The sequence below is a fragment of the Falsiroseomonas oleicola genome (genome assembly GCF_019029495.1).
Lineage (GTDB): Bacteria > Pseudomonadota > Alphaproteobacteria > Acetobacterales > Acetobacteraceae > Falsiroseomonas > Falsiroseomonas oleicola.
In genome coordinates this window covers 167328-223336 of record NZ_JAERQM010000007.1, presented here as the reverse complement: position 1 = coordinate 223336, position 56009 = coordinate 167328, and the positions used below count along the sequence as shown (strand labels likewise).

Genomic DNA, 56009 nt, shown 5'->3' with positions numbered 1-56009 from the left:
GGAAGAATTAACAACAAGGCATCAAAAAACTCTTCCAATACTACAATAAGTAATTGATTTATATAGATTTTCTTTGGGCTGGTTGCCGAGCAGTGTCCTTCCTAAGCTGCATCGCTGAGACTTCCTGAAGCGCTACTCAGGCAGGCCCGTCAGCGCGGCCGAGCTGCTGCAAGTCGGTGCCAAGCTGCACCTGGTCAGGCGCCCCTGCTGGCGCCGCCGATGATCCGGTAGACGCTGGCGCGGCCGATCCCCAGGCGGCGGGCAATCTCGGTCGGCGGCACCTTCTCCGCATGCATGGCCAGCACATCGGCGCCCTTGGCTTGCGCGGTGGGAGCGCGGCCCTTGTAGCGCCCCTCCTTCTTTGCCTTGGCGATACCCTCACGCTGGCGCTCCAGCATCAAGGCGCGCTCAAACTCGGCCACGGCACCTAGCATGGTCAGCATCATTCGGCCCGTAGGCGTGTTGGTGTCCACTTCGGCGCCCCCCATGGACAGGACGCGAAGCGCCACGCCCTTGGCTTCCAGCCGCGCCATGATGGCCAGCATATCCGCCACGGAACGCGCCAGCCGATCCGGCCGGGTGACAACCAAGGTGTCTCCCTGGCGGGCGAAGGCGATGGCGGCCTCCATCTGGTCGCGCTTGCCGATGGAGGAGACCTGTTCCTGAAAGGTCTGCTCGCATCCGGCGGTGGCCAGGTCTCGGCGCTGGGCTTCAAGGCCGGCTTCTTGCTCGGCGGTGGAAGTGCGGGCGTATCCGATGAACATGGGCGTCTCCGTCTCATTAGGTTCTAAGACTTTATTGCGGAGACGGTCTCAAATATCAAGAGGTATTTCTGTGAGACACATAGGATGGGGCCTGAGACGTCTCGCAGGGGCCTGCCCTATCGAGACGAGTGCGCGGTGGGGCGGGGGGTAGGCGGGCGCGTTTATCGGCCGCGCTCCATTGGCCGGGAAGGTGATGGCGTCCGCTTTGCGGCACGCCGGGCGCGCTATCACGGCGCTGGCTTCCGCAAGTTCCGCGCCGATTCCCGAGGCCGGCAGCCTCGCCACCAGGTCGCGCAGCTCCGCCAGCTCGGCGCCGATCCCGAGGCTAGCGGGCACGCCACCAGGGCACGCGGCTCCGCCGGCTCGGCGCCGATCCTGTGGTCGGCGGGCACGCTACCAGGTCGCGCATCTCCGCCAGCTCGGCGCCGTTCCCTAAGGGCGGCAGCGGACGCCACTAGGTCACGCAGTTCCGCCGGCTCGGCCCCCATCCCGAAGGCGGCCGGCACACCACCAGGTCGCGCGGCTCCACCAGCTCGGCACCGGCCCTGAGGGCGGCAGCGCACGCCACAAGGTCGCGCAGCTCCGCCAGCTCGGCGCCGATCCCGAGGCCAGCGGGCACGCCACCAGGTCGCGCATCTCCGCCAGCTCGGCGCCGATCCCGCGGCCAGCGGGCACGCCACCACGGCGCGCGGCTCCACCAGCTCGGCACCGGCCCTGAGGGCGGCAGCGCACGCCACAAGTTCGCGCAGCTCCGCCAGCTCGGCGCCGATCCCGAGGCAAGCGGGCACGCCACCAGGGCGTGCGGCTCCACCAGCTCGGCACCGGCCCTGAGGGCGGCAGCGCACGCCACAAGGTCGCGCAGCTCCGCCGGCTCGGCGCCGATCCCGAGGCCGGCGGGCACGCCACCAAGTGGCGCGGCTCCACCGGCTCGGCACCGGTCCTGAGGCCAGCAGCGCACGCCACAAGGTCGCGCAGCTCCGCCAGCCCAGCACCGGCCCCGAGGCCGGCAGCGCACGTCACCCGGGCGCGCAGCTCCGCCAGCTCGGCGCCGATCCCGAGGCTGGCACGATGCCTAGAAGTAGAGCGGCGCGGCCAGTCGCCGCGTCACTGTCACTCTGCCCAACGTAACGGGGAAAAACCCCCTCCGATCGCCAGAATACGAAGCTAAGTCAATGGTTTAGGTGTCTCCCTGCCAGATGGCGCCGAGCTATCTGGCCGGACGCCTACCGCATTTTCACCGGGACAACCGGGATATCGGGACATAAGCCAATAAACAATTGTTTCTGCTAGATATTTTCTGTCCCGGTCCCTGGCAGAGTGCCGTCCCGGTGCGTCCGGACCGGGACACGTCCAAACCTCAGGCCGCCGCCTCGGCGTGTCCCGGTGTCCCGGTATCGAATTTGACCGGGACACCACCACCGGGACACCGCAACCCGTTGTCCTGCTTAGCTTTCATCTACAACAGGAACAGAAGTGTCCCGGTGTCCCGGTGCTTGTGCCTTTCGCGCCGAGGGGTTGCGCTCCGCATGGGCGGCTCGGGGCGGCGCGGAAGAACGCTCCGCGCCCCCGCCGCCCGGGCCGGTCGCGCCCGCTCCGACACTCGGCTCCGCCCCGTTCGCAACGGCAAGCAGCAGGTCGCCACGGCAGGCGGCCGGCGCGCAGAAGCACACCAGGCCTCGGCCGCGCAGCTCGGGCAAGGCGGCCACCAGCTCGGGCTGCTCGCACAACCAGGCTCGGTAGCGGGCGACAACCTGGGCGCGGCTCGCGTAGCGGCCGATGACGAAGGAGTTTCCCCACTTCGAGGGACGGCCGATGAAGACCGCTCGCGCCGGCCGCCCGTCCCGGCGGGCGTTCAGCACGGGAGGCCCGGCCGTCACTCGCGGGCGCCCTCAAGCGCGGCCGGCTCTACCACCACCAGGCGCGGCCGGCCAACGCCGGGGATTACACGCGGCTTGATCGTCCAGCGCATGCCGTCCTTGTCCGGCTGCCCGCGAATGAGACCAGCCCTGCCAAGACGCGCGCGCGCTTCCCGCTCCTCCAGCCCGAGGGGGCCGATGATCTCGGCCGCGAAGACTTCGGGCAGGATGCCATGCACCCACCGACGTTCGCCCTTGTCGTTCGTCTCCTGCCAGCGCCAGCCCGCGCGGTTGATGGTCCGCTCCCCATCGGGCAAAGGCGGCTCGGTCTGCGCACCTTCCGCGTCGGGGTTTGCGTCTTTCACCACCGCAAACCTCGCTGCGCCGTGCATACCGATGAATCGGCGCAGCGCGGCGAAAAGGTTGTGATCTTCGCGGCTGCCGATGCCGCCGCGCTCCAGCATCCAATCGCGGAAAACAGCCCCCGCCGCGCGCTCGACCTCGCCGGCCGGCCAGCCTGTAATGCCCGCCTCGGTCGCCAACTCGCCGGCAACTGCCACCAGCGCCATGCGTCGCGCGGCGCGCTGCACCTGGCCATCCGCCCCCTTGGGCACATGGGCAGCAGCCCATGCCGACATGCGAGCGGCAACCACCAGGTTGGCAAAGTCGGCATCGCGCGCCAGCTCCGCCGCAAGCCAAGCGATGAAGGCCGGCCCTGCCGTGCCGTGCTGCGCCACCACGCCGCGCCGAACAAGCTGCGCGAAAGCTCCACCGTCCGCCTCGCCGTGCAGCGTGTCGAAACACCCGAACCCGCCCGGGACCACGGCTGGCACGTCCAGCAAGCGAACCTCCTGGCCAGCCTTGATCCGCTTGCCGGCCTGGGATGCGAGGCTGCCGGCGCTCTCCTCGCTGCTCGATAGGACAAGCGTGATCCAGGTCGTGTTGCGGCGGTTCCCGCCGCCAGCTCGGGCGCGCTCCTTCCCGCTGCCGTTCGCCAGCATGTAGAGCGTTTCGCCAAGCTCCTTCGGGTCCGCCTGCCCCATCTCATCCATGGGCAATAGTGCGTGGTTGTGCGCCGCCGCCACCTGCTCAAGCGCGTTGCTGGTGGCTCGCCACGGCCGCACGAAGGCATCCGGTCCGGTCTTGCTCGGTGGCCCCATGACGCTGGCGGCCGCGTCAATGATCGTCGTCTTGCCCTTGCTGCTCTCGCCGCGAAGGTTGATGCCGCCGCCCTCGTCGCCAACAAGGAACAGCAAAGGGCCGGCGAAGCCGCAGGACACTCCGAAGGCGAGGCGGGTGTTGCTCACGCACAGGCGCGCCACCTGGCCGCGCCATCCGTCCAGCGTGCCGCGCTGGCCGTAGATGCTCGGCGGCGGGTCCATGTCCAGCCTCACCAACTCGCCGGACGTTGCGCCAAGCGGCCCGCTCGGCAGAACGAAGATGGGGCTTCCCCCCGCCGGCTGATACCAGCCGGTGCGCTGCACCGTTCGCACGCGCGCCGTTGCCCGCACGGTGGCGAGGAACTGAACCAGAGCGAGACGTGCCCCCTGCGCCGCACTAACGAACAGCCCGCACGCGGCCAGCCGTTCCCGCACCTGCACACCTTCACCGGCCAGCAACCGGCGAGGCATGATCCACTCATGCGCCGTGCCGTCGCGATCCTGCCAGCGCAGCAATAAGCCCCAATCGTCGCCGTTCTCGGGGCGGCTCTCTGCCGCAACCTCCAGGGTGCCGCAGATGCGGAAGGGCATATCCTTCTCGCTGGGCGGCAAGCGCCACAACCCATCGGCGCGCATCTCGAAACCGTGCGGCATCTCGAAGGCTGTCTTCGTCACGGGTGCCGCGCCCTGCACCGCCGCGCGGATCGCGTCACGCCCGCCTTTGCCTGCGCCCGGCGTCTTCGCGCTGCCGTTCGCGCCGTTCTTCCCGCCGCTCATGCCGGCAGCTCCGCGCGCAGCGTGTCGTTGAAGTCCTTCCCGACCGGCGGGCGGGCGATGCGCACTTCGCGCCCCTCTGCCGCGAAGCGGTCCGCCGCTCGCTCCAGCAGCGCCGCCGCCTTCGGGTTTTCGCCGTCGTTATCGGCGCAGAGGATCACGCGCGAGACCGCTGCCGGCAGGACCACGCTGCCCATGTTGGCGAGTGCCACGGCTGCGAACACGCGCAGCTCAGGGCATGCCAGCACGACAGACAGGGCGGTTTCGATCCCCTCCGCCATCGCCACAACCTCGCCGGCCGGTGCGTCACGCAGCGGCTTCCCTGAGGCACCGCGCCACAAGGGGATGAAACCGCCCGCATAGCGTCCGAGGGTCTTCTTCGCGTCGCGCAGCGGCGCCTTGCGCCAGCCGCCGCCGTCCTCGGCCAACCAGGTGCGATGCGTGCCGACATGCTCGCCCGCGCCGTCAGTGATCGCGGCCAGCATCGCGGGCAGTGGCCGGCCAATCTCCTGGCACCAGCACTCGGGATGGAATCGCAGCGCGCGCGGCTGCCGCTCCAGCTCCGCCAGCATGATCCCGCGTGCTGCCAGGTATTCCCCGGCAGGCGTGCCTGCGATGCGCTCCTGGCCGTTCAGAAACAGCGCAAGTGCCTTCCGGCGGCGGGCCGCATCATCGGCGCCCGCCGATGCCTGCACCGCCTCAGGCGCCTTCCTCGGGGGCGACGGCGCGGCGGTGCCGTTGCCGACCTCAAGCCATTGCCGCGCCCACGCCATGGCGTCGCGCGTGTTTCCCCGGAACAGCACTGCGGCCACCAGGTCGAGGGCGTCGCCTGTCTCTCCGGTCGCGAAGTCATGCCACACGCCGGCCTTGTCGCCGTGAAGGTGAAGCGCGAGCGATTGGCCGGGCGATCCATCAACACCGCCGCACCGCCAGTGCCCGCCGTGACGGTGCCCGGCTGGCAGGACATGCGCGGCGAACGCCGGCACGTTTGCGGCCAGCATGGCGGACAGGTCGGCCGCGCGAAGGGGCGTTCGCGTCATGCCGCCCCCAGGGGAGCGCCGCCGCCCTCGCTGCCTCCAGGCTTGCGCTTCCCGCCGGTCAGCAGGACCGGCGCCGAGGGGAAGAACGGGAAGCCATGCGCATCCGCCTGCGCTCCATGGAAGTGGCGCGTATCGGGCAGTTTCAGGCCGGCCGCGAGCGCCGCGCGCGCGGATTCGGCTCGGCCGCACGCCCATGCCTCACGGTCCGGCAGGGCCACACCATCAGCCTGCAACCGCGCCACGTCCTCCAAGGGCGCAAGACGATTGTCGAGCTGGCGCACAAGGTCGGCCAGCTCCCCCGCATGCCGGCGGCTGGTCGGCTCGCCCAACACCGAGGCGCACAAGTCCTCGGCGTGCCAGCGCAGCAGATGCCGCAGGCAGATGACGCCCGCCGGCACCAGCATCGCCCGCGATACCGGCACGCTCAGAAGCCATTGCAGGTCGCGCAGGTTTGTCGCGGCGATTCGGTGGGGGGCGCTCACTGCCCGCTCCCTCGGCCGGCGCTCGCTGGCGGTGGCGTCAGGCGGCGAGGCAACCGCATGCGGGCCTCGCTGGTGTTCCGCACCGTCCGGGCAGCAGCCCATGCGTCCAGGTCCGCCACCGCATAGGAAACGGCGCGGCCCATGGCGAGGAAGGGCGGCCCGCCGCCTGCCCCTCGCATCTTCTCCAAGGTGGACACTGAGAGGCCGAGGTATGCGGCGGCCTCGGGCGTGCGCAATCGGCGCCCGGCCGGCCGGGAAATGGGTTCGCTCAAGGTCTTGCTCCATGTCTGACCAACCGCCGGGGGCGAGTCCCCCATGCGGCGCCGGGAGGTCCGGCGCGGCTCAGTCAGCCACGGGAGGTATTCGAGTTTCGCGGTCGCTCTACTCGAATTTTCGGCGCCTTCCGCTCGGGCTTGGGGGCGTCCTGCCGGCCACCGCCGCCTGCCAGCACGAAGTCCGGGCCGTGAGACGCGAGGGTGCGCGTGATTTGCGCTTCAAGCACCTGCGCCAGCCGCTCCAGCCGCTGCCGGCGGGCGCCGGCTGCCTCGCCGGCCGGCAACTCGGCCAGACGTGCGCGATATGCCTGCCAGGGCGCTTGCGCCTCGGCCGGCGTCAGCTCACCGGACCGCGCCTTGTCCCGCCAGTAGGCAACCGTCTTCGCAGTGATCGGCGCCGGCGTGCGGCCTCCACGACGCCGCACGCCATCGAACAGCGCCGCAACTCGCCCGGAAGCGTCGTCGCGGGTGCTGTCCGCCTCCTGCCAGGCGTCCATTGCGCTCGCGGCCAAGCCGATAAGGCGGGCGGCGTTTGTCTGCCGCGCCGTGGCGAATTTGCGCACCGGGACGAACAGCGGGTCGGATACGCCCCGCTGCACGTTGCTGAAGCCGCTGACGATGCGGGCCAGCGGTTCCCCCGCTTCGCGCTCCCGCATGTCTGCGAAGGCATCGGCCAGTGCGAGGGCGCCTTGCGCCGCGAGGAAAGCGACTTGCAGCCCTTCCGGCTCCTGCGCCGGTCGGCCGCTTTCGTCCCGCACGAGGCGCCCCCGCTTGCTGGCAGCGTCCATCTGCGCGGCGAAGAACGCATGAAGCGCCTTCGTCGCGGCTTGCACAGTGGCGACTGCCCCGGCCAACATGCCGGGCAGCTCCGTCGCTTCCTGCACGGGCCAAATGCGCGTCTGCGCGTCGTGCGTCAGCAGTTCCACGGCGCGGCTCAGCGCCACAAAGGTCAGCGGCGCGGCGGCGACCGGCTCCTCATCACGCACCTCGAGGACCGTCTCGTTGGAGTTCTCGTCTGCGCCCTCGGCCTCGGCCAGCACTGCAGCCAGCTCATCAGCATCGGCTCGCATCGTGTCCAGTACGCCCGCGAACGTTAGGAGAGCGTTCTCCATGCGAGGATCGCGGGCAAGGTCCGCGAGGCGCGCAAGGCCGGCTGCGATCTGCGCTGCCCGCTCGGCAGGACTCATTGCCTGCTCATTCACCGTCTCGCTGCTCTACTGCTGGCGAACCGAGCCTCTTTGCGTCGCGGAGAAGATATACCCAGCCGTATTTCCTCTCTTTTAGCGCCTCAATAGACGCAGATTTAACCGCTAGTGCTGCTGAAATTGGGCTGATAAGCATGCCCGTTGGGATGTTACTCGCAATCCCCTCCAAAACGGCCTGAATTAAGTTCGGGCGGTATTTATCGATTATCTCGTCGTACACGCTGGCCTGGAGCGCTTTAAAGCTTTTCTGTGCAAACATCAGATCACCAGCAGCACAATCGTAAACATCGCGGACAACGGTGCGCAAAGTTGACAAGGAGTGCCGCCTCCTCAACGCGAGTATATCCCTCCAACTGACGCTGGACAGGTCTGGAAGTAGGGTCGTGAACAGCTGAACAGGTTCATACGGCAGAGCCACAAGCCCGAAATTCACCGCAGCTAGAAGTGCAATCTTCTCATAGTCAGTTGAATGAAAAGAGCAATCTACGATCTGTTTGACATTGTCCCAAAGAAGAACACCATCTACAGCATTTCTCGAAGCCCCCTCCGCGTACTCAACTCCGATGCCCGTAAAGCGTTGCCCTGCGTTCCATTTAACCTCAAGATGAGCAAGTACTGCATTATGCGCCGCTTCAGCTGCTGTCTCTGGATCAGGATAAGTATAATTTTCATGATTTTGGCCCCACCTTGGGTAGCCCTTAATGTTAAACCGACTTTGAGAGATAGTCCGAGTATTCAGTTTTCCTACTGCCGACCCCAATGGCTTGAAAGCATCAGTGATATCATGAAGTTCTGATCGGGTTAAGTTTGCGTCACCAAAAAGTCTTCTTGTCGTTCTGCTGAAACTGTCGCGCCCCAATTCATCAAGAATAATATTTTCAAACCATAAAAATGCGACCTTGGCATGGTGACGCTCAAAATCATCTTCTACTTGAGCGGAGAAACTCATTAGACAACGTGACTGATGTTGCACGTGCATCTCTCCAGATCGCAGCGGAGCGCTCATTTTAGGGCAAGACCGCTCGCATCGACAGCGAGGCTCGCGCAAGCGAGCGGTCGGTCCGCCGAGACAGCATTTTTTGCGGTGTGCTAGAAGTCTGTTTGAGTAGACGAGGGTGCGATCCGTTCCGCTTCCGCTGCGCCGCCGCGATAACCACGGCCAGCGCTGCGCCCCATTTCTCCATGGCGGCCTTCTGCTCTGGCCACCGCTGCGCGTGCTGATAGACGCCAAGCACGCCACCGCGCGTGCCGCTCTGCCTGTGGTTCAACACCGCATCGGCCACCGGCTCGGCAACCCCGCGCTCGGCCATGAGAGAGGCGAAGGACCGGCGGAAGTCGTGCCAGGTCCAGGCCCGGAAGCCAGCAGCCTCGCCCATGTCCGCCTTCATGCCGGTCCAGGCCGTAACTTCGTTGCTGGCGCGGGGTGATGGGAAGGCAAGGCCGCTGGTCGGCTTGCCCATCGCCTTGTGTCGGGCGTGCAGCAGCGCGCGGGCCAGTGGGTGCAGCGCGATCCGGTGAGGGTCGCCGTTCTTCGTGATGGCGCCGGGCAGCGTCCACACCCCGGCTGTGAGGTCCACATCCTGCCAAGCAAGACGCGCACCCTCGCCCCGCCGCACCGGCAGCGCGATCAGCAGCCGCGCCAACTCGCCAAGCGGCGCGGGCAGCACGTCAGACGCAATCCAGAGGCGGGCGAGGTCGGGCAGCGCGACCACCCGGCGCCGTGCAGGTGGCGGCTTCGGGCGCTTGGCGCGCGGGATCGCGTCGCAAGGGTTGCTCGTCAGGTGCCCCGCGTCGCGGCACCATTCTAGGAAGCGCCCGAAGGCCCCGAACAGCATCCGCGCCGTTGCCGGCCGCGCCGCCTCCAGATGCAGCAGGCCGAGAACATCGGCGGGTGCGATTGCCGACACCGGCCGCCCCTCCAGCTTCATGCGGGCGATGGCGTTCCGCACGGCCGCCGCCTCGGCTGCCGCATGCTCGGCCGAGATAGCGCCCGATCCGCGCAAGCTCGGGCGGCCCGGCAGTGCCTTGGCGTAGCTCTCGGCCAGCTTCTCCACCGCAGCGGCACGCGCGGCGCGCGCGGCCTCACGTTCCTCCTCGCGCTCCTTCGATGGGTCCTTGCCCTTGTCCACCGCGGTCCGCAGCGCGCGCGCCTCTTTGCGCGCATCGTCCACGGTCATGGCTGGGAAGGTGCCGATCCGGTGCCAGTGCTGGCCACCGTCCAGGGCGCGATACTTGAACAGCCAGGTCCGCGCGCCGCTGCTCAGGGTGCGGAGGCCGAAGCCCGACACCTCCCGATCCCACATGAGGCCGGGGGGCGAGGTCTCGGCCGCCCGACTGGTAATGTTCGTTTCGCTGCGCTTCGGCATCGGTGCCTCCGGTTTGTTGCATATCCGAATGTGCAACCACCACGCAACCATGCAGAAGCGGCCCGGTCCATTTCGGTCCGGGGCTCAGAACACAGGAAGTAAGCCTTTTCCGTGCTTTCGGAAGTTCCGTGCGGCACCATGCTGCCCGGTGCGGCGCGCCTCGCTTGAATGGCATTCAAGAGGTCTGGGGTTCGACTCCCCATGGCTCCACCAGATTTTGAAACGCCGGCGCCCGAGTGATCGGGGCCGGCGTTTCTGTTTCCGGGTCAACCTCCCCCTGCCAGTGTAGCGGGATCGGCGGTAGCATCGCGGCATGGCCATTCTCCTGTTGTTGCTGCCCCTGCTCGCTTGGCTGTTCTGGCGCTGGTTCCGGCCCGAGGGCGGGCGGCCGCCCCGCTGGGCGGTGATCCTGCTGGCGATCGCGGTGGTGATCGGCGCAAGCGCAGCGCTGTTCGTACGGCTGACGGAGGAGGATGTGGTGGGCGGCGTCTACGTGCCGCCCAGCCTCGGCCCGGATGGCCGCGTGCTGCCCAGCCGCATCGAGGGGGGACGTTGAGCGACCCGCCGCAGGACCATCTGCCGCCCCCCGCCTTCCTGGCCGACCCCGCCCCGGCCGCGGTGCTGGCCGCGCTGCCCGGGGCGCGGGCCGTGGGCGGCTGCGTGCGGGACGCGCTGGCGGGGCGCGCGGTGCATGACGTGGACGTCGCCGCGCCCTTCCCGCCGGAGGTCATCGCCCAGAGGCTGCGCGAGGCCGGGCTGAAGGTGTTCGAGACCGGCCTCGCCCATGGCACCGTCACCGCCGTGCTGCGCCACCAGCCGGTGGAGGTCACCGCGCTGCGCCGCGACGTCGTCACCGATGGCCGCCATGCCGAGGTCGCCTGGACCACCGATTGGCGGGAGGACGCGGCACGGCGCGACTTTACGTTCAATGCCATGTCGATGGACGCCCGGGGCCATCTCTGGGACTTCTTCGGCGGCCGCGCGGACCTCGCGGCGGGGCGGGTGCGCTTCGTGGGCGATGCGGCGACGCGGCTGGCCGAGGATTTTCTGCGCGCCCTGCGGTTCTTCCGCTTCTGGGCGCGCTACGGCCAGGGCGCGCCGGATGCCGAGGCGTTGGCCGCCATCACCGCCGCCGTGCCGGGGCTGGTGGCGCGGGTGGCACCCGAGCGCATCTGGATGGAGCTGAAGCGGCTGCTGGAGGCGCCCGATCCGGTCGGCGCGCTGGAGCTGATGGCCGGTGTGGGGCTGCTGGCGGCGGTGCTGCCGGAGGGCGCGGAGCCCGGCCGCCTCGCGCGCATGATCCCGCACGGCCTGCCGGGCGATCCGCTGCTGCGCCTCGCCGTGCTGCTGCCGCTTTCGGCCGATGTTTCCGCAATCGCCCGCCGGCTGCGCCTGTCCGGCGAGGAGCGCGAGAGGCTCACCGTGCTGCGCCGGATCGAGGCGGCGCCGAGGCCCGGCGATGCCATGCGGGGCTACCACTTCCGCGCCTGGCGCGCCCAGGTCCGTGCCGCCTCCCGCCATGTCATGCCCGTGGAACCGCTCTGGGTGGCGCAGGCGGAGCTGGGCGGCGAGGGCTGGGCCGAACTGCGCAACCGGCTGTCGCCCGACGAGGCCGATCCGGAATTTCCCGTGCAGGGCCGGGACCTGCTGGCGCGCGGCGTGCCGCCGGGACCGGCCATGGGCCAGATACTCGGACGTTTGCGGCAAGCCTGGATCGACAGCGACTGCACCCTGGACCAGCAGGCCCTGCTGGCGCAGGCGAAAAATCCCGGGACGGCGGACGGGACCGCCGCCCCGGAAGGCATTGCACCGAGAGATGCGCCAGGGTCCTGACCCTCTGGTGCGACCGGAACAAACAAAGAACTATCACCCCCCGGCCGATTCGCAAAGCCCCTCGCCTCCCGCCCGCCGCTGCTCTACAGGGCGCGCATGGCCCGCCCTGCCTTCGATGCCGCCTCCCTGCCCCTGATCCGCCGGCTCTGGCGCGATTTCATCCGCCAGCACCCGCGCGGGCTGCTGGTGGCGACGCTGTGCACCATCGGCGTCGCCGCCACCGCCGCGCTCTATCCGCTGGTGATCCAGCAGGCCTTCGACCGCTTCGCCGCCGGCGATGCCCGCGTCGCCTGGGTGCTGCCGCCGCTGATCATCGCCGTCACCGCCGCCCGCGCGCTGGCGCTGTATGGCAAGGCGCTGGCCACGCAATCCGTGGTGCTGGGCGTCATCGCCGACCTCCAGCAACGCCTGTTCGTCGCGCTGACCCGCGCCGACCTGGCCGCCGTGGCCCGCGACGCCCCGGCCCGCCACGCCGCCCGCTTCACCACCGATGCGGCCCTGATCCGGGAGGCGCTGTCCAAGGCGCTTGGCGGGGTGGCGGATGTGCTGACCGTGGTCGGGCTGGTGGGGTCCATGATGTGGATCGACTGGCAGATGGCGATGCTGGCCTTCCTGCTCTACCCGATCGCCGCCGTGCCGATTCTCCGCATTGGCAAGCGCATCCGCCGCGCCTCCTCCGGCATGCAGGACCGGGTGGGGGAGACCTCCGCCCTGTTGGTCGAGAGTTTCGCCGCCGCCCGCGTGGTGCGCTCCTACCGGATGGAGGCTTCGGAGGAAGCGCGCGCCAACATCGCCTTCACCCGGCTGCGCGACAGCCAGATCGCCATCGCCCGGTCGCGCGCCCGGCTGGACCCGGTGCTGGAGGCATTGGGTGGCGTCGCGGTGGCGGCCGTGCTGGGCTTCGTCGGCTGGCGGGTGGCCGCCGGCCTCGGCACCATCGGCGACTTCACCGGCTTCGTCGCGGCGCTGCTGATGGCGGCGCAGCCGGTGCGGGCGCTGGGCAGCCTGAACGCGGCCTTGCAGGAGGGCCTCGCCGGCCTGTCCCGCAGTTTTGACGCCATCGACGAGAAGGCCCGCATCACCGACCGCCCCGGCGCCGCCCCCCTGCCGCCGGGCGAGGGCGCCGTCGCCTTCGAGGATGTGGGCTTCGCCTATGACGGCGTGCCGGATGCCGCCCTCTCCGGCCTGACCTTCGGGGCCGCGCCTGGGCGGACGGTGGCGCTGGTGGGTCCTTCCGGCGCGGGAAAATCCACCGCGCTGGCCCTGGTGCCACGCCTCTATGACGTGACGGCGGGCCGCATCCGGATCGATGGCGCGGATATCCGGGACGTCACCCTGGCCAGCCTGCGCGACGCCATCGCCTATGTCGGCCAGGACGCGGTGCTGTTCGACGATACCGCCTTCGCCAATATCGCCTGCGGCCGCCCCGGCGCGACCCAGGCGGAGGTGGAGGATGCGGCCCGCGCGGCGGCGGCGCATGACTTCCTGGCCGCCCTGCCAGCGGGCTATGCGACGCCGCTCGGCACCCAGGGATCGCGGCTTTCGGGCGGCCAGCGCCAGCGCGTCTCGCTCGCCCGCGCCTTGCTGCGCAATCCCCGCGTGCTGCTGCTGGACGAGGCAACCAGCGCCCTGGATGCGGAGAATGAGTCGCTGGTCCAGCAGGCCCTCGCCCGGCTGCGCGAAGGCCGCACCACCCTGGTCATCGCCCATCGCCTGTCCACCGTGCGCGATGCCGATCTGATCGTGGTGATGGAGGCCGGCCGCGCGGTGGAGCAGGGCACGCATGCGGAGCTGATGGCGGCCGACGGCCTCTATGCCCGCCTGGTGCGCACGCAGGCCTTCGCCGCATGAGGTCGAAGGCGGAAGCCGCGGCGCTGCCGGACCCCGATGCGCTGCATCCGGTGCCGAACAAGCCACGCATCGTGTTCCTGAAGCCGCTGCTGGCCACCATGCCCGGCATCACCAACTGCGCGATGGGCGACTTCACCTATTACGACGACCCGCTGCACGCGCTGGATTTCTTCCGCCGCAACCTGCTCTACAATTTCCAGGTCAGCGGGGCGCGGCTGGAGATCGGCCGGTACTGCGCCATCGCCACCGGGGCGCGCTTCATGTTTCCCGATGCGATGCATGCGATGGAGGGTCCCTCCACCTACCCCTTCGGCATTCTGGGCGGCGCTTTTGCGAGTGCGCTGCCGCTGTCCGACTATCCCTGGCGCCCGGCACGGGACACGGTGGTGGGCCACGATGTCTGGTTGGGGATGGAGGCGACGGTGATGCCGGGCGTGCGCATCGGCCATGGCGCGGTGGTGGGCGCGCGGGCCGTGGTGGCCCGCGACGTGCCGGATTACGCGGTGGTCGCCGGCAACCCGGCCCGGGTGGTGCGCCGCCGCTACAACGAGGACGACGCGGCGCGGCTGGTGGCGCTGGCCTGGTGGGACTGGCCGGCGGCGCGGGTGGCGAAGGCCATACCCATCCTCGCCAAGGGCGGCGTCGCGGCGCTGGAGGATTTTTCCGCCGCTACGTGACGACGTCGGCATCCGGCCGATCATCGCCGGCGGAGAACTCCGTATGCCATTGGCCCTCGGCGTCCTGGTATTCAATGGTCGCGGCATTGTCCGGCACATGCTGCTGCTGTGCGACGTGACGGGCGGCCTTCAGCGCCGCCTCGCGGCTGGCAAAGGGCTCAGAGAAGACGTCGCCCAGCTTGTAGGCCCAGCCGCCATCATGTTCGACGACGCGGTAGTGGATGCGGTCCATCAGCGATCTCCCGATGCCTGCAATCAATGCGCCGGGGGATGCGCGGGTTCCCCGGCGCCCAAGGCCGGCTACTCCCGCCGCAGCACCCCATCCACCAGCCGGTCGGCCCAGGGGCGGCTCTGGAAGGTCGCGCGCAGCGCTGCCTCGTCGTAATCCTGGCGCAGCCAATCCAGGAACGGTTTCGGGCCGTGTGCCGCCTGGAAGGCCGCATAGTCGCGAAAAAAGGCATCCAGGATGCCGGTGCGGCTGGCGGCGACATGGCCGAAGCGCCAGTGCAGCTGGTCCAGCGCCGCCTCCACCGGCCGGCCCTGAAGCAGCAGCCAGACGCCGGCGATCAGGCCGGTGCGGTCGGCGCCGGATTTGCAGTGGATCAGCAGCGGCTCCGGCACCTCGGCCAGCAGGTCGACCAGGCGCAGGATGCGGTCCTTATGCGGCGCGCCGCGGCTCTCGAAGGGGGCATCGGCATGCACCAGGCCAAGCTCCCCCGCCCGCGCCCGGCCCAGCGCGTCGCTGCCGCAGTCCTGCCGGTGGCCACGCAGGTTGATGACGCTGCGCAGGCCAAAGCGGCGCTTGGCCGCATCCAATTGCCAGGGCAGCGGGTGGTTCGACCGATACAGCCGGCCGGGCTCCACCACGCCCCAATTGCGCCACGGGATGCGCAGCGCCGCATGATCGACGAACAGGCTGTTGATCCAGGCGGCGCGGCGCCCGTTGGCGGAGGAGAGGTTCACCGCGCCGGTATGGCGCGTGCCGCGCCGGATGGCCAGAAGGGGTCCCGAAGGTCAGCGCGGCAGGCTGGCCCGCGCCCAGGCCGCCCGCAGTGCCAGCCAGGTGGCGATGACACCGAGCGCGAACAGCAGGAGCAGCAGCACATCGCCCTGGTCGGCCAGCAGCGTCGTCAGATGGCCGGCCGCCGTGCCGGGCATCAGCACCACCGGCGCCCAGAGCAGGGCAGAGCCGACATTCGCCGCCTGGAAGCGCCACTGCCGCATCCGGGTGACGCCGGCGATGATGGGCGCCACCGCGCGCAGCGGGCTGATGAAACGGGCGATGAACACCGCCCAGATGCCCCAGCGCCGGAAGGCCAGAACACCGCGGCCATACATCCGCCGGTGCCGTTTCGGCAGGTGCTGCCGCACGAAGGCCGGGCCAAGCCAGCGCGACAGCCAGAAGCCCAGCGCATCGCCCAGGATGGCGCCGAAGATGGTGGCCAGCAGCACCGGCCAGACCGGCACCGTGCCGCTGCCGATCAGCAGGCCCAGCCCCAGCAGCAGGGCGGAGCCGGGCAGGAAGATGCCGATCAGCGGCAGCGATTCGATGAAGGCGATGCCGAAGGCGATGACGGGCGCCCAGGCGGCATTCGCCTCCACCCAGGCCACCATCGGGGCGATGAACTGCTCCATGCCGCCGGCCCCGCCGCTCAGCCCTCCGCCGCCTTGGCCTGGGCGCGCAGCCGCGAGGCGGCGCTGACGCCCCTGATGCTGGCATAGATCGCCCAGAGCAGCAGGATCGCCGTCACCCCCAGGAAGCTGGCGCTGATCGGCCGTTCGTAGAACACGGCCAGGTCACCGCGCGACAGCAGCATGGCCCGGCGCAGATGTTCCTCCATCAACGGGCCAAGGATGAAGCCCAGCAGCAGCGGCGCCGGCTCGAACTTCAGCTTGATCATGACGTAGCCGAGCACGCCGAAGGCCATCACCACCAGCACGTCGAAGTAGCTGTTGTTGATGCTGAAGACACCGATGCAGATGAACAGCAGGATGGCCGGATACAGGATGGAATAGGGAATCCGCAGCATCCGCACCCACAGCCCGATCAGCGGGATGTTCAGGATCAGCAGCATGATGTTGCCGAGCCAGAAGCTGGCGATCAGCCCCCAGAACAGCTCGGGATATTCCGTCATCAGCCGCGGCCCGGGCTGGATGCCCTGGATGATGAGCGCGCCCAGCATCAGCGCCATCACGGAATCGCCCGGGATGCCGAGGGTGAGGGTTGGGATGAAGGCGGTCTGGGCGGCGGCGTTGTTGGCCGATTCCGGGGCGGTGATGCCCTCGATCGCGCCCTTGCCGAAGCGGGACGGATCCTTGGCGACCTTCTTCTCCACCGCATAGGACATGAAGGAGGCGATGGTGCCGCCCGCGCCCGGCAGCGCGCCGAAGAAGCTGCCGACGCCGGTGCCGCGCAGCATCGGCTTCCAGGAGGCCTTCCAGTCGGCCTTGGTCGGCATCATCGACCGCATGGTGATCTTCTGGGCCGCGACCTCGGCATTGGTGACGCGCCCGATGGAGCCGATCACCTCCGCCACGCCGAAGATGCCCATGGCGATGGCGACCAGGCTGACGCCATCGGACAGATAGGGCACATCGAAGGTGAAGCGCTGCTGGCCGGTCTGCACATCGGTGCCGACCATGCCAAGGCACAGGCCGAACAGCACCATGGCGATGCCCTTGGCCGGCGAGCCCTGGGCCAGCGTGGCGGCGGCCACCAGGCCCAGCAGCATCATGGCGAAGTAGTCCGCCGGGCCGAAGGAAAGCGCCACCTCCGACAGCTTGGGCGCGAACAGCGTCAGGATGACGATGCCGAGGCTGGCGCCGACGAAGGAGGCGATGGTGGTCATGAACAGTGCGACGCCGGCCCGGCCCTGCTTGGCCATCGGATAGCCGTCGAGACAGGCGACGGCGGCGGACGGCGTGCCCGGCAGGTTCAGCAGGATCGACGCGGTGGAGCCACCATAGGAGGCGCCGTAATAGATGCCCGCCAGCATGATGATCGCGGTGGTCGCCGGCACGTGGAAGGTCAGCGGCAGCAGCATGGAGATGGTGGCGAGCGCCCCGATGCCCGGCAGCACACCGATGAAGGTGCCGAGGAAGACGCCGAGGAAGCAGTAGAACAGGTTTTCGGGCGTGAGGGCGGTGGCGAAGCCCATCCCGAGCATGCCGAGGACTTCCATGCTCAGTAGCTCCACCAGCGGAAGGCAGGCACGGGAATGCCGAGCCCCTTCGTGAAGACCAGGACGGCCATGACGGACAGCGCCGCGGCGAGGATGGCCGTGCGCAGCCAGCGCTGCTTCTGCTCGGCCAGGGCGACGACGAAGACCAGCGCCACGGTGGCCGGCACCAGGCCGGCGGGCTCGATCAGGAAAGCAAAGGACAGGCCGCCGGCAATGATGGCCAGAAGAGGCCGAATGGCCGGGACCGGCATCTCACCCTTGCGGAAGAAAGCCGGGACCAGAATCAGCAGGCCGAACAGAGCATTCAGCAGACCAAGCCCCGCTGGAAAGGCACCCGGACCCATTCGGCGAAGCTCACCGAGATTGTAATGATTCTGCGCGTGCCACAGGAACCAGAGGCCGAAGATCAGGAGCAGTGATCCCCCGATGATATCCGTCCAGTCTCTCCTCTGCATCCCCTCGACCTCTCCCAATGCTTGTATCCCGGCGATGTTCCCGCCGGGCCGCGCTCCGTGACACATTGCTCAAATATTGCAAGACAGAAAGCTTGGACGCAATGACCCGCATCCGTCCAGGGCGTTGCGGCGCATGAAGAGCCGCGGTCAAAAAAAAGCGCGCGGCCCTGCGGCCGCGCGCCTTCCGGTCAGGATGGGTGAGAGGAGGCTATTCGAGGCGGGCGCCGGAGATCCGCACCACCTCGCGCCACATCGGACGCTCCCGCGCCGCGCGCTCGGCGGCCTGTTCCGGCGTGCCGTAGAGGGCGCGGGCGCCGGTGCGCAGGAAGCGTTCCTGCATCGCCTGGGTCTCCGACACCTCCTTGATCGCGGCCGCCGCACGCTGGGTGATGGCGGACGGAACGCCGGCCGGGAAGGCCATGGCGCACCAGGAGGTGACGACGAAATCGGGCACCCCGGCCTCCGCCATCGTCGGCACGTCCGGCAGGGTCGGCCAGCGCTCGGCGCTGGTCACGGCCAGCGCGCGCATCTGGCCGCTGGCGATGATGGGGACATAGGAGGCGAGGTTGTCGAGCGCGAAGGTGATGTCGCCACCCAGCAGCGCCGGAATCGTCTGCGCCGCGCCGCGGAAGGGCACATGCACGCCCTCGATCCCCAGCCGGTTGATGAACATGGAGCCCGAGAGATGCGGCGTGGTGCCAACCCCCGGCGAGCCGTAATTCACCCCACCCTGCTTCGTCTTGGCCCAGGTGATGAAGTCCTGCAGATTGGTCGCCGGCACATGCGCCGTCGGCACCGCCAGCACATTGGGCAGTTCCCAATGCATGGAGATCGGCGAGATGTCCTTTTCCGGATCATAGGGCAGGCGGGCATAGAGATACTGGTTGATCGACCAGCCGCCCACCGTCACCGGGCCCATCGTATAGCCATCCGGCGTGCTTTTCGCGATCTGGTCATGGCCGATATTGCCGCCGGCGCCGGGCCGGTTCTCGATCACGAAGGGCTGGCCCAGCTTCTGGGAGAGCTGTTCGGCAACCAGGCGGGCCAGCACGTCGGTGGACCCGCCCGGCGGCCAGGGCACGATCACGCGCACGGGGCGGGCGGGCCATTGCGACTGCCCCAGAGCAGGGGAGGCGAGCGGCGGAAGGGTGGCGGCGAAGGGCGCGCCAAGCGTCGTGCCCAGCAGGGCGCGGCGGCTGATGGTCATTTCTTAGTGTCTCCTGGACGTGTCGACCGGGCGAGGATACCGCCCGGAAAGGGCGGAGGCTACAGCCTCGCGCCCTGATCCCATTCAGGCGTCCCGGCGCGCCTGGTTGTTCCGGGTGGCCTGGGAAATGCTGCCGATCGCACGCGGGTCCGGGCCGGGATGCACCTCCATGGGACTGGTATCCTGCATGCCCTTGCCGGCGGTGCGGCCCGGTTGCGGATGGTGCGGCTTCTGCGCCTGGCGGCGCGCCAGGGCCTGGCGCAGCGCCGCCGTGTTGCGTTCCGCCTGCCGTGTCGCGCGGCGTTCCTGCCGAACCTCCGACTTCCGGGCGAATTGCGCGTTCACCCGGCGCAGCGCCGCGGCAAAGGCCTGCTTCTTCTGCAACAGCTTCTCCGCCGCACTCGCCGCGCCCCGGGCATCGCCCTTGCCCCGACGGGCGCGGCTGGCTTCGCGCACCAGATCGCGGGCACGGCCATGTTCGGTGCGCAGGCGCTGCGCCAAGGCACGCAGATCATCGGGGGACAGCTCGGCCAATGCCGGGTGGTGGCTCGGCGCCACCAACTGCGACTCCTCATGCGAGAGCAGGCGCTGCTCTTCTTTCCGGGTGATGGCCATGGTCACACTCCTCCAGACAAATGGAGAGATTGTAACGCATGACGCGCCTTCAAGGTTGCAGAATTGTTATCTGCGCCTCAGGCTTCCCCCAACCGATGTTTGCCGAAGGGCAGGCTGCGCAGCCGCCGTCCGGTCAAGGCCGCCACCGCATTGGCCACCGCCGGGGGCACGCCGGGCGTGCCGGGTTCCCCCACCCCGCCCATCGGCGCGCCGCTTTCGACGATCCGCACATGCACCTTCGGCATCTCCGCCCGCGACAGGATGCGGTAGCTGTCGAAATTGCGCTGCTGCGGCTGGCCACCCTCGAAGACCACCTCCTCGAAGGCCGCCGAGGACAGGCCGATGCAGGCCGCACTTTCCACCTGCGCCTTGATGATGGCGGGGTTCACGATGCTGCCGGGATCGATGGCGACGAAGATGTCGTGCACCAGCACCTCCCCCTCCCGCAGCGACACCTCCGCCACCGTCGCGACCTCCGACCCGAAGGGAGAGGCCATGGCGAGGCCCCGCGCCCGGCGCGTGCCGTCCGCCGCCTGATAGGGACCGCGCCGCCAGCCGCCGGACAGCTCCATCACCGCATCCAGCAGCGCCAGATGGCGCGGGGATTCGGCCAGATGGGCGCGCCGGAACGCCAGGGGGTCGGCGCCGGCGGCTTCCGCCACCTCATCCAGGAAGGACTCATAGAAAAAATCGTTCATGGAATGGCCGACGGAGCGCCAGAAGCCGATATTGACCGGATGCGGCACATGCACCCAGTCCACCCGCCGGTTCGGGATGGCATAGGGCTTGAACGCCACACCCTCCACCGCCGAGGTGTCGAGCGGCGGGGTTCCAAGCCGCGCCGTCCCGAAATGTTTGGCGACAGGCCCCTCACCGGGCACCGTCGCGTGGAAGGCGACGATCCTGCCGGCGGCATCCAGCCCAGCCCGCAGGCGCGCCATGCTCAGCGGACGATAGGCATCCCGGGCGAATTCCTCCTCCCGCGTCCAGATCACCTTCACCGGCCGCTCCACCGCCCGGGCCAGGCGGATGGCCTGGTTCATCGGGTGGATGCTGCCATAGGTGAAATGCCGGCCGAAGAAGCCGCCCAGCAGCGGGGTGTGGATGCGGATCTTCTCCTCGGCCAGCTCCGATTCCCGCGCCGCGATGGACCGGAAGGCCTCCGGCGACTGGTTCGGCGTCCAGACATCCAGAGTGCCGTCCGCGTTGAAGCGCACGGTGGCGGAGGGCGGCTCCAACTGCGCATGGGCGAGGTAGGGCGCGTCGTAATCCGCCGTCACCACCTTGGCGGCGCCCCGCAGGGCGGTGGCGGCATCGCCCTGCATGTCCCGCGCCGGATTGCCGGGCGCATCGGCCTGGGTGCGCAAGGCCTCCAGCATGCCGGGCGAGGAGAAATCCTCCGCCACCACGGGCTGGCCGCTGAGAGCGGTCCAGGCGATCTCGGCCGCCGCCGCCGCCTTGCGGGCACGCCAGAAACTGTCGGCGAGCACGGCCACGGCGCCGGGCAGGCGGTGGACGGAGTGCACGCCGGGCATCGCCTTCAGCGCGGCCTCGTTCAGCACCTCCCCGGGCTCGGCGCCGGCGCGGGGGGCGTGGATGACCGCGCCCTGAAGCATGCCGTCGACGCGAATATCGATGCCGTATTGCGCCTGGCCCGTGCTCTTGGCGCGGGTGTCGAGGCGTTTCTGGGGCGTGCCGATCAGGCGGAAGGCGCCGGTCCTGGGCTCGGCGTCGCCGGGCACCGGCAGGGCGGCGGCGGCCTCCGCAAGCTCGCCATAGGGGATGCGGCGCGAGGAGGCCGCATGGACGACGAAGCCCGGCTCCGTCGTCAGCTCGCCCAACGGCACGCCCAGCCGCTGCGCGCCCGCCGCCAGCAGCATCGCCCGCGCGGTGGCCCCCAGGACGCGGAAATGGGCAAAGGTGTTGCGTATCGAAAAACTGCCGCCGGTGACGCGGCGGGTGCCATTGAACAGCACCTGGTAGTCCGCGCCGGCGGGTGCCGTCTGCACCTCGAAGGCGGCGAGGTCGGCATCCAGCTCCTCCGCCACGATCTGGGCGACCGCGGTGTGGATTCCCTGCCCGCCCTCCGCGAAGGGGTTTTGCAGCAGGATGCGGCCATCGGGGCGGATGGTCAGGTAGGAGGGCACCTTGCGGGCATGTGCCAGCCCGCCCATGGCCTGGGCGCGGGCCGGGCGCTGCGGGATGCCGAGCGCCAGCAGCAGCCCGCCCCCCAAGGCGGCGGCGAGCGTCGCGCGGCGGGACAGGTTCAGCGGCGCGTCCCCCTGAAGGGCGGCCGCCAGCGCATCGTCAGGACGGGTCATGGCCGGTTCGCCCCTCATGCCGCATCCGCCGCCTGGCGGATGCCGGCGGCGATCATGTTGTAGGTGCCGCAGCGGCAGAGATTGGTCATCGCGCCGGCGATATCCGCCTCGCTCGGCTTCGGGGTTTCCTTCAGCAAAGCGGTGGCCGCCATCAACTGGCCGGACTGGCAATAGCCGCATTGCGGCACATCCAGCGCCACCCAGGCGCTGACCAGCCGGGCACCGACCGGGTCCTGTTCCACCGCCTCGATGGTCGTGATGGCCTGCCCGGCGACGCTGTCCACCGGCACCTGGCAGGACCTCATGGCCATGCCATCCACCAGCACCGTGCAGGCGCCGCACTGCGCGACGCCGCAGCCGTATTTCGTGCCGGTCAGGCCGAGCGTGTCGCGCAGCACCCAGAGCAGCGGGGTGTCATCCTCCACCTCCAGCTGGTGTGCCGTGCCGTTGACGGTGATCTGGACCATTGAGGGGCTCCTGCTGCCGTCGCCACCGCGCGCCAGAATGCGCGAAGTCTCGCGTGACGGGGACCGCTTGTCGAGATTTTCGCGCCCGGATGCGCGATTGACGGGACTATGCCGCAACGCTTTGATGTCGAAATGTTCAGACTCACCGAAATCCCCGAAATCATGCTTGCGCAGAACCCGCCTTGGACAGTCGCGGCTGCCTTGCAGAAGCGATGGTTCGGTGGGGCTCCGCAAATCTATCCGGCGGTCGGCGAGCCCGACACGACAACCGTAACGATGAAATGGCTGCTCGGCCACGACCGCATGAAGTCATTTTATGATGAAAACATCATCACGCCAAGAATTTGGCAAACACCGAACAGCGAAGCGATTCTGGTCAAGCGACTGCGAGACCAGGGTGCAATCCCAGCGACCGGAAGGACGGTGACTTTCGGCAATATTTGCGCGCCCACCAACATTCTGGAGAAATCCTATTTCCAGAGCTTGGCGTATAAAACCAATAAATTGAAAGATCCCCTGGACGACGTATTTGGTGCGCTCGGGAGCTTCAATTTCCGATTCCTTGCTTCGGGCCGACTGGAAAAACTCAACAACACAAACTGCGTCGTCACCGTAGAGAGCGTAAGAGTCTACATTCAAGACAAGTACGATTTCGATGGATTTCAATGGCTGGGCTGTTGGAGCAAGCTACTTAATTCTGTTCAGAAACTCCCAAGCCCCTTACATACTTCGCTCACAAATTATGACTACGCCCTGTGGCGCAAGATTCATGGCAAGGGCGGCGATTTCCTCGTCTATTCCGACACGATGCTGATCCCCGAAGCGACTCCCTGGTCCTTCAGGGCCAACCTCCCAGGGTCATTTCTCGACACCCCGATCTGGTCACCGCTGGCACCAGCGAGCACCCCTCTGCAATCACCCTGGATGACCACTCCGCCCCCCGGCGCCCGCCGCATTGTCACGGAGCCAGGCGACACCCTTTCAGGGCTCGCCGCGACTTATTATTCGGATTGGCGCTATTGGCCGCTCATCTGGGATCAGAATCGCGCCGTGATCGGCCCCCTGCCCTCCACACTCGCCACCGGCCTGACCCTGGAACTCGCGTCATTGCACGGCTTCTCCGAAGCGGTGCTGGACGGTGCCAAAAGACGGGCGCCGAAATGGAAGAACAACGAGATACGGTGAACGCGGCGATCAGGGCCAGCCGGTCTCCGGCGGCAGCGACATCAGGATGGCCTCCACATTGCCGCCGGTCTTCAGCCCGAAGATGGTGCCGCGGTCATACAGCAGGTTGAATTCCACGTAGCGGCCGCGGCGCATCAGCTGGTGGGCGCGCTCGGCCTCGGTCCAGGGCTCGTGCATCCGCTGGCGGACGATGGCGGGATAGGCTTCCAGGAAGGCCAGGCCGACATCCTTGGTGAAGGCGAAATCGGCCTCGATCCCATGGCCCGGGGTGCGGTCGCCCAGCCAGTCGTAGAAGATGCCGCCCAGCCCGCGCGGCTCGTTGCGGTGCGGCAGGAAGAAATACTCGTCGCACCATTGCTTGAAGCGCGGGTAGTAGCTGGGGTCGTGGCGGTCGCAGGCGGCCTTGTAGGCGGCGTGGAAGACCTCCGCATCCGCCAGGCTGTGCGGCGCGGCGTGGTCCATCGGCGTGATGTCGCCGCCGCCGCCGAACCAGGCGCGGGTGGTGACGATGAAGCGGGTGTTCATATGCACCGCCGGCACCCGGGGGCTGCGCTGATGCGCGACCAGCGAGATGCCGGTGGCCAGGAAGCGCGGATCGGCCTCCGCCCCCGGGATCTGCTTGCGGAATTCGGGGGAGAATTCGCCGAAGACGGTGGAGACGTTCACCCCCACCTTCTCGAACACCCGCCCCTTCATCACGGACATCACCCCGCCGCCGCCCTCCGGCCGGTCCCAGGCGGTGCGCTGGAAGCGGCCGGCGGGCAGGGCGGCATGGGGGCCGCTGGCCAACTCGTCCTCGATCGCCTCGAATTCCGCGCAGATCCGGTCGCGCAGCTCCTCGAACCAGGCCCGGGCGGGGGGCAGCATCGGGTGGTCGGCGGGGGCGGCGCCCGGGGCGGGGCTGGACATGGGCGGCTGGTCGGTCATGGCGGCGGGTCCTCGGCTGGCGCCTCTCGGCTGGGCGCGCAAGGCGTGAAGATTGGCAGGGGGTTAACCGGATGGCGACCCTGGCGACACGCCGCGTGGCTTTCGCGCCAAAGCATTGGTGTTCCGGCGCAACAGCGGATGGACACCGCCACAACCCACCCTTTATATGCGGCGCAGCGCCATTTCGGCAGCCGAGGCCTGAGCGCCCGTCGCGCAAGCGTCGGCACCCCCTCGACCCTCCGGGCTGGCGCAGAGTGTTTCGCGGCGATGCGGGTCGCCTGGCGGTCTCATCGGACTGGCAAATGACCCCGAAGGCGGCTCCAGCCGCTCCAGGGTCCGGCCGGTTCGGTCGGCCCCGTGAGCGGCAGGCGGAAAAGGACGACGAGATGGCCGAGACAATGGTGCCCGCCGGGGCATCGCAGGGTGCCGGGCACGGTTCTGCGCCCGTTGGCGAGACACGGCGCGATTTCCTGACCTTGAGCACGGCCGCCTTCGCGGCGGTCGGCGTGGGTGCCGTGGTGTGGCCCTTCATCAGCTCCATGAACCCCGCACGGGACGTGCTGGCGCTTGCCTCCACCGAGGTGGATCTGACGCCGATCGCGGTCGGCCAGGCGGTCACCGTGGTCTGGCGCGGCAAGCCGGTTTTCGTGCGCCACCGCACGCCCGAGGAGATCGAGGTCGCACGGGCGACGCCGCTGTCCCAGTTGAAAGACCCCGCGACGGACCAGAGCCGCGTACAGCGCGAAGGCTGGCTGGTCGTGGTCGGCGTCTGCACCCATCTGGGTTGCGTGCCGCTCGGCCAGAAGCCGACGGATGCCAAGGGTGATTACAATGGCTGGTTCTGCCCCTGCCATGGCAGCCATTACGACACCTCGGGCCGAATCCGGGTGGGTCCCGCACCGCTGAACCTTGCGGTTCCGGACTACAGCTTCACATCCGACACGCAAATCCGGATCGGCTGAGGGCGGCTGGGTGCGGTATCGTCCGCGCCCAACCCTCGGCCTCCACTGAGGAGCCAGGCACGATGGCCATCGGCCTTCACGACAGCACTATCCAGAACCCCGTGATCCGCTGGGTCGACCAGCGCCTGCCGGTGTTCACCATGATGCAGAAGGAGTACGGGAGCTTCCCGACTCCGCGCAACTTCAACTATTTCTGGAATTTCGGCGCGCTCGCCATGGTCACGCTGATGATCATGATCGCGACCGGCATCTTCCTGGCGATGAACTACACGCCGCACACCGCCCATGCCTTCGACAGCGTCGAGCGCATCATGCGGGACGTGAACTACGGCTGGCTGATCCGCTACGTGCACATGAACGGCGCCTCGATGTTCTTCATCGTGGTTCTCGTCCATATCTGGCGCGGCATGTACTACGGCTCCTACAAGGCGCCGCGGGAATTGCTGTGGATCTTCGGTGTCGTCATCTTCCTGCTGATGATGGCCACCGCCTTCATGGGCTACGTGCTGCCCTGGGGCCAGATGTCCTTCTGGGGCGCCACGGTCATCACCAACCTGTTCAGCGCCTTCCCGCTGGTCGGCGAGCACATCGTGACCTGGCTCTGGGGCGGCTTCTCCGTGGACAATCCCACGCTGAACCGCTTCTTCAGCCTGCACTACCTGCTGCCCTTCGTGATCGCCGGCGTCGTCTTCCTGCATGTCGCCGCGCTGCACATCACCGGGTCCAACAACCCGCTCGGCATCGACCCCAAGGGGCCGCAGGACACCCTGCCCTTCCACCCGTACTACACGGCGAAGGACAGCGTCGGCCTGATCGTCTACTTCATCGTCTTCGCCGCGCTGGTCTTCTTCGCGCCGAACTACCTCGGCCACCCGGACAACTACATCCCGGCGAACCCGCTGGTGACGCCCGCGCATATCGTGCCGGAATGGTACTTCCTACCGTTCTACGCCATCCTGCGCGCGGTGCCGGACAAGCTCGGCGGCGTGCTGCTGATGTTCGGCTCGATCGCGGTGCTGTTCGTGCTGCCCTGGCTCGACACCTCCCCGGTGCGGTCCATGCGCTTCCGCCCCATCGCGAAGTGGGCGCTGTATCTCTGGCTGGTCGCCTTCTTCGTCCTGATGTGGGCGGGCGGCAAGCCGGCGGAGGAGCCCTATGTGACGATCTCCCGCATCGCCACCGCCTATTACTTCGCCTACTTCCTGGTTGTCCTGCCCCTGCTTGGCCGCCTTGAACGGCCGTTGTCGCTGCCCGAGAGCATCGCCATGCCCGTCCTCCGCGGTGGCGGACCGGTGATGGCGGGCGCCGCGGCGAAGCCGATGGAGAAGGCCTGATGCGTGACCTCAAGCGGGGCTTCCGCAACCTGCTCGGCGCCCTGGCGCTGGGCGCCGCCACCCTCGGTGGCGGCCTGGCCCTCACCACCCCGGCCCGCGCGGCCGGGGAGGCGATCGCCATCCCGGATGCCGGCTTCAGCTTCGCCGGCTTCTTCGGCACCTTCGACCGCGGCGCCGCCCAGCGCGGCCTGCAGGTCTACAAGGAAGTCTGCGCCGCCTGCCATGGCATGTACCAGCTCTCCTACCGCAACCTGCTGGAGATCGGCCTGAGCGAGGAGCAGGTTCGCGCCATCGCCGCCACCTTCGAGGTGCGGGACGGTCCGAACGACATGGGCGAGATGTTCGACCGCCCGGCACGCCTGTCCGACCGCTTCCGCCGCCCCTTCGCGAATGAGCTGGCGGCGCGCGCGGCGAACAACGGCGCCTATCCGCCGGACCTGTCGGTCATGGCCAAGGCCCGCCCGAACGGCGCCAACTACCTGCATGCGCTGCTGGTCGGCTATGTCGAGCCGCCGCCCGGTTTCACCGTGGCGGAGGGCATGTACTACAACGCCTATTTCCCCGGCCATCAGATCGCCATGCCGGCGATCCTGAACCCGGACCAGGTGGAATATGCCGATGGCACCGCCGCGACGGTGGACCAGATGGCGCGCGACGTGACCACCTTCCTCGCCTGGGCGGCGGAGCCGGAGACGGAGCAGCGCCGGGCCATGGGCATCCGCATCATCCTGTTCCTGATCGTGCTGGGCGGCCTGACCTATGCCGTGAAGCGCAAGGTCTGGGCGGATGTGAAGCACTGAAGCTGACAACCCGTCAGTTTCGGCAAAGGGCCGTCCCGGCAGGGGCGGCCCTTTTTCGTTGAGGGCCCCCTTTTCGTTGGAGGCCAGGAAGGCTTCATGCCGCCGGCCTGCCATTGTAGAAGCCCCTGCCACCGAGGAGCCCCGCCGCCATGTCCGAAACCATCACCCCCGTCATCGGCCTGATCGGCGGCTCCGGCTTCTATGACATTCCCGGCCTGGAAGGCCGCGAATGGAAGCATGTGGCCAGCCCCTGGGGGGAGCCTTCGGATGCGATCCTGCACGGCACCGTCGCCGGCGTGGCGGTGCGCTTCCTGCCGCGCCATGGCCGCGGTCACCCCACCCCACCCTCCGCGCTGAATTACCGCGCCAATATCGACGCGATGAAGCGCGCCGGCTGCACCGAGATCATCTCCCTCTCGGCCGTGGGGTCATTGAAGGAGGAACTGCCGCCGGGCCATTTCGTGATCGTCGACCAGTTCATCGACCGCACCTTCGCGCGCCAGAAATCCTTCTTCGAGACCGGCTGCGTCGGCCATGTCTCCGTGGCGCATCCGGTCTGCCCGCGGCTGGGCGATGCGCTCGAAGCCTCGGCGCGGAAGCTGGGCCTGCCGGTGACGCGCGGCGGCACCTACATGGTCATGGAAGGCCCGCAATTCTCCACCAAGGCGGAGAGCCTGCTGTACCGGAGCTGGGGCTGTTCGGTGATCGGCATGACCAACATGCCCGAGGCGAAACTGGCGCGGGAGGCGGAGCTTTGCTACGCGACCGTCGCCATGGTGACGGATTTCGACTGCTGGCACCCGGACCATGATGCTGTGACGGTGGACCAGGTGGTGAAGGTGCTGTTCGGCAATGCCGACAAGGCGCGGGCGCTGGTCGCCGATGTGGTGCCGGGCCTGGGCGCGCCGCGCGGCCCCTGCCCGGCCGGCTGCGACCGGGCGCTGGAACATGCGCTGATCACCGCGCCGGAGATGCGCGACCCCGCGCTGATGGCGAAGCTGGATGCGGTGGCCGGGCGGGTGCTGCGCCCGGCGGGGTGAAATCATAAAGCGGGCCGGTTGCCTGACCGGTCCGAGGCCGCGAATGCGGCCCGGCGCCTGAGGGCCTGGAAAGGCATACCCACGGTCGATGAAATCGGCCGTTGGTATCAGTCCTTCACTTCCTCCAGCCGCACCGCCAGGTCGCCGGTCTGCGCCGCGCCCTCGCGCTTGCGGCGCCGCAGCACGATCGGGACGATGACCACGATCAGCGCCAGCAGCAGGATCACCCAGAAGGGATAGACCGGCTGGTTGCTGTTGGGCGTCCAGATCGGGATCATAATGAGCAGAGCGAGGCTGATCCCCGCCGTGATGTAGTAGCCGAGCATGACCGTCAGCTCCCCAGATGCTTGGCGAAGAAGGCCAGGGTGCGGGCCTGCGCCACATCGGCATCGGCCGGCTTGTAGGAGCCACGCTCATCGCAGCCGAAGCCGTGGCCGGCGCCCTGGTAGACGAAGATCTCGACGCCCGGCTGGGCCTGGCGGATCAGCTCCACATCGCTCATCGGGATGGAGGCATCGACCTCCCCGAAATGCAGCTGCACCGGGCAGCCGGGGATTTCGGTGCGGGTGCCGGCGATGCCGCCGCCATACCAGCCGCAGGCGGCCTTGAAGCTGGTGCTGCGCGTGGCGCCCCACCAGGCGATGGTGCCACCCCAGCAATAGCCGACGATGCCCTTGGCGGCGGTGCCCGGCAGCGCGGCGGCGGCGGCCTCGATGTCCAGCATCGTGCCCTTCTCATCCACCTTGGCGCGCAGGTCGCGGCCACGGGCCACATCCTCCGCCGCATAGCCAAGCTCCACGCCGCGCTCGACGCGGTCGAACAGGGCTGGGCAGATCACGGCATAGCCCTCGGCGGCCAGGGCGTCGCAGACATGGCGCATATGGCGGTTCACGCCGAAGATTTCCTGCACCACCACGAGCGCCCGCTTCGCATCGGCAGGGCCGGCACTGTAGGCGTTGAGGCGGTGGCCGTCGGCGGCGGTCAGCTCGATCTGCATGGCGTATCCCGTCAATCAGGTTTCGGGCCTTGGCGGAGGGCAGGATCGCATCCGCGGCCGGTTGGATGCTAGTCTCCCCGCATGGGCGACCTCGTCAACCTCAACCATGCGCGCAAGGCGCGGGCGAAGCAGCAGGCGCAGGCCGATGCGGCCGCCAACCGCGTGAAGCACGGGCGCAGCAAGGTGGAAAAGCTGGCCGACCGGCAGGCGGCGGCGCGGCGGGACGCGCTGCTGGATGGCGCGAAGCAGGACGAGCCGAAGAAGGATTAGCGCTGTTTTCTAAGGATCCACCCGAAATGGATGCTTCGCCTTCAGCTGCCAGGAAATTCCGCCTCGGACCGGAGAAAATTCATCAGCAGCCTTGCGGTCTCATCGGTTTCGAGAACCGCGTCGACGCATAGTATTTGGATATCGAGTGGGCACGATATCTTCACCTCGGGCACGGCACGGATCTCGGATATTAAAGCGCGCCAACTGGCCCGCAAGGCGACCATCGAGCGAGGATCCAATTGCTGATTGAAGCCCACGCAGCCGTTTGTGAACAGCCGTTCTTCAGATGTCCATGCGCGGCTTTTCTGTATCTCGTCATACCCGGCATTGATCCGACCCATGAAAAAGAATTCTGGCTTTCCGGCATGATGCAGCAGCCTTGCGAAGCCAACGGGCATGAGGGCTATGTCCATTGGCTTTTCGGGCCGGCCCGCCTGAAGCAGACCAGCCTCCTCCAGGATTTCCCGCCGCATCGCCGGCATCAATAGGTTCATCAACGGAAATTCGCCGGCTGGAAGCTTCTCGGCATCCAGCCAGTCGACGGACCCGGAGCCACTGGGCGCCAGCATTCCACCACTGGCGACGCTTTCCACCCGTTGTCGAGTCAGGAAGACATGCATGTCGGATGTTATCAGGATCGCGGAGACGCCGATGACATTGGCCGATGCGGATGCCGGCAGGGAAGATGAAACAAGATTCGAGAGAGGGCGAAGTTCGCGGCAGCTTTCCGCTGTGCGGGTGGTGAAAAGCGAGAAGCCATCGTAAACCAGAACGCCCGCCACTTCCCGCATCTCATCCTCGAACTCATGCACCACGAATCCGGAGGAATAATCGGTGGCAAGCAAGGCATAATAATCCGTCTCCTGAACAATCCCTTGAACAACAACCAAATTTCCTTCCGCCGTGAGGATGTCGGCGGCCAGGCGACATTTGTCTTCATTGCGGATGCTGGCGCCCTGGATTATTTTCTCGTGGACGCGCAACTTCATCACTTTATAGGTGGCGGATTCCGTCGGCTCGAATTTCTTTCCCTTCTTCACCTTGATGTCCTGGCCAGCGACCAGGGCGCGACATACGGACGGGCTCCAGACAGCGATGCCATTGGTGAATTGCCGCAAAACGTACTCGCTCTGGATGTAGTCGTGAGGCAGGGAGATCGACAGAAACTCCTCGCGCCCCTGTATCTGATGTCCTTCCAGTTTTCTTCTCACCAGGTTCGGCATCGCGTCTCTGACACTTTTCGCATGGATGGCATACGCGAGCAGAAGAGAGGTCAGCGCCAATATGGCGCCGGCCACCGTGGCAATTGACGGAGCACTCCAGATCGAGACCGCCGCGGCCGAGGTGCGGGAGACATCGATCATGAGATAGACAAAACCGATCACGGAAATCATCGCGCCGATAATGCCCAGGACATTCGCATAAAATACTTCTCGTTGTCGCTTGAGCACAAACCGCTCTTCTTGCGCGGTCAGAAGGCCGCGCAGGATGGCGCTTTTCGGCTTTCCCGCTTCTCGCTGCTGTCGTTCCAGCTCCGCGACTCTCAGCTTCCAGACGCCCAGGTGGGTGCGATCTCGATCGAACTCCCGCCCATGGACACCCAGGACGCCCAGGAGTTTATCTCTGACCCAGCTCCGCATGATCGGCAATTTATCCGGCAGTTGACATTCGAACTAATCTGTCACACATCCAAACTGTGGTGAAGTCGATGTGTTGCTTATTCGATAGATATTGGATCGTGCTGGTCTGGTTGGCTGCCGAAAATTGGATGGCGCGATCATTCGAAGGAATGGAGGGGTCCGCTGTGGGCCAGGTTCGTTGGGCTAGCGCGACGCCCTCCACACAGGCAGGGCGGCCCAGGCACCGCAGGCTCAAGGCGCTCACCGGCCGCGCGCCCGAAGAATACACCGGCAAGGTCTGGACCTCGACGCCAGGGCTCATCATCATCGGCCGGATGCGCCAAATGCTGGGACCGAATACCTAAGCCGATGCAGAGCCCCGACTTCGATCCGGCCGCCACAGGTTGGCGTATCGTCACCCCCTCCGGCCTTCCGGCGGTGGCCGATCCGCTCTGGGTGCGGGGGGCCGAATACGGCTTCCAGGCGCGAGCGGACCACGCCAATGGGCGCGGCGTCATCCATGGCGGCATCCTCGCCACCTTCATGGACCACAGCCTGGGGCTGATGGTGCGGCAGGCGATCGGCGGGGGCATGAACCTCGCCACCATCCAGCTCGATTTGCACTACCTGGCCGCGGCCATGCCGGGGCAGTTCCTGGTGGGATCAGGGGAGATCACGCGGCAGACCCGCAGCGTGGTCTTCGTGCGCGGCCTGCTGAAGGCGGGCGACACCAGCGTGGTGGCCGCCACCGGCGTCTGGAAGATCCTGGCCGCGCGGTGACGCGGCCCGCGCCCATGGTCTAGAAGGCGCCAGCGACAGACGGAGACCATTCATGAAAATCACCTGGTTCGGGCATTCGGCCTATCGCCTGGAATTCGGCAATTCGGTCGTGATGATCGACCCCTTCCTGACCGGCAATCCCGTGTTCCAGGGCGATGCCGAGGCGGCCAGCGCCGGCGCCACCCATGTGCTGCTGACGCATGGCCATAGCGACCATGTCGGCGACACGCTGGCGATCCATCAGCGCACCGGCGCCAAGGTGGTGGCGAATTTCGAGATCTGCATGTGGCTGGCCCGCCAGGGGCTGAAGGCCATGGACCCGATGAACACCGGCGGCACCACCCAGCAGGATGATTTCTCGGTGACGCTGACCATCGCCTTCCACTCCTCCTCCGTCATGGACGAGAACGGCATCACCCAGGACCTCGGCCTGCCGGGCGGGCTGGTGATCACGCCGAAGGCCAAGGGCGAGCCGGTGATCTATCACATGGGCGATACCGAGGTGTTCGGCGACATGGCCCTGATCGGGGAGCTGCACAGCCCGACGGTCGCGATGGTGCCGGTGGGCGACCGCTTCACCATGGACGGCAAGCGCGGCGCCCTGGCCGTGCAGCGTTTTCTCCCGTCCGTCACCACCGCCATCCCCTGCCATTTCGGCACCTTCCCGATGATCGCCCCGGATGCCTCGGTCTTCGAGCGGGAGATGGCGGGGGCCAAGGCGAAGGTGCTGGTGCCGGAGATCGGCGTGACCTTCACGCTGTGAATTCAGGCGGGGCACGTTCTGTGTGCCCCGCCGGCCTGCGGTTGGACTGACGGCCGACCGGCATGGGCGAGAGATGGCTGTGGGAAGGGACGTTCGGTGCGTCCCCACGCCTTTGGGGCACACGCGGCAATCGTCAACGCCGCGCCCGAGGACCAGGGTTCATCCCTGCACCTGCGGGGAACACGCCCATGCGAGCATGGCGCGCGACCAGCACCGCGGTTCATCCCCGCGCCTGCGGGGAACACTCTTTCACTGAACACGGGTGGGTCATTGGCATGGGTTCATCCCCGCGCCTGCGGGGAACACGTCGGCCAGCGCCGAATCGTCCAGCAAGGCCGCGGTTCATCCCCGCGCCTGCGGGGAACACCCGGCGCGACGGCAGGCGCCAGCCCAGCCTGTCGGTTCATCCCCGCGCCTGCGGGGAACACTCGGCGTAGCAGTGGTCGCACGCGGGGCTGACCGGTTCATCCCCGCGCCTGCGGGGAACACGGCGAGGCGATGGATGCGGCGATGCACCGCCACGGTTCATCCCCGCGCCTGCGGGGAACACCTGCAGCATGACCTGAAATGCTGGCCGCCGTACGGTTCATCCCCGCGCCTGCGGGGAACACGGTCTGGTCGTGCCAGTAGACCCGAGCGCGCTCGGTTCATCCCCGCGCCTGCGGGGAACACTCACGGCGGCTGCTGAACTGGGGGCCGGTGCGAGGTTCATCCCCGCGCCTGCGGGGAACACAACGCGCCGAGCGGCACGCCAGCGTCGCTCACCGGTTCATCCCCGCGCCTGCGGGGAACACGAGGACCCCGGCGTCACGATGCCGGACCCGAGCGGTTCATCCCCGCGCCTGCGGGGAACACCTGCTGGGCGAGCAGGATGCGGATTACGACGACGGTTCATCCCCGCGCCTGCGGGGAACACGCCTGGCGGACCTGGAAGCGCAGTTGCGGGCCCGGTTCATCCCCGCGCCTGCGGGGAACACGAGGCGTCCTGGCCAGACGAGGCGGCTACGGGCGGTTCATCCCCGCGCCTGCGGGGAACACGGGCCAGAGCCTGTTCGGCGGGACCAGCGACAACGGTTCATCCCCGCGCCTGCGGGGAACACCAGCGTCAGGATTGGGGTCGGCACGACTACGCCGGTTCATCCCCGCGCCTGCGGGGAACACATCCGCGCCAGCCAGAGTACCTGAGCCTGTTCCGGTTCATCCCCGCGCCTGCGGGGAACACCCTCTCCCCTTCTTCGCCAACCTCTGCTGGTGCGGTTCATCCCCGCGCCTGCGGGGAACACTAGTGCTTCGGGTCGCGCCCGGCGTGTCGGGCCGGTTCATCCCCGCGCCTGCGGGGAACACTGCCCTCTCTGCGGATGAGCCGGTAGCGGTGGCGGTTCATCCCCGCGCCTGCGGGGAACACGAGGGCCTCGCTCATGCGTGCGCCTGGATCAGCAGGTTCATCCCCGCGCCTGCGGGGAACACAGACCCGCGCCAACCAGAAGCAGAACGTCAGCCGGTTCATCCCCGCGCCTGCGGGGAACACGCCGCCGTACAGAACGTCGAGGTCGACGGATGCGGTTCATCCCCGCGCCTGCGGGGAACACACCCGAGGCTGCATGAAGCCAGGCAGAGGGTTCGGTTCATCCCCGCGCCTGCGGGGAACACAGCTGTTCGCGCTCTGCCGACGTCTCGGCCGCCGGTTCATCCCCGCGCCTGCGGGGAACACATTCTCCAGCCGGCGATCCTGGAACGGAACGCAGGTTCATCCCCGCGCCTGCGGGGAACACAGACCCGCGCCAACCAGAAGCAGAACGTCAGCCGGTTCATCCCCGCGCCTGCGGGGAACACGCCGCCGTACAGAACGTCGAGGTCGACGGATGCGGTTCATCCCCGCGCCTGCGGGGAACACACCCGAGGCTGCATGAAGCCAGGCAGAGGGTTCGGTTCATCCCCGCGCCTGCGGGGAACACAGCTGTTCGCGCTCTGCCGACGTCTCGGCCGCCGGTTCATCCCCGCGCCTGCGGGGAACACATTCTCCAGCCGGCGATCCTGGAACGGAACGCAGGTTCATCCCCGCGCCTGCGGGGAACACAGACCCGCGCCAACCAGAAGCAGAACGTCAGCCGGTTCATCCCCGCGCCTGCGGGGAACACGAGCCGTGCCCGGCATGCGGGTCGTGCCAGACCGGTTCATCCCCGCGCCTGCGGGGAACACAGGCCACTACCGCCTCATCCTGGCGGACCCGCCGGTTCATCCCCGCGCCTGCGGGGAACACATCACCAGCGTGCCGTCAGGCATCTGGTAGGCCGGTTCATCCCCGCGCCTGCGGGGAACACGCCAGCTGGTGGACGAAGCCGACGCCTACCACCGGTTCATCCCCGCGCCTGCGGGGAACACGGGCGTGCGGTCAGCCGGCATCGTCTGTCATCCGGTTCATCCCCGCGCCTGCGGGGAACACTTCGCGCTACTCCCGCTCGTGTCCGGCACCTACGGTTCATCCCCGCGCCTGCGGGGAACACACCCGGAACGCCTGCGCGCTGGCGGCCCAGCCCGGTTCATCCCCGCGCCTGCGGGGAACACTCTGGAATTGTCGCGCCGCCCGGCATAGTCACCGGTTCATCCCCGCGCCTGCGGGGAACACGGCGGCGATGCGCTGCCGCTCGGCCAGGACGGCGGTTCATCCCCGCGCCTGCGGGGAACACGCGTCGGCAGGGTTTCCCACGGGCCAAGCTTCCGGTTCATCCCCGCGCCTGCGGGGAACACGATGACGTTCGCAGTTTCACGCAGGTTCACTTCGGTTCATCCCCGCGCCTGCGGGGAACACATCGTCGTAAAGCCACCCGTAGGAGCCGGCACCGGTTCATCCCCGCGCCTGCGGGGAACACAGCAGCGCGCCGACCGGATCGGACGTGCGGCCCGGTTCATCCCCGCGCCTGCGGGGAACACTTCAGCGCCCGGGTGTTCGGCCCGAACCGCGACGGTTCATCCCCGCGCCTGCGGGGAACACTCGCTGGTGGCCAAGGGCCTCGGCGGGTGGACCGGTTCATCCCCGCGCCTGCGGGGAACACTCTTCCTGGATACCCTTGAATATCCTGGCAGATTCATCTGTCAACGAACGTACCGATCTGAACCACCCTCTGAAGCGTGGCCAAGCGCACGGTCAAGGCAGCCCGTCCAGGCCTAGGGCGGGCAGATTGGGGGGAATTTCAGGCCCGCACCACCCCCATCACCTCCTCCGCCAAGGCGAGGGAGGCCGTCAGGCCGGGGCTCTCGATGCCGAACAGGTTCACCAGCCCCGGCACGCCATGCGTCGCCGGACCCTGGATGACGAAATCCTGCCCCGGCGCGCCCTTCGGCACCGTCTTCGGGCGAATGCCGGAATAGCCGGGGGCCAGCGCGCCATCCGGCAGTTCCGGCCACCAGCGGCGGATGGAGTCGTAGAACAGCTCCCCGCGCCGCGGATCGACATTGTAGTCGATGGCCTCGATCCATTCGACATCCGGCCCGAACCGCGCCTGACCGCCGAGATCGATGGTCAGATGCGTGCCGAGGCCGCCCGGCACCGGCACCGGATAGATCAGCCGGCTGAAGGGGGATTTTGCGGTCAGGCTGAAGTAGTTGCCCTTGGCGTAGAAGGCGCCGGGGATGTGCGCGGCGGGCATGCCCTCGATCCTGCGCGCCAGGGCCGGGGCATGCAGCCCGGCGGAGTTCACCAGCAGGTTGCAGGACAGCGCCATCGGCTCCGCCCCGCCGACCTCGATCTCCACCGCATCCCCCGCCACCCGGCCGCGCAGCACGGGGGCGTGAAAGGCGAACATGGCCCCCGCATCCTCGGCATCGCCCTGAAGCGCCAGCATATAGGCGTGGCTGTCGATGATGCCGGTGGAAGGCGAGACCAGTGCGGCGGTGCAGGACAGCGAGGCCTCCATGCCCCGCGCCTCCGCGCCCGAGATGAAGCGCAGGTCGTCCACGCCATTGGCGGCGGCGCGCTGGCGGATGCCCTCCAGCTGCTCGGCCTCCGCGTCGCTGGTGGCGACGATCAGCTTGCCGCAGTTGCGATAGGGCACGCCGTGGCTGTCGCAGTAGTCATACAGCTTCCATTTGCCGGCGACGCAGGTCTTCGCCATCAGGCTGCCGGCCTTGTAGTAGATGCCGGCGTGGATCACCTCCGAATTGCGGGAGGAGGTCTCGGTGCCGATGCCCTCCGCGGCGTCCAGCACCAGCACTTCCCGCCCCGCCTGGGCCAGCGCCCGCGCCACGGCCAGGCCGACGACCCCTGCCCCCACCACCACGCAATCCACCTGGTCCATGCTGTTCCCTCGGGCGCTTTGCCGCATGGGTATGGCAAAACGAGGCGGGCGGGGAGGGGGTGGGCGTGACACCGGCGGCTGGAGGCGGTTCAGCCGATCTCCAGCGCGTCGATCCGCCCGTCGGCGGCGAGGCCGAAGCGGAAGGTCAGCACGGCCGGGCTGCCGGGGAAGTTGCCGGAGACATTGGCGCGGACGATGCGGCGCCCCGCCTCCTCGCGGCAATCCAGGGGCTCGGCCTGCACGGCGTAGCGGGCGCTGGTCTGCTCGATCCAGGCGCGGATGGCAGGCAGGCCGGTGATGTCCTGGCCCTCGTCCCGCACCCTGGCCTGGGCGCTGAAGCAGCCCAGCAGGGCCGGCGTGTCGTGGCGGTTCTTGGCGGCGAAATAGCTGGCGAGTGTCGCCGGCAAAGTGAGGGTCATGACGCGATCCGATCCGGTGATTGGCTGGCCATGGAGATGCGCGGTAGGCTGCCGCATGGCCAGAACCGACCGGAAGGTCAGCTACTCACCCACGGGTAAGCTGGCGGATGTGACCCCCGAAATGGCCGCCGCCGGGGTGGACGCCGCGCTGCGCCTGCTGGACGGGCGCTGGAAGATGGAAATCCTGTTCCAGCTCTTCGGCGGCGGCGTGCTGCGTTTCTCCGAATTGGAGCGGGCGATTCCCGCCGTGTCGCAGAAGATGCTGACCCAGCATCTGCGGGAGCTGGAGCGTGACGGGCTCGTCACCCGCACCCTGCACGCCCAGGTGCCGCCACGGGTGGACTATGCGCTGACAGCCTGGGGGGAAGCGCTGTGCCCCGTGCTGGACGCGCTGCTGGACTGGGCGGCCCGACGGCCCGCCCAGCCTGCGCCCGCCTAGCCCTTCAGCCGCTTCCAGGCCGTGACCTGGAGCGCGGAGGCGTGCACATGCACCACCGCCGGCACCCGGCGCGGCGCCAGGGCGGCGTCGAGCACCGGTGCGATGTCGTCCTCCGTGGCGATGGTGAATCCCTCCGCCCCGAAGGCCCGGCCCCAGGCAGCGAAGTCCGGATTCACCAGATCCGCCGCGCTTGAAAAATTGCGGCCCGGATAGCGATTGGCGTGGTGCATGCCGATCGAGCCATAGGTGCGGTTGTCGGAGATCAGCAGCACCGGCGCGGCGCCGTGGCGCATGGCCGTGGCGATCTCGTTGCCGGTCATCAGCGCGCCGCCATCGCCCGTGACGGCAATCACCTGCCGCCCCGGATGCCGGATGCTGGCCGCGACCGCCATCGGCATCCCGGCGCCCATGCCGCCGACGGCGGAGCCCAGGAACATCTGGCCCGGGCGGAACGGGATGTGGCGGTGCACGAAACTCGTGAAATTGCCGGCATCCGTGGTCAGCACAGCATCCGCCGTCATCCGCGCCGCCACGGCGATGCAGACGGCGGAGAAATTCACGCCGTCCGGCGCCGGTTCGTGGCGCGGCGCGGTCAGGTCGCGGTGCAAGCCGTGCAGCCGGGCGATCCAGGCGGCGCGGCCGGGGGGCGTCGGCGGAGTCTTGCGGGCGAGCAGCGCCTCCACCAGCAAGGCCGGGTCACAGGCCATGGGCAGGTCGGCGCGGAAAACGCGGTTGAGCTCCGAGGGATCGGGCCAGACATGCACCAGCGGGATCTGCGGATCGGGCGCCGTGGGCCAGGTGTAGGACTGGCTGACCACATCGGTCATCCGCTCGCCCAGCGCCACCAGCAGGTCCGCCTCCCGCAGCGCCGCCATCAGCGGCGGCTGCACGCGGTTGCCGATATAGCCGGCATAGTTGGGGTGGTGGCTGTCGAACAGATGCGGGCGGCGATGCGTCGGCGCGACGGGCAGCGACCATTCCTCGGCCAGGCGCTTCAGCGCGGCCAGCGCCTCCGGCGGGCCATCCATGGCGCCACCGACCAGCACCACCGGGCGCTGCGCGGCGGCCAGGCGTTTTGCCAATTCCTCCACCTGTGAGGGTGCCGGGCCGGGGGTGGCGCGGATGCGGGGTTTTGCGAGTGGGATTTCGCTGGCGTCGTCGTCCAGCACATCCTCCGGCAGCACCACCGCCACAGGGCCGGGCGTGCCGGATTCGGCGAGGTGGAAGGCACGGGCGATGGCCTCGCTGGCCTGCGATGCCATGTCCACCGGGATCACGGCCTTCACCGTATCCGCCAGGTACTTTTCGTAATTCTGCTCCTGAAGAGCGCCGCGGCCACGGTCGCGGCGTTCCACCTGGCCGATCAAAAGCACCATAGGGATGGCGTCGTGAAAGGCCGTGTGCAGGCCGATCATGGCGTTGGAGACGCCCGGGCCGCGCGAGACCATGCAGACGCCCGCGCGCCCGGCGCGCATGCGGCCATCGGCGGCGGCCATATAGGCCGCGCCGCCTTCATGCCGGCAGACGACGAGTTTCAGCGCCGGCACATCCACCAGCGCATCCGTCAGCCCGAGAAAACTCTCGCCCGGCACGCAGAACAACAAATCCACGCCATGCGCGGCGAGGCTTTCGGCGACCAGCCTTCCAACGCTGCGCGTCATTCCGCGGCCGCCTTCGTCGCATTGCCGCGCCAGACCGGCGTCAGCCAGTGCCGGTATTTTTCGAGGCGACCGCGCACCGCATCGTTGTAGAGCGTCTGCAGTCTGCGGGTGACCTCGCCCGGCGTGCCGTCGCCGATGTCGTAGTGGTCGATCGAGACCATCGGCAGCACCTCCGCGCCGCTGCCGCAGAAGAAAGCCTCGTCGGCGACGTAGAGCTCGGAGCGGTCGACATCGCGCTCCACAACCTCCATGCCAAGCTCCTCCCGCGCCAGCTCCATCAGAGTCTCGCGCGTGATGGATTCGAGGATGTCGGCGGTCACAGGCGGCGTGATGAGCTTGCCGTGCCGGACGATCATCACGCAGGCGCCGGGGCCTTCCGCCACCTTGCCGGCGGCGTTCAGCATCACCGGCGGGCCCATGCCGTTCATCCGCGCCTCGATATAGGCGAGGCGCGAGTTGTGGTAGTTCGCGCCGGACTTGATGCGCGACGGGGAGGCCAGGTCGCTGTTGCGGCGCCAGGTGCTGATGGCGCTTTTCACGCCGGTCTCCTGCACCTTCTTGGACGGCATGGAGAAGGCGAGGATGAAGAAGCCGGTGCGGATTTCGCTGGGCAGGTAATGCGTCAGCTCGCCCTCGGCGAAGTAGACCACGGGGCGGTAGTGGATCGTCTCCCGGTAGTTGCAGGCGCGGATGAGTTCCAGGCTCGCCGCCTCGATCTCCGCATCGGAATACGGAATCGTCATGCGCATGATTCGCGCGCCCTGGCGCAGCCGGGCGATGTGGTCGGCGTGACGGAAGGTGAAAAGCTCCTGCTGCTCCTCGTTCCAATAGGCACGGATGCCCTCGAACACATTCTCCCCGCGCAGCACGCATTCGGTGGAGATGTGCATGGTGGCATTGGCCCAGGGCACCAGCTTGCCGTCGAGCCAGGCGTAATCCGCCGTCTTGCTCATGGGGTTGTATCCTCCGGATAGGTGATGTCGATCAGCAGATTGCCGTGGATGTCGCGGGTCACATGCGCGTCGGGGCCGAGCACGACGGTGGATTCGCGTTCCTCCACCACGGCAGGGCCGGCGATGCGCTGGCCCACGGGCAGGCGGTAGCGGTCATAGACGGCGCAGGGGGCGAGGCCCGTCTCCGCGAACCACACGTCGCGATGGCCCTTCAGCGCGGCACCCTCGCCCGGCGGTGACGTGAAGCTCTCCGGCACCTTGGGGCGGCTGGCGGTGGCGTGCAGGCGCCAGGAGAGCACTTCCATCGCCACACCGGTGATGCGGCGGTCGAACAGCCCAAAGTAGGTGTCGCGGAAGGCGGCTTCCACGGTCGCGGCATCCGCCGCCTCGGGGATCGGCACGCTGATGTCGAAGCCCTGGCCAGCATAGCGCATGTCGACGCTGCGGCGGAACTGCACGTCGCCGGGCGCGGCGCCGGCATCCAGCAGCATCGCGCGCGCCTCCGCTTCCATCTCCACAAACTTTTGGGCCACGCCGTCCCAATCCACGGCCGTCAGCCGCTGCACACCGGACCGCACCAGGTCGATCGCCGGCGCGGCAACGAGGAAGCCCAATGCGGAGGCGACACCCGCGCCCTGCGGCACGATCACCCGTGACAGTTTCAGCAGTTTCGCCAATCCATAGGCATGCACGGGACCGGCGCCGCCGAAGGCGAGCATGGCGTAGCGGCGCGGATCGCGCCCCTTCTCCGCCACATACATCCGCGTGGCGGCGGCCATGTTCTCGTTGACGATGCTGTGGATGCCCGCCGCCACTTCCAGCGCCGTCATGCCGAGCTTCCGGCCGAGATGCGCCTGCATCGCGCCTTCCACCGCCGCGCGGTCCAGCGCCATTTCGCCGCCGAGAAAATACTCGGGCGAGAGATAGCCCAGCAGCAGGTCCGCATCCGTCACCGTCGGCTGCGTGCCGCCGCGCCTGTAGCAGACCGGACCGGGCACGGAGCCCGCGCTCTCCGGCCCCACATTCAGCAACCCCATCGCATTCACATGGGCGATGGAGCCGCCGCCAGCGCCGATCTCGATCAGGTCGATCACCGGCACCTTCAGCGGCAGCCCGGACCCCTTACGGAAACGCCGCACCCGCGCCGCCTCGAAGGTCGAGGCATGCTCCGCCTCCCCCTTCTCGATCAGGCACATCTTGGCGGTTGTGCCGCCCATGTCGAAGGAGATCATGTCGGCGACGCCGGCGATGCGGCCGTAATGCATGGCGGCGGTGGCGCCGGCAGCAGGGCCGCTTTCGATCAGCTGCACGGGGTTGGCGCGCGCGTAACCCACGGAGGCGATGCCGCCCGCCGAGAGCATCAGATGCAGCGGCCCGCCAAGCCCACGCTGCCGCAGCTCCGCCTCCAGGCTCGCCAGATAGCGGTCCATCAGCGGCAGCACATAGGCGTTCACACAGGCGGTATTCGCGCGCTCGTATTCGCGAATCTCCGGCGCCACATCAGAGGAAAGCGTGACGGGCACGCCCGGCATTTCCTCCGCCAGGATCGCGCCGACGCGCCGTTCATGCGACGGGTCGCGATAGCTGTGCAGCAGGCACACCGCCACCGCCTCCACCCCATCGGCGCGCAGGGCGCGCGCGGCGTCGCGCACCTCCGATTCCACCAGCGCCACCAGTTCCCGTCCCTGCGCATCGTGGCGCTGCGTCACCGCATGGCGGCGCGGGCGCGGCACCAGTGGCTCCGGCTTGTCGAGGAACAGGTCGTAGAGATCGTAGCGCATCTCCCGCCCCATCTCGAGGCTGTCGCGGAAGCCGCGCGTGGTGACCAGGCCGATGCGCGCGCCCTTGCGCTCGATGACCGTATTGGTCACCAGCGTCGTGCCATGCACCACCTGGCGCACATCACCGATGGAAGCGCCCGCTTCGGATAGAATGCGGGTGATGCCTTCCAGGATGGCGCGGCCGGGATCGTCCGGCGTGGTCAGCCGCTTGCCGGTCAGCACGCGGCCGGTGGCATCATCCACCAGCACGAAATCGGTGAAGGTGCCTCCAACATCGACCCCGATGCGGTAAGGGCGCGCAGCATCCGTCATTCCACTTCCCTCATGCGCCCGCCTGCCGCCCAGCCGGTGCGAAGCGCACCGGCTGCACGTCGCACATCCCGCAGCTCACGCTCATTCAGGCTTGATCCCCGCCGTCGTCACCACCTCGCGCCAGCGCGCCGTCTCGCTCACCAGCATCGTCCGAAACGCGTCCGGGCCGAGCTGCAGGCGTTCCAGCCCCAGCGCCGGCAGCCGTGCCTGCACCGCTTCCGTCGCCATCGACTTGTCGATCGCCTCCCGCAGCCGCGCCACGATCGGGGCCGGGATGCCGGCCGGGCCGAGCACGCCCCACCAGAAGCCGGCCACCAGGTCCACGCCCTGTTCGCGCAGCGTCGGCACATCCGGCATCGCCGGCAGGCGCTGTTCCGCCGCCACGCCAATCACCCGCATCTGCCCGGAGGCCACCAGCGGCGCGGCCGTGGCCATCGCCTGGATCATCGCCTGCACCGTGCCGTTCAGCACATCCGGCAGCGCCGCGCCGGTGCCGCGATAGGGCACATGCGTCACCTTCACGCCGCTGCGCATCTGCAACAGCTCGATCATCAGATGCGTGCTGGTGGCGGTGCCGCCGGAAGCCACGTTCACCGCCTCCGGCCGCGCCCGCGCCGCTTCCAGCAGATCGCGCGTCGTGCGAAAGGGGGAGCTGCTGGCGACCACCAGCAGCGCCGGGGCGACGCCCAGCGTGGCAATGGCGGTGAAATCGCGCCCGGTGTCGAAGGCCACCGGCTGGCCGGTCGCCGCCTGCACCGCCGGGATCGTCGCCAGCGGCGTGTCGCCCAGCAGCAGGGTCAGCCCATCCGGCGGGCTGCGCATCACCGCCTCCGCGCCGATCTGGCTGCCGGCGCCGGCGCGGTTCTCCACCACCACCGGCTGGCCCAGCTCCGCGCCCAGCGGCGTCGCCAGCAGCCGGCCCAGCGTGTCGGAACCGCCCCCTGGCGCGAAGGGCACGATCATGCGCAACGGCCGGGTCGGCCAGGGCGCCTGGGCGCCCGCCGCGAATGGGACAGCCGCCATCGCCGCCGCCAATGCGCGGCGGGTGATCTTATGGGTCATTGTTTCCTCCGGTAGTCGCGTTGCGCCCCCTCGGGCGTGACGTAACCATCCGCGATGTCCCGCTGCAGCGCCATCGGGTCCCGCGCCGCCGGGTCGCCATAGCCGCCGCCACCGCCCAGATGCAGGGTCAGCCGATCCCCCGGCGCCAGCATGCTGCGCGATTTCGGATGCGGCTTGCGGCCATCCTGCAGCTGCACCAGCGCCGGCGCCCCCGCCCCGCCGCCATCCAGCCCGCCGGCCGGATGCTTCATACGGTCGGAGACCATGGAAAGCCGCACCGGCTGGTCGGTCATCACCTCCAGCTCGATCTCCTGGCCCAGCCCGCCGCGGAACTGGCCGGGACCGCCGCTGTCCGGCAGCAGGTCCTTGCGCCAGACCAGGATGGGGGCGGAGGCCTCGAAGGCCTCGATGGAGCCGGAGCCGCTATTGGTCGGGAAGGCCGTGGTGTTCAGCCCGTCGCGCCCCTGCGTCGCGCCCATGCCGCCGCTGCCGAACAGCACCTGGCTGAACCGCTCTCCCCGCCTATCCAGCCCCGTGGTGACGGGACGCGGCGCCGGGGAGGCGCTGTCCGCCACCACCAGCTGCGGTGCGATCTGCGCCAGGCATTTGTAAAGCGCGCCGGACAGGAACAGCCCGGTCAGGTGCCGCGCATTCACCGCCGCCGGCCAGCGCGGGTTCAGGATGCTGCCTTCCGGCGCCGTCACGCCGATGGCGCGGTAGCTGCCCTCATTGCGCGGCGTCATCGGGTCCAGCGCGCATTTCAGCGGATAGACGGTATAGGCGTAGGTGTAGTTCATCACGCTGTTCAGCCCGCGCGCGATCTGCGGGGAGGTGCCGGCATAGTCCACGCTGAGGCTGTCGCCGGCGATGGTCACCGCGCATTGGATGCGCGTCTCCGCCTCCTCATAGCCATCGGCGAAGACAGTGCCGTGCCAGGTGCCGTCCGGCAGCGCCGCGATCGCCTGGCGCATCGCCGCATCGGCACGCGCCTGCAGGGTGGCGGACAGCGCCGTCAGATCGGCGAGGCCGGTATCCCCGAGGAATTCCACCACCCGCCGGGCGCAGACGGTGATGGCCGTGATCTGCGCCTGGATGTCGCCCATCACCTGGTCGGGCACGCGCACATTGCCGCGGATGAAGCGCACCACCTCCCGGTTCTCCTGGCCCTCGACCAGGAATTTCGTCGGCGGGATACGAAGGCCTTCCTCGAAGACCTCCGTGCAATCGGCCGACCACAGCGTGCCGCCGATATCCGGCATGTGCGAGGTCGCGCCCGCAAAAGCCACCAGCTTGCCTTGATGAAACACCGGCATGGCCGTGGTGATGTCCAGCAGATGCCCGGTCCCCATCCAGGGATCATTGGTCATCAGCACGTCCCCCGGCCGCAGCTCCTCCAGCGGATATTCGGCCAGCATGTGCTTGAGCGTGCGCGGCAGCAGGCCGACAAAACTCGGGATGCCGATGGAGTTCTCCGCCAGGCTGTTGCCCTCCGCATCCATCAGCACGGTGGCGAAATCGTTGGATTCGCGAACGATGGTGGAGAAGGAGGTGCGCAGCAGCGCCGCCGCCGCCTCATCGGCGATCGAGATCAGCCGGCTCCAGAGGATCTGCAGCGTGACGGGATCGAAGCGGGCGGACATGGGGGCGGAGGACTCCCGGAGGGTTCGCCGCAGGGTGCCCCCACCCTGGCCCTGCCGGTAGCGCGTGTTTAAGGTGTTCCGCCATGAGCCTGCCTCAAGGCGTATCCGCCCTCCCCCTCCAGGCGCTGCGCGCCTTCGATGCCGCCGCACGCCACCTCAACATGGCCCGTGCGGCGGAGGAGCTGGGCGTGACCCAGGGCGCCATCAGCCGGCAGATCAAGTCGCTGGAGGGCCAATTGGCCGAAACCCTGTTCAAGCGCGGCCCGCGCGGGTTGAAACTCACCGAGGCCGGGGACCTGCTGGCGGATTACGTGCGGCGGGGGCTGGAGCAGTTGGAGGCCGGGCTGTTCCGCATCGGCCAGCCGCGCAGCCGCACCACCCTGGTGGTGAATGCCGCGCGCACCTTCGCCATGCGGGTGCTGGCCCCGCGCATCGCCGATTTCGCCCGCGCCCATCCCTGGATCGCCCTGCGGCTGGAGACGCATCGCTATTTCGCGCAGTTGCACGGCGCCGATGTGGATGTGGCGATCCGCGCGGGCGATGGCGATTGGCCCGGCCATGTGGTGCAGCCGCTGACGAAGGAGGTGCTGTTTCCGGTCTGCGCCCCGGGCTACCTGCCCGAGGGCCTGCCCCCGTCGGAGGTTTTGGCCCGCGCCACCCTGCTGCATTACGCGGAACGGCCGCATTGGCGGGACTGGGCGATCGCCGCCGGTCTGGACCCGGCCTTGGCGACGGCCGGCCCCCGCTTCGACGAAACCGCCCTGACCCTGGCCGCGGCCGAGGCCCGCCAGGGCATCGCGGTGGGCTGGCGCGTGCTGGTGGCGGATGCGCTGGCTTCGGGGCGGCTGGTGCGGCCCTTCCCGCAGGCGCTGGATGACGGCACCGGCTACCACCTGGTGATGACCGAAATGGCCGCCCGCCGCTCCACCGTGCAGGCGTTTTGCGAATGGCTGAACGCCGCGATGGGAGAGTCAGCCCGCGTTTAGCCGCACGCGCAGCCCCGGCATCGGGCCACCCCCCGCATCCTCCAGCGTCACCGTCAGCCCATGCAGTTCCGCCACTGCCGCCACCAGCGCCAGGCCCAGCCCGGCCCCCGGCGTGGCACGCGCCTGGTCCAGCCGGTGGAAGCGGCGGAAGACCAGGGGCTTGTCGGCCGCCGGAATGCCCGGCCCGTCATCCGCCACGGTGATCTCCGGCCCCGGCCGCAGCGCAAGCGACACAAGGCCACCCTCCCGCCCATGGCGGATGGCGTTCTCCACCAGATTGGCCAGCATCTGCGTCAGCAGATCCCGGTCCCCCCGGAAGGTCACGCCAGGGGCGAGGTCGGTGGCGAGCGTCTGGCCTCGCTCGGCGGCCGCGCTGCCATAGAGCTCCGCCACCGTCTCCATCACCTGGGTCAGGTTCACCTCGGCGAAGGCGGCACGGCGGGCGCCGCTTTCGACCTGGGCGATGCGCAGCAGCGCGGCGAAGACCTCCAGGATGCGGTCGCATTCCGCCACCGCAGCCTCGGCCTCCGGCGTCGCCTCGGCCAGGGATTCCAGCCGGCCGCGCAGCCGGGTCAGGGGGGTGCGCAGGTCGTGGGCGATGTCGTCCGTCACCTGGCGCAGCGCCGCCATGGTGCCCTGCAGGCGGTCCAGCGTCGCATTCACCCGCCGCGCCAGCCGGTCGAATTCGTCGCCGCCGGGGCGGGTGAGAAGGCGGGTGTCCAGCCGCCCGGCCTCCACCTCCGCCAGGGCGCGCTCCATCTGGGCAGCGCGGCGCACCACGCTGCGCCCCACCACCAGCCCACCACCCAGCGCCAGCAGCAGCGCCGCGCCGCCGACCCAGCCGGCGCTGGCCAGCAACTGCGCCTCCAGCGCCTGCACCGGGCCGAGGTCGCGGCCGACCAGCAGGAAATGCCCGGCCGGCAGCGGCGTGCCATAGGCGAGCAGCGCGCTTTCGGCCTGCGCGGCATCCAGCGCCATGCTCGCCCAGCCGGGCCGCAGCGGCGCCTCCGCCAGGTTGCCGGCGATGCGCCCGGCCCCCGGCCCTGTCAGCAGGAAATACTGCGTGCCGCTGCGATCCGCGGCGATCCGCGCCTCGATCGACAAAGCGAGGGAGGTCACGCCGCCGAGCCGCCCGGCATTCAGCAGCACGCCGACATCGCGCTCGATCTCCGCCTGGATCTGCTGCGTCGCGAAGCGGGAGGCGGTGAAGAAGCCGATGCCGGCCAGCAGCGCCGTGCCCGCCAGGGTCAGCGCCAGATGCAGCAGCGTGATGCGGAAGCCGGTGGTGGCCCACCAGCGCGCCGGCGCCTCTTCACGCATCGGGCGCTCGCGCCACATAGCCGGAACCGCGCAGGGTGTGGATCAGGCTGGGTTCGCCCAGCTTGGCGCGCAGCCGGCTGATATGCGTCTCCACCACGCTGGTGCGCGGGTCGAAATGGATTTCCCAGACCTGTTCCAGCAGCATGTTGCGCGTCACCACCCGCCCGGCCTGGCGCAGCAGCACCTCCAGCAGGCGGAATTCGCGGGGCTGCAGGTCGATGCGCTGGCCGGCGCGGGTGACGCTGCGGCGCAGCAGGTCCATCTCCAGGTCGGCCAGGCGCAAGACGCTGGGCTCGGCATGCAGGGCGGGGCGGCGGCCCAGCGCATGCACCCGCGCCAGCAGCTCGGAAAAGGCGAAGGGCTTGGCCAGGTAGTCGTCGGCGCCGGAATCCAGCCCCTCCACCCGGTCGCCGAGTCCGGCGCGGGCGGTCAGCATCAAGGCCGGCGTCGCCACCCCGGCGGCGCGCAGGGCGCGGATCAGGCCGAGGCCATCCAGGCCGGGGAGCATCCGGTCCACCACCAGCACGTCATAGCCGCCGCCGATCGCCTCCATCAGCCCGGCCTTGCCGTCCGCCACATGGTTCACCAGATGCCCGGCCCCGCTCAGGCCGCGCGCCACCTCCGCCGCCGTGCCGGCATCGTCCTCGACCAGCAGGATGCGCAAGCGGGCCTCCTCAACCTTACGAAATCGTAGACTGGCCGCGAAGCGGCTGTGAGGCTGGCGCCCCAGATACCGCATTGGGCCATCCCGGATGGCATGCCGCTAGACAAGGACGCCAGCAATGAGCAACTCCCCCGAGACCACCACCCCGCGCAAGCCGGTGCGCAAGCTTTTCGCCGCCGGGCTGCTGGCGCTCGCCCTGGGCACCACGGCCCTGACCACCCTGCCCTTCTCCGGCCAGGCGGAGACGGTGCCGGCCCAGCCGGGCGCCGCCATCACCCTGCCGCGCCAGGCCGGCCCCGCGGGCTTCGGCGACCTCGCCGCCCGCGTCGCCCCCGCCGTGGTGCGCGTGACCGTGACCGGGGAGGCGCCGGCCGCCGCCCAGGCCCAGGTGCCGCCGGAGCTGCGCGGCTCGCCGCTGGAGCCCTTCTTCCGCCGTGGCCAGCCCCGCCCGGGCGCCCCCCAGGGCCGCGCCCGGATGGGCCAGGGCAGCGGCTTCGTGATCGATGCGGAGGGCTATATCGTCACCAACAACCATGTGGTGGGCGATGCGGCGCAGGTGCGGGTGGAACTCGCCGATGGCCGCGACCTGCCGGCCCGCGTGGTCGGCCGCGACCAGCAGACCGACCTGGCGCTGCTGAAGGTGGAGGCCGGCGGCCCGCTGGCGACGCTGACATGGGGCGACAGCGACACGCTGCGCGTCGGCGACTGGGTGGTGGCCATGGGCAATCCCTTCGGCCTCGGCGGATCGGTGACCGCCGGCATCGTCTCCGCCCGCGGGCGGCAGATCGGCGCCGGCCCCTATGACGACTTCATCCAGACCGATGCGCCGATCAATCCGGGTAATTCCGGTGGCCCGCTGTTCAACGGCAATGGCGAGGTGGTGGGCATCAACACCGCCATCTACGCCCCTGGCGGCGGCGGCAATGTCGGCATCGGCTTCGCCGTGCCGGCCCGCATGGCGCGGCATGTGATCGAGGATCTGAAGCGCGACGGCACCGTCTCCCGCGGTTGGCTCGGGGTGGCGATGCAGCCGATCAACGAGGAGATGGCCCAGGCCCTGCGCCTGCCCAATCCGCGTGGCGCCCTGGTGGCGAATGTCGAGCCGGACAGCCCCGCCGCCCGCGCCGGCCTGCGCCCCGGCGACGTGGTGATCGGGCTGGAGGGGCGGGAGGTCGCGACCCCGCGCGACCTGGCTTTGGCGGTGGCCGAGATGGCCCCCGACAGCCGCGCCACCCTGGCCGTGCTGCGGGACGGCGCGCGGATGGAACAGGCGGTGACGCTCGGCCAGCGCGAGCCCCCGGCGCAGCAGCAGGCGGAGGCGCGGCCGGATGCGGCGACGCGGCCCGGCACGCTGGGCCTGGAGCTCGCGCCCGCCAATGCCCCGCGCGGCAAGGGCCAGGCGCAGGATGCGGCCCAGGGCGCGCGGGTGGCATCGGTGGTGCCGGGCAGCGTCGCGGCGACGCGCGGCATGCGGCCCGGCGACATCATCCTGCGCGCCGGCGACCGCGAGGTCCGCAGCCCGAATGACGTGGCGGAGGCGGTGGCCGCCGCCCGGCGCGAGGGACGCCCGGCCATCGCGCTCCAGCTCTCGCGGGAAGGTGGCGGCGCCTTCGTCGCCCTGCCGCTGGCCGGCGAGGGATAATAGCAGGGCCGCCCTCAAGCGCCGGGCGCCGCCTCCGGCGGCTTGGCTCGCCGCATAGGCGGCGGCGGCCGTTCGGCCGCTCGGGCCGGCCAAGAGACCGGCCCGCTCGTGTGACCTGCCCGGCCGGCGCGCCCCCCATTGGCGCGGCCGGGTGGAAAGGCGCCGCCGGGTGGGCTGTCAGCCACCCGGCGACGCGCTACCCTTCCCCCGGAAACGACCGGGGGACCCAGGGAATGACGGCGACAGAACGGCGAAAGGCCTTCCGGGCGGTGCTGGAAGGCGCGGCCTGCGTGCATCCGGCCAGCGTCTTCGATGCCATTTCCGGCCGCATCGCCGCCGATCTGGGCTTCGAGACGGCGATCCTCGGCGGCTCCGTCGCCTCGCTCGCCGTGCTCGGCGCGCCGGACCATATCATCCTGACGCTGACCGAATTCGCCGACCTCATCCGCCGCATCACCCGGGCCGGCGCCCCGCCGCTGCTGGTCGATGCCGACCACGGCTATGGCAATGCCCTCTCCGTCATGCGGACGGTGGAGGAGCTGGAGACGGCCGGTGTCGCTGCCCTGACCATCGAGGACACGCTGCTGCCCCGCCCCTATGGGCCGGAGAAGACCGCGCTGCTGTCGCCGGAGGAAGGCCTCGGCAAGATCCGCGCGGCGCTGGCGGCGCGGAGTGATCCGTCGCTCGTCATCATCGCCCGCACCTCCGCCCTCTCGGTCACCAGCACGGAGGATGCGGTGGCCCGGGCCACAGCCTATGCCAAGGCCGGGGCGGACGGCATCTTCGTGACCGGCCTCACTGACCTCGCCCAGCTCGACGCATTGCGGGCGGCGACCGGCCTGCCGATCCTGGTGGGCAGCGCCAAGGCGGGGATTGGCGGTGCCGCGACCCTGGCGCAGCACGGCGCCCGCGTGGCGCTGCAGGGCCATGCCACCTTCCCGGCGGCGATGCAGGCGGTGCATGCCACGCTGAAGGCGCTGCGGGACGGCACCGCGCCGACGGACCTGGCGGGCCTGCCCGATGCCGCCACGACCAAGCGCTGGCAGCGCGATGGCGACTATGATTCGGCGATCCGGGATTTCCTCGGCGGCTGAGCGTGATGACTTGAGGCGGAATCGCCGAAAAGTCTGAATCACGCGAACCAGAATCGAGGGCGCTGGACATCCCAGCGCCGCCGCCGCACATCCTCCGCATGGCCCCCGCGCCCCGGATTCGCCTTCTCTCCGAGACCACCTCCAACCGCATCGCGGCCGGCGAGGTGGTCGAGCGCCCGGCCGCCGCGGTGAAGGAGCTGGTGGAGAACGCGCTGGATGCCGGCGCCCGCCGCATCGCCGTATCCCTGGAGGAAGGCGGCATCGGCCGCATCCTGGTGGAGGATGACGGCCATGGCATGGGCGCCGAGGACCTGTCCCTCGCCCTCGAACGCCACGCCACCTCCAAGCTCGCCGAGGAAGCGATGCTGTTCCGCATCGCGACCCTGGGCTTCCGGGGGGAGGCGCTGCCCTCCATCGGCGCGGTCTCCCGCCTCACCCTCACCTCCCGGCTTGTGGACGGCACCGCGCATGCCATCAGCGTGGAGGGCGGGCGCAAATCCGCCGTGGGGCCGGCGGCCGGCGCGCCGGGCACGCGCGTCGAGGTGCGCGACCTGTTCTTCGCCACCCCGGCCCGCCGCGCCTTCCTCCGCACCCCGCGCCATGAGGCCGAACAGGCGGTGGAGGCGGTGCGGCGCCTCGCCATGGCCTGGCCGGAGGTCGCCTTCCGGGTGGAGGTGGAGGGTCGCAAGGTGCTCGACCTGCCGCCCGCCACACGCGAGGGCCGCATCGCCGCCTTGCTCGGCGCCGATTTCGCCGGGGCGGCGGTGCCGCTGGAGGCGCTGCGCGATGGCGTGGCGCTGACCGGCCTCGCCGGCCTGCCGACGCATCACACGGCCACGGGCGCGGCGCAGCACCTGGTGGTGAACCGCCGCCCGGTGCGGGACCCGCTGCTGCGCACGGCGCTGCGCGTCGCCTACCGCGACATGGTGCCGGCCAAGCGCTTCCCCGTCGCCGCCCTGTTCCTCGACGTGCCGCCGGAGGCGGTGGATGTGAACGTCCACCCGATGAAGACCGAGCTGCGCTTCCGGGATGCGCCGGGGGTGCGCGGGCTGATGATTTCCGCCTTGCACCGCGCCTTGGCCGTGGGCGCGAGCGGCGCGGCGCCCGAAGGCCTCGCCACCACCCCGGCCCTCGCCCCCTGGCCGATGCGCGGCCCCGCCGAGGCGCCGGGCCTGGAGGGTTTCGCCGAGGCCGCCCCCGCCTTCCCCGGCTGGCGCCCGCCGAGCGGGCCGCTGCCGCAGCGGCCGCGCGGCGCTTCCCTGCCGCTCGGCTTCGCCCCGCCGCCGCCGCCGCAACCCCTGCCCGATTTCGCGGAGGAAGGCCCGCTGGGGCGGCCGCTCGGCCAGATCCTCGACACCTATGTGCTGGCGGAGGCGCCGGACGGGTCGCTGGTGCTGGTGGACCAGCATGCGGCCCACGAACGCCTGACGCATGAGGCGCTGCGCGCGCAGCTTGTGGAAGGCGGCGTCCGCGCCCAGCCGCTGCTGCTGCCGGCGGTGGTGGAACTGCCCGCCGGCGACGCGGCGCGGCTGCTGGACCAGGCGCCGGCGCTGGCGCGGCTCGGCCTGGAGATCGAGGGCTTTGGCGGCCCCGGCGCGATCCTCGTGCGCGCCTTGCCCGCCTTGCTCGGCGCCCCCGACCCGGCGCCGCTGCTGCGCGACCTGGCGGCGGAGCTGGCCGAGATGGATGAGGCGCTGGCGCTGGAGGCGCGGCTGGATGCGGCGGTGGCCCGCCTGGCCTGCCATGGTTCGATCCGCGCCGGGCGGCGGCTGGCCGGCGCCGAGATGGCGGCGCTGCTGCGCCAGATGGAGGCGACGCCGCGCGCGGCCACCTGTTCGCATGGGCGGCCGACGGTGCTGCGTTTCGGCAAGGCGGAGCTGGAGAAGCTGTTCGGGCGGCGGTGAAGCTGGGTAAGCTCGGCGCAACGAATCCGGGAGCTTCCGTCCATGTCCGCCCCCCTCTCCGCACCGGTACCCACCGCCGGGCCGCTGACTCAGTTGATCTATGCCTCCCGCCCCTTCGGATTCTCGGGCGACATGCTGGACGACATCCTGATGGCGGCGCGCCGGAACAATAAGCGTGACGGGCTGACCGGCGCCCTGGTCTGCCGCGCCGACCTGTTTCTGCAATGGCTGGAAGGCCCCCGGGAGAAGGTGACCGCGACCTTCGGGCGCATCCTGCGGGATGACCGGCATATGGAGGTGGGGCTGATCTGGGTGGGCGACGCGCCGGCCCGGCTGTTTCCGGACTGGGACATGCTGGACGACCCGGCGCGGAGCTGGATGTGGAGCCGGGAGGCGGTGCGGGACGGGGCGATGGGACGGGCCTCGGCGGCGGAGGCCAGGGCGGTGTTTCAGAGGGTGGCGGGGGAGGTGGCTACTCAGACCCCCATGAATATTGAAATACCTCGACGACATCCGACGGGCACTAAATTCTGACACAATCAAAAAGTCGAATTGTTGTCTTTTCATTCCGACAAGGAGCCAAATTATGACAGAAAATTTCCAAGAATTTAGCCAAAGTCCGCCAATTCGGAGATTTTCTCTCGAACTAGCCAATGGATACAAGGATATAGAACTTCACACCAATCTCCCCATACAAATTCTTGTGGCCGAGAACGGCGCAGGAAAAACAACGCTGCTGAATGCGCTTCATGCAGTTTTAACCGGAAACCATAGCGCTTTAATTTCAATTGAATTCTCTTCATTGCATCTTGAGATTTCTGAGAATACCTGGACAAAGAAGAGGGAAGAATTCGCCGTTCCGCGAAGAGAGTTTGATAAAATATTTAAGGCGCCTCGCTGGTCGAGACTTGATTTGCCAGAACCATCGAGACTGGAGGCCGAAGAACTAATCGCCGCCGTGGCGAGCGGCGAAGAAAGTGATATTCGAAAGACAAAATATTTTTCTAGGGAGACAATTATTTATCACGCTCCTTATCAATATGTGAAAGAGGTTTTGACGGGAATCATTGATAAAGAAATAATAAATAGCTTCAAGAGAAAGCGGGAAAAATTTTTGGCTTTCTCTTCTGAGGTAGCCCGCGCCCTCGCTGGCTACACCGTTCTTTATCTTCCAACATACCGCCGCATCGAAACTTCGCTACCTGAGTATCAGTACCGCCCATCAGCCCAGCGACCGAGACCAAACTATAAAAATGACTGGTCTGGAGATCAGCTCATTCATTTTGGGCTTCAAGATGTTGAGACTAAATTGACTGAAATGGCCGAGGAAATTCGACGCTCCACGGTGAGGGCGTTTTCGTCGATAAATGCTAGAACTCTGGACGATCTAATATTCGGCCACTACAAAACAAACGTTGAGAACACGAGTCCAATAGACCCGAATTCACTTCAGGTTGTTCTTGGTCGACTCGGTCGCGATACCGCTGACATGAAAGACCGAATTGAGCGCCTAATAACCAGCGGAGAAATTAATAATGAAGAAAACATATATCTAAAAAGCTTTCTCAATCAGCTAATGCAAACATATGCATCCACTCAAGGTCGAGAAGCTCGTATTGAAAATTTCATTGAGGTTGTCAACTCTTATTGGGGTGAGGATGATAGCGAAAAGCGGTTTATCTTTGACAAAACCTCAGCTGAAGCGCGAGTCATCAACTCTTACACAGACAAGACGTTACCTTTGGATGCACTATCTTCTGGCGAAAAACAAATTGTCAGCACATTTGCACGCCTATACCTCGAGTCAGACAAAAAGATTATTGTATTGATTGATGAGCCAGAACTATCACTTTCGATGGAATGGCAACAAAAATTCTTACCCGACATAGCCCGCTCGCCAAGTTTTTGCCAGCTTATTGCAATAACCCACTCCCCATTTATTTTCCAGAACGAACTTCGTTTGTATGCAGGGCCAATTACCGTCCGCCGACACAAAATAACTTCCGCGGAGTGATTTCGGAAAATGACCGATCAAAACAGAGTCGACAAATTGGCAGCGGCCGCAAATACTGCCGAGGTGATACTTCTAAGCTACATCAAATTTCGAGGAAAAACAGCAAAGCCTTATATTTTTGTCGTAGAAGGCAACGATGATGTAACTTTTGTGCAAACAGCAACCGCAATAATTAATTCCACCATTTTTAGTCATATTTCCTTTTTTAATTGTCGAGGAAAACAAAACGCCCTCGATTTAATTAGTTTAATCCGAGAAAGCAAGCAATTGTCGATATCGAGTGTTTGGTTTTTTATTGATCGTGATTTTGATGGCTTGCGCGGCCGGCAGGCAGATACGCAACTTTGGGTGACGCCAACTTACGCTTTTGAAAATCTCCTGGTGTCGCGCCAAGTTCTTGAGGCACTACTGGTCGCCGAATATAGGTGCCACGGACCTGAAGGTGATGAGGAGGTCTCAAAAATCTGCGACCTATTCGATGAATTAATTTTATCCTATCGCGAAAAAATGAAAACCCCCAATCTATGCCTTTTTCATTGTGTGCGGAATTCTATCCCAACACACTCGATTGATGATCTTATTGCCTCAAGAATTTCACTCGTTAGCGGCGCACTTA

51 protein-coding genes and 1 CRISPR repeat array (1 of these 52 only partly in view) are annotated in these 56009 nt (G+C 68.2%); of the genes, 20 read left to right on the top strand and 31 right to left on the bottom strand.

The window, feature by feature from the left end; translation table 11 throughout:
* Positions 1-194 precede the first annotated feature (194 nt).
* From JJQ90_RS21755 to JJQ90_RS21715, 9 genes are all read right to left on the bottom strand, one after another.
* On the bottom strand, positions 195-764 hold the full coding sequence (locus JJQ90_RS21755; RefSeq protein ID WP_216878372.1) for a recombinase family protein: 570 nt from the start codon (positions 762-764) through the stop codon (positions 195-197).
* 1445 nt (positions 765-2209) lie between these two features.
* Entirely contained in the window at positions 2210-2623 is a 414-nt protein-coding gene (locus JJQ90_RS27650; protein WP_216878371.1) for a DUF4326 domain-containing protein, read from the bottom strand.
* A 14-nt stretch (positions 2624-2637) separates the two neighbouring features.
* Positions 2638-4557: a DUF927 domain-containing protein gene (locus JJQ90_RS21745; protein ID WP_216878370.1), complete on the bottom strand. Its 1920-nt coding sequence runs from the start codon at positions 4555-4557 to the stop codon at positions 2638-2640.
* Positions 4554-5594, bottom strand: coding sequence for a DUF7146 domain-containing protein (locus JJQ90_RS21740; RefSeq protein ID WP_216878369.1), 1041 nt, complete (start codon positions 5592-5594; stop codon positions 4554-4556). Before JJQ90_RS21740 ends, JJQ90_RS21745 begins: the two co-directional genes overlap by 4 nt.
* On the bottom strand, positions 5591-6076 hold the full coding sequence (locus JJQ90_RS21735; protein ID WP_216878368.1) for a hypothetical protein: 486 nt from the start codon (positions 6074-6076) through the stop codon (positions 5591-5593). The genes JJQ90_RS21740 and JJQ90_RS21735 overlap by 4 nt, the downstream gene beginning before the upstream one ends.
* Positions 6073-6393: a helix-turn-helix transcriptional regulator gene (locus JJQ90_RS21730; protein ID WP_216878367.1), complete on the bottom strand. Its 321-nt coding sequence runs from the start codon at positions 6391-6393 to the stop codon at positions 6073-6075. The genes JJQ90_RS21735 and JJQ90_RS21730 overlap by 4 nt, the downstream gene beginning before the upstream one ends.
* 29 nt (positions 6394-6422) lie before the next feature.
* Complete coding sequence (locus JJQ90_RS21725) at positions 6423-7538, bottom strand: hypothetical protein (RefSeq protein ID WP_216878366.1); 1116 nt, start codon at positions 7536-7538, stop codon at positions 6423-6425.
* A gap of 7 nt (positions 7539-7545) precedes the next feature.
* Entirely contained in the window at positions 7546-8562 is a 1017-nt protein-coding gene (locus tag JJQ90_RS21720) for a hypothetical protein (protein WP_216878365.1), read from the bottom strand.
* Position 8563: 1 nt separating this feature from the next.
* Positions 8564-9922, bottom strand: a complete 1359-nt coding sequence (locus JJQ90_RS21715; RefSeq protein WP_216878364.1) for a tyrosine-type recombinase/integrase — start codon at positions 9920-9922, stop codon at positions 8564-8566.
* A 313-nt stretch (positions 9923-10235) separates the two neighbouring features.
* Here JJQ90_RS21715 and JJQ90_RS21710 point away from each other — a divergent pair, with 313 nt between their 5' ends.
* From JJQ90_RS21710 to JJQ90_RS21695, 4 genes are all read left to right on the top strand, one after another.
* A complete protein-coding gene (locus JJQ90_RS21710; protein ID WP_216878363.1) occupies positions 10236-10478 on the top strand; it encodes a hypothetical protein in 243 nt (80 codons plus the stop codon).
* Positions 10475-11755 (top strand): CCA tRNA nucleotidyltransferase, encoded by a 1281-nt coding sequence (locus JJQ90_RS21705; protein WP_216878362.1) that lies wholly within the window; start codon positions 10475-10477, stop codon positions 11753-11755. Before JJQ90_RS21710 ends, JJQ90_RS21705 begins: the two co-directional genes overlap by 4 nt.
* A gap of 96 nt (positions 11756-11851) precedes the next feature.
* On the top strand, positions 11852-13606 hold the full coding sequence (locus tag JJQ90_RS21700) for an ABC transporter ATP-binding protein (RefSeq protein WP_216878361.1): 1755 nt from the start codon (positions 11852-11854) through the stop codon (positions 13604-13606).
* On the top strand, positions 13603-14283 hold the full coding sequence (locus JJQ90_RS21695; RefSeq protein ID WP_216878360.1) for a CatB-related O-acetyltransferase: 681 nt from the start codon (positions 13603-13605) through the stop codon (positions 14281-14283). Before JJQ90_RS21700 ends, JJQ90_RS21695 begins: the two co-directional genes overlap by 4 nt.
* Here JJQ90_RS21695 and JJQ90_RS21690 read toward each other — a convergent pair.
* From JJQ90_RS21690 to JJQ90_RS21650, 9 genes are all read right to left on the bottom strand, one after another.
* Positions 14276-14515, bottom strand: coding sequence for a DUF2188 domain-containing protein (locus JJQ90_RS21690; RefSeq protein ID WP_216878359.1), 240 nt, complete (start codon positions 14513-14515; stop codon positions 14276-14278). The genes JJQ90_RS21695 and JJQ90_RS21690 overlap by 8 nt on opposite strands.
* 68 nt (positions 14516-14583) lie before the next feature.
* Positions 14584-15246 (bottom strand): tyrosine-protein phosphatase, encoded by a 663-nt coding sequence (locus JJQ90_RS21685; RefSeq protein ID WP_329959495.1) that lies wholly within the window; start codon positions 15244-15246, stop codon positions 14584-14586.
* Positions 15247-15297: 51 nt separating this feature from the next.
* Positions 15298-15918, bottom strand: coding sequence for a DedA family protein (locus JJQ90_RS21680; protein ID WP_216878358.1), 621 nt, complete (start codon positions 15916-15918; stop codon positions 15298-15300).
* Positions 15919-15935: 17 nt separating this feature from the next.
* A complete protein-coding gene (locus JJQ90_RS21675; RefSeq protein ID WP_216878357.1) occupies positions 15936-17465 on the bottom strand; it encodes a tripartite tricarboxylate transporter permease in 1530 nt (509 codons plus the stop codon).
* 2 nt (positions 17466-17467) lie between these two features.
* The gene (locus JJQ90_RS21670) at positions 17468-17938 is read right to left on the bottom strand and encodes a tripartite tricarboxylate transporter TctB family protein (RefSeq protein ID WP_230410878.1); all 471 of its coding nucleotides are present in this window, start codon (positions 17936-17938) and stop codon (positions 17468-17470) included.
* 190 nt (positions 17939-18128) lie between these two features.
* Positions 18129-19127, bottom strand: a complete 999-nt coding sequence (locus tag JJQ90_RS21665; RefSeq protein ID WP_216878356.1) for a Bug family tripartite tricarboxylate transporter substrate binding protein — start codon at positions 19125-19127, stop codon at positions 18129-18131.
* Between the two features lie 84 nt (positions 19128-19211).
* Positions 19212-19742: a hypothetical protein gene (locus JJQ90_RS21660; protein ID WP_216878355.1), complete on the bottom strand. Its 531-nt coding sequence runs from the start codon at positions 19740-19742 to the stop codon at positions 19212-19214.
* Positions 19743-19819: 77 nt separating this feature from the next.
* Positions 19820-22063: a xanthine dehydrogenase family protein molybdopterin-binding subunit gene (locus tag JJQ90_RS21655; RefSeq protein WP_216878354.1), complete on the bottom strand. Its 2244-nt coding sequence runs from the start codon at positions 22061-22063 to the stop codon at positions 19820-19822.
* A gap of 14 nt (positions 22064-22077) precedes the next feature.
* Positions 22078-22530: a (2Fe-2S)-binding protein gene (locus tag JJQ90_RS21650; RefSeq protein ID WP_216878353.1), complete on the bottom strand. Its 453-nt coding sequence runs from the start codon at positions 22528-22530 to the stop codon at positions 22078-22080.
* A 108-nt stretch (positions 22531-22638) separates the two neighbouring features.
* Here JJQ90_RS21650 and JJQ90_RS21645 point away from each other — a divergent pair, with 108 nt between their 5' ends.
* Positions 22639-23715, top strand: a complete 1077-nt coding sequence (locus JJQ90_RS21645; RefSeq protein ID WP_216878352.1) for a DUF6402 family protein — start codon at positions 22639-22641, stop codon at positions 23713-23715.
* A gap of 9 nt (positions 23716-23724) precedes the next feature.
* On the opposite strand, the gene hemF is transcribed toward JJQ90_RS21645, so the two are convergent.
* On the bottom strand, positions 23725-24624 hold the full coding sequence (gene hemF, locus JJQ90_RS21640) for an oxygen-dependent coproporphyrinogen oxidase (protein ID WP_216878464.1): 900 nt from the start codon (positions 24622-24624) through the stop codon (positions 23725-23727).
* Positions 24625-25028: 404 nt separating this feature from the next.
* Between hemF and petA the strand changes: the two genes are divergently transcribed.
* From petA to JJQ90_RS21620, 4 genes are all read left to right on the top strand, one after another.
* Positions 25029-25604 (top strand): ubiquinol-cytochrome c reductase iron-sulfur subunit, encoded by a 576-nt coding sequence (gene petA, locus JJQ90_RS21635; protein WP_216878351.1) that lies wholly within the window; start codon positions 25029-25031, stop codon positions 25602-25604.
* Positions 25605-25666: 62 nt separating this feature from the next.
* Positions 25667-26938, top strand: a complete 1272-nt coding sequence (locus JJQ90_RS21630) for a cytochrome b (protein WP_216878350.1) — start codon at positions 25667-25669, stop codon at positions 26936-26938.
* Positions 26938-27738 (top strand): cytochrome c1, encoded by an 801-nt coding sequence (locus JJQ90_RS21625; RefSeq protein ID WP_216878349.1) that lies wholly within the window; start codon positions 26938-26940, stop codon positions 27736-27738. The genes JJQ90_RS21630 and JJQ90_RS21625 overlap by 1 nt, the downstream gene beginning before the upstream one ends.
* A gap of 149 nt (positions 27739-27887) precedes the next feature.
* Positions 27888-28778: an S-methyl-5'-thioadenosine phosphorylase gene (locus tag JJQ90_RS21620; RefSeq protein WP_216878348.1), complete on the top strand. Its 891-nt coding sequence runs from the start codon at positions 27888-27890 to the stop codon at positions 28776-28778.
* Between the two features lie 107 nt (positions 28779-28885).
* Here the strand turns inward: JJQ90_RS21620 and JJQ90_RS21615 are convergent, their stop codons facing one another.
* Complete coding sequence (locus JJQ90_RS21615) at positions 28886-29104, bottom strand: hypothetical protein (protein WP_216878347.1); 219 nt, start codon at positions 29102-29104, stop codon at positions 28886-28888.
* Positions 29105-29109: 5 nt separating this feature from the next.
* On the bottom strand, positions 29110-29775 hold the full coding sequence (locus tag JJQ90_RS21610) for a dienelactone hydrolase family protein (RefSeq protein WP_216878346.1): 666 nt from the start codon (positions 29773-29775) through the stop codon (positions 29110-29112).
* 81 nt (positions 29776-29856) lie between these two features.
* Here JJQ90_RS21610 and JJQ90_RS21605 point away from each other — a divergent pair, with 81 nt between their 5' ends.
* Positions 29857-30045 (top strand): DUF4169 family protein, encoded by a 189-nt coding sequence (locus JJQ90_RS21605; protein WP_216878345.1) that lies wholly within the window; start codon positions 29857-29859, stop codon positions 30043-30045.
* Positions 30046-30086: 41 nt separating this feature from the next.
* On the opposite strand, the gene JJQ90_RS21600 is transcribed toward JJQ90_RS21605, so the two are convergent.
* Positions 30087-31685 (bottom strand): hypothetical protein, encoded by a 1599-nt coding sequence (locus tag JJQ90_RS21600; protein ID WP_216878344.1) that lies wholly within the window; start codon positions 31683-31685, stop codon positions 30087-30089.
* 348 nt (positions 31686-32033) lie between these two features.
* Between JJQ90_RS21600 and JJQ90_RS21595 the strand changes: the two genes are divergently transcribed.
* Both JJQ90_RS21595 and JJQ90_RS21590 read left to right on the top strand, forming a co-directional pair.
* The gene (locus tag JJQ90_RS21595; protein WP_216878343.1) at positions 32034-32444 is read left to right on the top strand and encodes a PaaI family thioesterase; all 411 of its coding nucleotides are present in this window, start codon (positions 32034-32036) and stop codon (positions 32442-32444) included.
* A gap of 52 nt (positions 32445-32496) precedes the next feature.
* The gene (locus JJQ90_RS21590) at positions 32497-33207 is read left to right on the top strand and encodes a metal-dependent hydrolase (RefSeq protein WP_216878342.1); all 711 of its coding nucleotides are present in this window, start codon (positions 32497-32499) and stop codon (positions 33205-33207) included.
* 155 nt (positions 33208-33362) lie between these two features.
* Positions 33363-36260: direct repeats of the CRISPR family, unit length 29 nt; unit sequence CGGTTCATCCCCGCGCCTGCGGGGAACAC.
* A gap of 138 nt (positions 36261-36398) precedes the next feature.
* Here JJQ90_RS21590 and JJQ90_RS21585 read toward each other — a convergent pair.
* Positions 36399-37502, bottom strand: coding sequence for an NAD(P)/FAD-dependent oxidoreductase (locus JJQ90_RS21585; RefSeq protein WP_216878341.1), 1104 nt, complete (start codon positions 37500-37502; stop codon positions 36399-36401).
* Positions 37503-37591: 89 nt separating this feature from the next.
* Complete coding sequence (locus JJQ90_RS21580; RefSeq protein ID WP_216878340.1) at positions 37592-37921, bottom strand: nuclear transport factor 2 family protein; 330 nt, start codon at positions 37919-37921, stop codon at positions 37592-37594.
* Positions 37922-38042: 121 nt separating this feature from the next.
* On the opposite strand from JJQ90_RS21580, the gene JJQ90_RS21575 reads away from it, so the two are divergent.
* Positions 38043-38360, top strand: coding sequence for a winged helix-turn-helix transcriptional regulator (locus JJQ90_RS21575; RefSeq protein ID WP_268958695.1), 318 nt, complete (start codon positions 38043-38045; stop codon positions 38358-38360).
* On the opposite strand, the gene JJQ90_RS21570 is transcribed toward JJQ90_RS21575, so the two are convergent.
* The 5 genes from JJQ90_RS21570 to JJQ90_RS21550 form a co-directional block, all read right to left on the bottom strand.
* Positions 38357-40021 (bottom strand): thiamine pyrophosphate-binding protein, encoded by a 1665-nt coding sequence (locus tag JJQ90_RS21570; RefSeq protein ID WP_216878338.1) that lies wholly within the window; start codon positions 40019-40021, stop codon positions 38357-38359. The genes JJQ90_RS21575 and JJQ90_RS21570 overlap by 4 nt on opposite strands.
* Positions 40018-40974: a branched-chain amino acid transaminase gene (locus JJQ90_RS21565; protein ID WP_216878337.1), complete on the bottom strand. Its 957-nt coding sequence runs from the start codon at positions 40972-40974 to the stop codon at positions 40018-40020. The genes JJQ90_RS21570 and JJQ90_RS21565 overlap by 4 nt, the downstream gene beginning before the upstream one ends.
* Complete coding sequence (locus JJQ90_RS21560; protein WP_216878336.1) at positions 40971-43067, bottom strand: hydantoinase/oxoprolinase family protein; 2097 nt, start codon at positions 43065-43067, stop codon at positions 40971-40973. The genes JJQ90_RS21565 and JJQ90_RS21560 overlap by 4 nt, the downstream gene beginning before the upstream one ends.
* A gap of 81 nt (positions 43068-43148) precedes the next feature.
* Positions 43149-44129 (bottom strand): Bug family tripartite tricarboxylate transporter substrate binding protein, encoded by a 981-nt coding sequence (locus JJQ90_RS21555; protein ID WP_216878335.1) that lies wholly within the window; start codon positions 44127-44129, stop codon positions 43149-43151.
* Positions 44126-45769: a hydantoinase B/oxoprolinase family protein gene (locus JJQ90_RS21550; protein WP_216878334.1), complete on the bottom strand. Its 1644-nt coding sequence runs from the start codon at positions 45767-45769 to the stop codon at positions 44126-44128. The genes JJQ90_RS21555 and JJQ90_RS21550 overlap by 4 nt, the downstream gene beginning before the upstream one ends.
* An 83-nt stretch (positions 45770-45852) precedes the next feature.
* Here JJQ90_RS21550 and JJQ90_RS21545 point away from each other — a divergent pair, with 83 nt between their 5' ends.
* On the top strand, positions 45853-46755 hold the full coding sequence (locus JJQ90_RS21545) for a LysR substrate-binding domain-containing protein (protein ID WP_216878333.1): 903 nt from the start codon (positions 45853-45855) through the stop codon (positions 46753-46755).
* Here the strand turns inward: JJQ90_RS21545 and JJQ90_RS21540 are convergent.
* A complete protein-coding gene (locus tag JJQ90_RS21540) occupies positions 46741-48075 on the bottom strand; it encodes a sensor histidine kinase (RefSeq protein ID WP_216878332.1) in 1335 nt (444 codons plus the stop codon). The genes JJQ90_RS21545 and JJQ90_RS21540 overlap by 15 nt on opposite strands.
* Entirely contained in the window at positions 48068-48739 is a 672-nt protein-coding gene (locus JJQ90_RS21535) for a winged helix-turn-helix domain-containing protein (RefSeq protein ID WP_216878331.1), read from the bottom strand. The genes JJQ90_RS21540 and JJQ90_RS21535 overlap by 8 nt, the downstream gene beginning before the upstream one ends.
* Before the next feature lie 118 nt (positions 48740-48857).
* Here JJQ90_RS21535 and JJQ90_RS21530 point away from each other — a divergent pair, with 118 nt between their 5' ends.
* The 6 genes from JJQ90_RS21530 to JJQ90_RS21505 all read left to right on the top strand — a co-directional run.
* Entirely contained in the window at positions 48858-50381 is a 1524-nt protein-coding gene (locus JJQ90_RS21530) for a Do family serine endopeptidase (protein WP_216878330.1), read from the top strand.
* Positions 50382-50614: 233 nt separating this feature from the next.
* A complete protein-coding gene (locus JJQ90_RS21525) occupies positions 50615-51475 on the top strand; it encodes an isocitrate lyase/PEP mutase family protein (RefSeq protein WP_216878329.1) in 861 nt (286 codons plus the stop codon).
* 98 nt (positions 51476-51573) lie between these two features.
* Positions 51574-53379 carry a DNA mismatch repair endonuclease MutL gene (mutL, locus tag JJQ90_RS21520; protein ID WP_216878328.1) on the top strand — a complete coding sequence of 602 codons (1806 nt, stop codon included), beginning with the start codon at positions 51574-51576 and terminating at the stop codon, positions 53377-53379.
* Between the two features lie 42 nt (positions 53380-53421).
* The gene (locus JJQ90_RS27360; protein WP_216878327.1) at positions 53422-53913 is read left to right on the top strand and encodes a BLUF domain-containing protein; all 492 of its coding nucleotides are present in this window, start codon (positions 53422-53424) and stop codon (positions 53911-53913) included.
* A gap of 52 nt (positions 53914-53965) precedes the next feature.
* A complete protein-coding gene (locus tag JJQ90_RS21510) occupies positions 53966-55393 on the top strand; it encodes an ATP-binding protein (protein WP_216878326.1) in 1428 nt (475 codons plus the stop codon).
* 9 nt (positions 55394-55402) lie between these two features.
* Positions 55403-56009 carry the 5' portion of a DUF4435 domain-containing protein gene (locus tag JJQ90_RS21505; RefSeq protein ID WP_216878325.1) on the top strand. Its footprint extends 326 nt past the window's final position, so 607 of the gene's 933 nt are visible here — the first part of the coding sequence; its start codon is at positions 55403-55405; its stop codon lies off the right edge, out of view.

Bases quoted from the DNA above. Each gene is read 5' to 3' on its own strand.
- JJQ90_RS21755 (WP_216878372.1), bottom strand. From the start codon at position 764: ATGTTCATCGGATACGCCCGCACTTCCACCGCCGAGCAAGAAGCCGGC.
- JJQ90_RS21745 (WP_216878370.1), bottom strand. From the start codon at position 4,557: ATGAGCGGCGGGAAGAACGGCGCGAACGGCAGCGCGAAGACGCCGGGC.
- JJQ90_RS21740 (WP_216878369.1), bottom strand. From the start codon at position 5,594: ATGACGCGAACGCCCCTTCGCGCGGCCGACCTGTCCGCCATGCTGGCC.
- JJQ90_RS21730 (WP_216878367.1), bottom strand. From the start codon at position 6,393: ATGGGGGACTCGCCCCCGGCGGTTGGTCAGACATGGAGCAAGACCTTG.
- JJQ90_RS21725 (WP_216878366.1), bottom strand. From the start codon at position 7,538: ATGAGTCCTGCCGAGCGGGCAGCGCAGATCGCAGCCGGCCTTGCGCGC.
- JJQ90_RS21720 (WP_216878365.1), bottom strand. From the start codon at position 8,562: ATGAGCGCTCCGCTGCGATCTGGAGAGATGCACGTGCAACATCAGTCA.
- JJQ90_RS21715 (WP_216878364.1), bottom strand. From the start codon at position 9,922: ATGCCGAAGCGCAGCGAAACGAACATTACCAGTCGGGCGGCCGAGACC.
- JJQ90_RS21710 (WP_216878363.1), top strand. From the start codon at position 10,236: ATGGCCATTCTCCTGTTGTTGCTGCCCCTGCTCGCTTGGCTGTTCTGG.
- JJQ90_RS21700 (WP_216878361.1), top strand. From the start codon at position 11,852: ATGGCCCGCCCTGCCTTCGATGCCGCCTCCCTGCCCCTGATCCGCCGG.
- JJQ90_RS21695 (WP_216878360.1), top strand. From the start codon at position 13,603: ATGAGGTCGAAGGCGGAAGCCGCGGCGCTGCCGGACCCCGATGCGCTG.
- JJQ90_RS21690 (WP_216878359.1), bottom strand. From the start codon at position 14,515: ATGGACCGCATCCACTACCGCGTCGTCGAACATGATGGCGGCTGGGCC.
- JJQ90_RS21680 (WP_216878358.1), bottom strand. From the start codon at position 15,918: ATGGAGCAGTTCATCGCCCCGATGGTGGCCTGGGTGGAGGCGAATGCC.
- JJQ90_RS21675 (WP_216878357.1), bottom strand. From the start codon at position 17,465: ATGGAAGTCCTCGGCATGCTCGGGATGGGCTTCGCCACCGCCCTCACG.
- JJQ90_RS21665 (WP_216878356.1), bottom strand. From the start codon at position 19,127: ATGACCATCAGCCGCCGCGCCCTGCTGGGCACGACGCTTGGCGCGCCC.
- JJQ90_RS21660 (WP_216878355.1), bottom strand. From the start codon at position 19,742: ATGGCCATCACCCGGAAAGAAGAGCAGCGCCTGCTCTCGCATGAGGAG.
- JJQ90_RS21655 (WP_216878354.1), bottom strand. From the start codon at position 22,063: ATGACCCGTCCTGACGATGCGCTGGCGGCCGCCCTTCAGGGGGACGCG.
- JJQ90_RS21650 (WP_216878353.1), bottom strand. From the start codon at position 22,530: ATGGTCCAGATCACCGTCAACGGCACGGCACACCAGCTGGAGGTGGAG.
- JJQ90_RS21645 (WP_216878352.1), top strand. From the start codon at position 22,639: ATGCCGCAACGCTTTGATGTCGAAATGTTCAGACTCACCGAAATCCCC.
- hemF (WP_216878464.1), bottom strand. From the start codon at position 24,624: ATGTCCAGCCCCGCCCCGGGCGCCGCCCCCGCCGACCACCCGATGCTG.
- petA (WP_216878351.1), top strand. From the start codon at position 25,029: ATGGCCGAGACAATGGTGCCCGCCGGGGCATCGCAGGGTGCCGGGCAC.
- JJQ90_RS21630 (WP_216878350.1), top strand. From the start codon at position 25,667: ATGGCCATCGGCCTTCACGACAGCACTATCCAGAACCCCGTGATCCGC.
- JJQ90_RS21625 (WP_216878349.1), top strand. From the start codon at position 26,938: ATGCGTGACCTCAAGCGGGGCTTCCGCAACCTGCTCGGCGCCCTGGCG.
- JJQ90_RS21620 (WP_216878348.1), top strand. From the start codon at position 27,888: ATGTCCGAAACCATCACCCCCGTCATCGGCCTGATCGGCGGCTCCGGC.
- JJQ90_RS21615 (WP_216878347.1), bottom strand. From the start codon at position 29,104: ATGCTCGGCTACTACATCACGGCGGGGATCAGCCTCGCTCTGCTCATT.
- JJQ90_RS21610 (WP_216878346.1), bottom strand. From the start codon at position 29,775: ATGCAGATCGAGCTGACCGCCGCCGACGGCCACCGCCTCAACGCCTAC.
- JJQ90_RS21605 (WP_216878345.1), top strand. From the start codon at position 29,857: ATGGGCGACCTCGTCAACCTCAACCATGCGCGCAAGGCGCGGGCGAAG.
- JJQ90_RS21600 (WP_216878344.1), bottom strand. From the start codon at position 31,685: ATGCGGAGCTGGGTCAGAGATAAACTCCTGGGCGTCCTGGGTGTCCAT.
- JJQ90_RS21595 (WP_216878343.1), top strand. From the start codon at position 32,034: ATGCAGAGCCCCGACTTCGATCCGGCCGCCACAGGTTGGCGTATCGTC.
- JJQ90_RS21590 (WP_216878342.1), top strand. From the start codon at position 32,497: ATGAAAATCACCTGGTTCGGGCATTCGGCCTATCGCCTGGAATTCGGC.
- JJQ90_RS21585 (WP_216878341.1), bottom strand. From the start codon at position 37,502: ATGGACCAGGTGGATTGCGTGGTGGTGGGGGCAGGGGTCGTCGGCCTG.
- JJQ90_RS21580 (WP_216878340.1), bottom strand. From the start codon at position 37,921: ATGACCCTCACTTTGCCGGCGACACTCGCCAGCTATTTCGCCGCCAAG.
- JJQ90_RS21575 (WP_268958695.1), top strand. From the start codon at position 38,043: ATGGCCGCCGCCGGGGTGGACGCCGCGCTGCGCCTGCTGGACGGGCGC.
- JJQ90_RS21570 (WP_216878338.1), bottom strand. From the start codon at position 40,021: ATGACGCGCAGCGTTGGAAGGCTGGTCGCCGAAAGCCTCGCCGCGCAT.
- JJQ90_RS21565 (WP_216878337.1), bottom strand. From the start codon at position 40,974: ATGAGCAAGACGGCGGATTACGCCTGGCTCGACGGCAAGCTGGTGCCC.
- JJQ90_RS21560 (WP_216878336.1), bottom strand. From the start codon at position 43,067: ATGACGGATGCTGCGCGCCCTTACCGCATCGGGGTCGATGTTGGAGGC.
- JJQ90_RS21555 (WP_216878335.1), bottom strand. From the start codon at position 44,129: ATGACCCATAAGATCACCCGCCGCGCATTGGCGGCGGCGATGGCGGCT.
- JJQ90_RS21550 (WP_216878334.1), bottom strand. From the start codon at position 45,769: ATGTCCGCCCGCTTCGATCCCGTCACGCTGCAGATCCTCTGGAGCCGG.
- JJQ90_RS21545 (WP_216878333.1), top strand. From the start codon at position 45,853: ATGAGCCTGCCTCAAGGCGTATCCGCCCTCCCCCTCCAGGCGCTGCGC.
- JJQ90_RS21540 (WP_216878332.1), bottom strand. From the start codon at position 48,075: ATGCGTGAAGAGGCGCCGGCGCGCTGGTGGGCCACCACCGGCTTCCGC.
- JJQ90_RS21530 (WP_216878330.1), top strand. From the start codon at position 48,858: ATGAGCAACTCCCCCGAGACCACCACCCCGCGCAAGCCGGTGCGCAAG.
- JJQ90_RS21525 (WP_216878329.1), top strand. From the start codon at position 50,615: ATGACGGCGACAGAACGGCGAAAGGCCTTCCGGGCGGTGCTGGAAGGC.
- mutL (WP_216878328.1), top strand. From the start codon at position 51,574: ATGGCCCCCGCGCCCCGGATTCGCCTTCTCTCCGAGACCACCTCCAAC.
- JJQ90_RS27360 (WP_216878327.1), top strand. From the start codon at position 53,422: ATGTCCGCCCCCCTCTCCGCACCGGTACCCACCGCCGGGCCGCTGACT.
- JJQ90_RS21510 (WP_216878326.1), top strand. From the start codon at position 53,966: ATGACAGAAAATTTCCAAGAATTTAGCCAAAGTCCGCCAATTCGGAGA.